Here is a 57671-nt window from a genome sequence, read left to right on the forward strand (position 1 = left end):
TAAGATCTTGTTTTGCCTTTTCTGGATCAAATTGACCATTTTGCAATCCGTTTACAACACTTTTACCGTATGTTGTTCCTGCACGTGCCGAGTTTAAAACGTTATTCACTGTTTGATTAATATTTCTTGCAATATTTTTATAACCTTCATCGTTTAACTTTGAAAGATCCGGACGCGCTGGAAACTCCGGCAATCCTTTCATACCAGAAAAGTCTATTCCCGGGTGCATTAAAAAATCCGTAAAAGCATTAGCTTTATCCATTACATTTTTAGCCGCTGTTAAATGATTTCGTATCGTCCCAGGTGCATTTTGCAATGTTTGATCATTGTTTGCAAAGAACTTATCTAAATTCCCTAACGCTTCTTGCCCATCATTAATAACACTTTCTACAACCGGTAACTCTTTTTGTGCTACTTTCACAACATCTTCTGCTCGAGTCGCATCATCTAACGCCTTATCCATCAGTGTATTCATTTCTGGGAACTGCGCTTCTAACTTAAAGACAAGATCTTTTACTTTCTCGATACTTGGTAAGTTTGTTTCTAAATCGATTCCAAGGTCATTGAAGATTTTAAAAATCTCACCATTCGCTGTTTTAACAAAGTTTTTACTAATTTCTTCTGTAATACCTGATGCACCTTTTGCTGTAATTTTCGGTGCAATCGCATTTACCTTTTCATTTACATAGTAATCAAGTTCTGGTTTCTGTGGATTTTCATCCAGAACAGTTGCAATTTTTTCAGAGAAGTCTTTCGGAATCGTAATACTTGCATAATAATCTCCACGCTCAACTCCGTAAATTGCCTGTTTTTCGTCTACAAATTTCCAACCAAGGTTTTTGTTTTTCTTAAGAGAATCTACAATCTCTTTCCCGATATTGATATCTTTCCCCCTTAAATTAGAGCCTGCATCTTGGTTAGAAACTGCAATGGGAACCTCTTTTGTATTTCCATATGGATCCCAAGAAGCTTTAATGTTAAACCATGCATATAACGATGGTAAAATCATTAACCCTAAAACAATAACAATTGCAGCCCAATGTTTAGCTACATTCCGTAAATCTGTCTTATAAATACGCCAAATTTGTTTCATAGAAGTTATCACCTAATTATATATTTTTCCTTCTTTAGAAAATGATACATACATTTTGCAATTATATCACTTTCTACATCGTGGATTAAACGAAAACACACTATTTTTCCCATTAAATATTTCACTTACTTCATTATATAACGAAGTAAAAAAAGTATGCATACAAAATGACCAAATTAGTTTTACATTCAATAATAACAAATATATAGGAAATGTCATAAAAAATACAAGTATTTTCTCTTGGAAATACTTGTATTCCTAAAAAAAATCCTCACAGCTTTTCATCATCTGTGAGGATTTCTTCTATTATATATCTAATTGAACCTCTACACCGAAATGATCTGAAATTACATTTCGATTTGTACCATTAAAAATAACTTTTGAAGAACGAACTCTTTTACTTTGGTTACACACTATTAAATCGATTCGCAAATTATGTTTATTTTCATCCCAACCAGCAATCTCGCCTTGGACAGTTGTTCCTTCATCCTTCTCTATCGCTAGTTCGTATGTGTCGTACAAACCTTTTTGCATCAAATATTCATAACCTTCACCCTGCAAACGAGCATTATTATTAAAATCCCCCATTAAGAAGGAAAGTTCATTGTTATCTACACGCTCCATCAAACGATCGACTTGACCTTGGAATGATTCTTCTTCATCATTCCACCAACCTAGATGGCAAGAATAAAACGTTATATCCTTACCATTATAAGCAATTGTTGCACTTACAATTTTGCGTGTTTTCCAATACGTTGTATCCTTATTTTCTGATACAAAAAACATATCTTCTTTTATAACATTATGTTTCGTCAGAATCGCTAATCCTTCTTCATACACATCATAACCAATATGAGAGAAATCCCAAGTAATATTGTAATCTTTTACATGTAACGCTTTTAACTCTTCTAATAGTAAAAGTCCAAAATTATCTTTTTTCTTGTTACCGCATACATTTTCAGCTTGTATCGACTGACTGACTTCTTGCAATGCGATGACATCGTATTCTTCTTCTTGAATGACTTTAGCAAGATATTTTATCTTTTCCATTTGATTCTCTTCTTGCCAAGAGTGACAGTTTAAAGTTAGCAATTTCATATTATTACGCACCTAACATATCTTGAATGTCTGACTTTAATACGTCAGCTTTCGGACCATATACTGCTTGTACACCTTTATCTTTTACGATTAGTCCTAAAGCACCATTTTGTTTCCACTGCGCTTCTGGTGCAACAACATCTAAATCTTTTACTGTTACACGTAAACGCGTCATACAAGCATCTACGTCAGCAATATTTTCTTTTCCACCTAATAAATCAATAACTTTTGTTGCTAATGAACCATCTTGTACATTTCCTGTTCCTTCTGATGACTCATCTTCATTATCAATATAGTTACCTGCACGTCCTGGTGTTGGTAAATTGAACTTTTTAATTAAGAAATTGAATAATGTAAAGTTAAGACCGAAGAATACTAATGAAACGATAACGAAATTGATTAAATCTCTTGTTAGTCCTGCATTAACCATCATCGGTGTACGAGTAATTAACTCAATAAATCCAAATGCGTGAACACGTAAGTTGATTAAATCTGCTAATGCAAATGCAAGTCCTGTTGTAATAGCATATACAACATATAGTACTGGTGCAATAAACATGAACATGAATTCAATTGGTTCTGTTACACCTGTTAAAAATACTGCTAATGCTGCTGATAAGAACATTGGTTTATATTTTGCACGTTTTTCTTTATCAACATTACGGAACATCGCAAAAGCAATCCCCATTAACGCTGCTGTTGAGCCGATAACTTGTCCAGCTTTGAAACGAGCTGGTACAACGTTATTTAATAAATCGTTATATGCTTTCGTATCTCCACTTGCTAATAAATTATTTAAGTCTGTAATCCATGCAAGCCATAATGGATCTTGTCCTGCTACAATTTGTCCAACTTTTGAGCCAGTTAACATCGTATATGTTCCGCCTAGCTCTGTGTAATTCATCGGAATCGTTAACATATGATGCAGTCCGAATGGTAATAATAAACGTTCTAACGTTCCATATACAAATGGCGCAACAACTGGCGCACTATCTTTAGATGCTGCAATCCAGCGACCAAATTCATTTAATCCACTTTGGATAAATGGCCATAAAAGTGATAATACAATCGCAGTGACTGTAGACCAAACAATTACAACGAATGGTACGAATCGTTTTCCATTAAAGAATGCTAATGCCTGTGGCAGTTTATTATAGTTATAGTATTTGTTATATAAAGTAGCTCCTAAGAAACCTGTAATAATCCCTACGAAAACTCCCATGTTTAATGCTGGTGCACCAAGTACAGAAGTAAAGTAATCTTTTACAACTAAATCTCCTGCTAATACTGAAGAAACTGTCGCTTTTGAATCCGCTAACATTTGAGCGTTTACGCCAAATATTGCTCCTGTAATTCGATTTGTTAAGACGAATGCTAACAGTGCTGCAAATGCACCACCTGCGCGATCCTTCGCCCAAGATCCCCCAATTGCTACTGCAAATAAAATGTGTAAATTTGTAATAATTGCCCAACCGATGTCTTCCATTACACGAGCAATAGTATGAACTGCGTTAATATCCCCAGCAGACATTCCAATTAGCTTACCGATGGAAATCATTAAACCAGCTGCTGGCATTACAGCTACAACAACTAATAATGCTTTCCCGAACTTTTGCCAAAAATCAAAAGACGTAATTTTCATCTGTTCTTCCTCCCCTTTATTTATAACAACATAATGATTTAAATTATAATTTCTGTTTCTCTTATGAAAACGATTCCTCATATTGCTTTATCTTTTTTTGTTACGCAACCGTTTTCATAAATCTATTTTAATAAAAGCGTTTTCACATTGCAATAGAAATTTATTTTTTTTCATAAAAAAAGATGCTCAAGGAGCATCCTTTTGTATTATGAAATGCGATAAACCCTTGTTTCATAAGGTTTTAACGTGATTGTAGTTAATTGTTCATGTTCCGCAACTTCATAGTTATTTAAAAGCAAACGTTTGCGTTCTATTGCGAATAAAGGCTCATTATACACAGCTTCCTCTTTTGAGATATTACTAATTACAATGACTTTTTCATCCTGTAACGTACGTGTATATGCATAAATTTGTGGATCGTCCTCTAAAAGTAAATCGTACGTACCATAATTCAATACATCGTGCTCTTTTTTCAAGGCAATCATTGTCTTATAGAAATTGAAAATAGACTTTTCGTCATTTTTTTGCTTTTCAACATTAATTTCTTTGTAATTTGGATTCATGCCAAACCAAGGTGCACTTGTTGTGAAACCAGCATTCATCTCATCGTTCCACTGCATAGGTGTACGTGAATTATCACGGCAAGAAGCCCATATAATTTCCATCATATCTTGATGTGATACGCCTTCTGCAATTTTCTCTCGATATAAATTTTTAATTGCTACATCATCGTAATCTTCAATATTTGGTAACTGAACATTTGTCATACCAATTTCTTGTCCTTGATAAATAAACGGTGTACCGTGCATAAAGAAATACATCGCTCCTAGAGCTGTTGCACTTTCACGCCAATATTGTTTATCATCTCCCCACGTTGAAACGATACGTGGCTTATCGTGATTCTCGATATATAAAGCATTCCATCCTTTATTCTCTAATCCTTTTTGCCATTTCGTTAATACCTTTTTCAATCCTACAACATCAAGATCTTTCTTCTTTTCTGCATCCCATAAGCTTAAATGTTCAAACTGGAATACCATATTGAATTTACCTTGCTCTTCTCCAACCCAAAGCTCAGCATCTTCAATCTTAACACCATTCGCTTCACCAACAGTCATAATATCGTACTTAGAAAATGTATTTTCTTTTAACTCTTCTAATAAAGGTTGAATACCATCCACATTCATATGTTTATCAAAAGATGGTACATATTTTAATTCTTTTGGATTTGGCATATCGTTGAAGCCATCTTCTTTTTTAATATGGCTAATTGCATCAACACGGAAACCATCAATTCCCTTATCAAGCCACCAATTAACTGTATCGTATAACACTTCACGAACTTCTTTATTCTCCCAGTTTAAATCTGGTTGTTTACGTGAGAATAAATGTAAATAATATTGTTCTGTTACTTCATCATATTCCCATGCCGAACCATTAAAAATACTTTCCCAGTTGTTTGGTTCCGCACCATCTTTACCATCATGCCAAATGTACCAATCACGCTTCGGATTGTCTTTAGATGAACGAGATTCAATAAACCATGGATGTTCATCACTCGTATGATTAATAACTAAATCAATAATAAGCTTCATGTCACGCTTATGAACTTCATCTAATAAAGCATCAAAATCCGCCATTGTACCAAACTCATCCATAATATCTTGATAATCACTAATATCATAACCATTATCATCATTGGGAGACTTATACATTGGACAAATCCAAATTACATCTATACCTAAATCTTTTAAATAATCCAGCTTTGCAATAATACCTTGTAAATCTCCAATACCATCACCATTTGAATCCATAAAGCTTCGTGGATAAATTTGATAAGCAACTGCTTCTTTCCACCATGTCTTATTCATAGTCATTCTCTCCTTTTGCATCCCATCGGAATTTTATGCAAACGTTTTCGTAACACTATCATAACAAAATATGAATAGTTTGCAACTGTTTTCATTGAACTCTATGTAGATTCCTTATTCTTATGCTTTATCCCGCTATTGGCCGGGCAGTAAGAACCCCACCTCAAAATTCAGCGAAAGTAAAGAAGTTCGGTGGGGATCGGGCTGCCCGTTAAAGTCCGATTGGTGAAGGCTAATAATCAGTGGAGGAGGAACAAAACTCCCACTGATTAAAGTTTCACTTTATTTATTTCTCGCAAAGGTAAATCTCATTCCTTACCTGCTCTTGTCCACGCACGTTACATACGCTTTTCATATATTAATAAAAAGCACTGCTTATTTTAGAAAGGAGTGATAAATTGAAACAAACAAAATTAACAGGTCGTATCGTTGTTCCCTCAGATCCTGACTATGACGTAGCCCGAATGAATTTAAATTTAAGTATTCCAAAACTCCCTTGTATTATTGTTTTTTGCCAAAATAAAAATGATGTGTGTAATGCCTTAAAATGGGCACGTGAACGTCATATACCATTTCGCTTAAGAAGCGGACGTCATAGCTATGAAAATTTTTCTCTTTTAAATAGAGGACTTATTATTGATGTGAGTGAAATGCATCGCATTACTGTTAATACAAATAAATTAACAGCAACAATTGAAGCTGGTGCAAATCTTGGTACGGTTTATAAAGAACTTTGGAATTATGGTGTTACAATACCGGCTGGTACAAGTGCAAGTGTTGGAATTGTTGGATTAACACTTGGTGGTGGTATCGGTATGCTTTCACGCTTATTTGGATTAACATGTGATCAATTAGTAGAATTTGAAATGGTACAAGCATGCGGTAAATTGGGCGCAAAAATCATTCGTGCAAACGAACAAGAAAACCCTAACTTGTTTTGGGCGTGCCGCGGCGGCGGTGGTGGAAACTTCGGAATTGTTACTTCTTTAACTTTTCGAGTACATCCTATAAAAAATGTATCAATCTTCTCCATCACATGGGAATGGGAAGATTTTATCGCTGCATTTCAAGCTTGGCAAAACTGGGCGCCTTATATAGATGAAGGTCTCACTTCATCAATTGAATTATTCGCAAAGCAACAAAATAAAGTTGAGGCACAAGGTGAGTTTGTTGGCTCTCCATCTGAACTCCATTCCTTATTATCACCGCTTCTTGAAACTGGTACCCCCTCTCTCTTTATAGATGAAGTTCCTTATATAAAGGCTGTTGAATTTTTTAACAGTGGTAACATCCCTGAAAACTTCAAGCGGTCCGGTTCCTACGTATATAAACCTATCCCTCTTAAAGGCATTCAAATCATGCAATATTTTCTTTCTCATGCACCAAATAAAGATGCGAGTATTTGGCACCAATCGCTCGTAGGTGCTGTGGAAAATATTTCGCCTACTGAAACAGCTTATTTCCATCGCAAAGCAATTATTGCGCAAGAATATATTACTTCTTGGAAATGCGATGATGAAGAAAATCGAAATATACGCTGGGTTAAAGATTTAAGAGAAAACTTAGATCCTTATACGCTAGGTGATTATGTCAATTGGCCCGATATCGACATTAAAAATTGGCAAACTAGTTATTATGGCTCTAACTTTCACAGATTACGTAAAGTGAAAACCATATATGATCCTTGCAATGTTTTTCGTTTTCAACAAAGTATCCCACCCTTTCATACGTAAAAAGGCGATAAAATAAAAAATCATCCAATATGCCGTTACCTCGCAGCATGTTGGATGATTCAAGTTAATTTTCTATATCTTTTCAAATTATTGCTCCTACTCATAAACTTTCAATTACGGATTAATTGTATTTCTCATCATTTTTATGCAATGAATGTAATTTAATATTTGGTACTTTATCTTTTTCAATACCGTTATTATGAGCAACAGGAATTTGAAATTCGAATTGCTTTGTCTCATGTTTTTGTAAATAGACTGGTTTCGGTACTGGATAACTTTTGGAAGTCTCTGTTGCATTATCATATAAAACAACTTTTAATGCTTGTGAATGATTACGATAATTTTTTAAAGTAACAATGCACTTTTGTTCAATATCCTCTCCATTTTTCTCCATTCTACATTGGCTATCTTCTTTTTTATATTCTATCGCCTCTACCCCTGTTTTTCCTGCGTAGTGCCATGTTTTATTCAATGTCTGGAGGATGTTATTTAGCATAAACGGCATCATTAAAATCAAAATACTAATGCCTACTACTTTTATCTTATTCATTGTTCTAAATGTACTAGATTTCTTTTTTACTAACCATTTTACAAATAATATAAATGCGATTATATGTAGTACGACAGAAACAATTACTATATTTGAGACTTTATAATCCATATAAATATATGTATGTACCGGAACATTATAGAAATTGAATAGTTTTTCCCCAATTAATTCATTATCGTTTGGAATTTTTAATAATAACAAAACCCCTATACTGTAACAAATAGCTACTAATCGATCATACTCAATTCGGACCATTCTTCCTCTCCTTCCCCTTACTTTTTTATTATCGATTTTAGCTATTTTTACCATACTATACAATCTTTTTATAGAGGATAACGTAAAAAAGCTCCTTATAAATATATAAAGAACTTTATTAATATACAGTATGAATTAGAAAATCCATATGCAATTTTCACATAGAGATTTCCTCAAAATATGTTGGATTATGTATTGTAATTTTTTTATCCAAAATTGTAACAATACTATCGTTTTTTAATTGTTTTAATACGCCGCTAACCGTCTCTCGAGACGTACCCGATATTTTTGATATTTCAATTGTTGTAAGTGGGCATGAAATTACAATTGTTTCGCCACTCTGTTCTCCTAAATCTTGCATTAAATAATTTAATGTTTGAATGACTCGATCTTGTGCATTAGGAATTGTAATGTTTTGCACTCGATTTTCGTTTAGTTTTAATATTGATGATAATTGCTGAACAACGTACATTAATTGCGTCCTACTAGATTTCACCATATCTTCAAAAATTACTGTCGGAATATAATATACCTCTACATCTGTCATCGCTTCTGCCGTATAGTTATATCCTCTGTCTGTAAACATACCACCATAAGGAAAAATAGAATACCGCTTTACATAGTCATCATATAATAAATTCCCACTTTGATTTACCCGCTCTAACTTTACAAAACCATCTAACATGAAGTAAATTCTTTCTCTTGAATCCCCTTCTAAAAATAAAAATTGACCTTTTTTATAAGTTCGCCAATAGACAAACTCCGTTAAACCTTTCAATTTCTTTTCTGTTAAATGAGCAAATAATTCAAACTGCTTTAAATCTTTAACTACGTTCCGTCTATTCATAAGATTCCCTCTCTCTTGCTGTATGTTGGAGCGAAAAATCAAGAAAGCGTATTCAAATTAAATTTTATCATAACTAACTTATATATTCAGATTTCATCATGAAAACTTTATGAACAATGATTACAAAAAATATTAATACATAAAAAGAATGAAGTTACTAACTCCATTCTTTTTTACTAATAAATAGCGTACATAATTATTTAAACATACATGCATACATTCTGTTTAGAAATAATAGTACCAGCTTTTTCTTCTAGTGCTTCATATACTTTTTCTAAAGACGTAATAATTGTTTTTCTTTTTGGATTTGTATTAACAAAATTAATAGCAGCTTCAATTTTTGGAAGCATACTTCCCGCAGCAAATTGTTTTTCTTCCATGTATTCTTCTAATTGATTCACTGTGACATGCTCTAATTTCTTTTGATTCAGTTGATTATAATTTACATACACATGATCAACTGCAGTTAAAATTACAAGCGTATCGGCATCTACTAATTCAGCTAATTTCTGCGCAGCGAAATCTTTATCGATAACCGCTTCAGTTCCTTTTAACCCTTCTTCAGAATCAATTACTGGAATTCCACCACCACCAACAGCTATCACTATATTTCCATCCTCAACTAAAGAATTAATTACTTTATGTTCATGAATACTTACAGGCTTCGGTGATGGAACAACACGTCTCCACCCTCTGCCAGCATCTTCTTTAAACACTGCTTTTGTTTCTTCCATTAATCTTCTGGCCTCTTCTTCTGTATAAAAAGGACCAATTGGTTTAGTTGGATTTTTAAATGCCTCATCTTTTTCATCCACGACAACGCGTGTTATAACCGTTGCTACGTCTTTTTTTATATTCCTTTTTTTCAATGCCTTTTCAATCGCATTTTCCATCCAATATCCAATCATCCCTTGGCTCATTGCACCACAAGTATCTAATGGCATTGCAGGTGTCTTTTCCGTTTCTGCAGCTTTTTGCTGTAATAAAATATTTCCCACTTGTGGACCATTTCCATGCGCAATTACTATATCTACATCATTTTCCATTATTTTCACAAGTTGTTCCGCTGTTTTTTCTAACGCTTCTTGCTGCGCTCCCGCAGTAGCTTTTCCAGACTGTATCGCATTTCCCCCTAGTGCAACTACAATTTTTCTTCGTGCCATATTTCAGCCCTCCAGTTGATTTCGATTTCACAACGCTTTATAAAGTAATACTGCCTGTAATTAATCCATAAATCGCAAAGAATGCTAAAGCACCAATTGCTACCGATGATGCTAATTCCACTCGAGTAAATATTTGCTTCGAACTCTTTTGCCTTTGAACATTGTAAAAAATAAAAATACCTGGCGCATATAAAGTCATTGTTAATAATAAATACTCTAAACCAGCTGCATAAACTAACCACACACCATACATACTTGCTATCAAACCAATTATTATATTTTTATTCCGATCCGCTTCTTCAGACTTTAAGCTATGCTTCAGTTGATAAAATGCTGAAAAAGCATATGGGATTAAAATAGCTGAAGATGCTAACGAGAATGCAAAGTTATACGCCTGATCGGAAACGACGAATGTTAATAAGAACATTTGAATTAAGCCATTTGTTATCCATAATGAATTTATTGGAGCTTTATTTTTATTTTCTTTTGCAAACCATTTTGGAAATACTCCGTCTTTAGCCGCCAAATACGGAATTTCAGATGCGAGTAAAGTCCAACCTAACCAAGCACCTAATACAGAGATAACTAAACCTAAATTAATAAAGATAGCACCCCATTTTCCAACAACACTTTCAAATAAATAAGCCATAGACGGATTTTTTAAATTAGCAATATCAGCTTGCTGCATAAGTCCAAGAGACAGTAATGTAATTAAAATGTAAATGATGAGTGTACCAATTAAGCCAATAACCGTTGCTTTCCCTACATCACTTCTATTTTTTGCTCGACTTGATAAAACAACAGCCCCTTCTACCCCAATGAACACCCATAAAGTTACAAGCATTGTACTTTTAACTTGGCTGCCAACTGCTCCCCATGAAAAAGAACCAGTTTGTCCCCAAAATCCATCTAGGAACGTATCAATATGAAACGCGAAGATTCCTATAACAATAAATACAAATACAGGTACTAATTTTGCGATTGTAGTTACTAAATTCACAAGTGCTGCTGATTGAACTCCACGTAAAATTAACATGTGAACACACCATAATAATACGCTTGCACCAATAATGGATGCTACATTTTGACCGCCCTCAAAGATTGGGAAGAAATACCCTAATGAAGAAAACAATAATGTGCCGTAAGCTACATTACCAAGCCAGGCAGATAGCCAATATCCCCACGCACTATTAAATCCCATAAAATTCCCAAATCCTGCTTTTGCATAACTAAAAATACCACCATCTAAATCTGGCCGTTTTACAGTTAGATTTTGAAAAGATAATCCAAGCGCAATCATCCCAATTCCTGTTATAACCCAACCAATAATAATGGCTCCAGCACCAGCACCTTTTGCCATATCACTTGCTAAATTAAATGCTCCACCGCCAATCATAGACCCCACTACAAGCGCCGTTAATGTAAACAACCCTAATTTCTTATCTTCACCCATTCCACTCACCTCTCTTTAATTGCAATAACAATACGAAAGCAATAGTGAATGATAGTGTCTAAAGGAGGAGAAAGAAGAAAGGAAGACTCCCTTTCTTCTTTACTCCATGTTTCCTAAAGTAGCTGCCATAACCGCTTTAATTGTATGCATTCTATTTTCAGCCTGATCAAATACTTTTGAATGTTTACTGCGGAATACTTCGTCAGTTACCTCCATTTCTCTCAGCCCATATTTCTCATAAACTTCCTCACCATACATCGTTTCAACATCATGGAATGCGGGTAAACAATGTAAGAAAATCACGTTTTCATTCCCTGTTTCTTTAATCATTTTCATATTTACTTGATAAGGTTTCAATAACTCGACACGTTCAGCAAATTTTTCTTCTTCTCCCATAGACACCCATACATCTGTATAAATTACATCTGCATTTGCAACAGCTTCTTCCACATTACTTGTTATCATTACCTGTTCATTATATTTTTTTGCTAAATCAATTACTTCTTGCTCTGGCCATAAAGATTCCGGTGTACAAATACGTACATCCATTCCAACAATCGCTCCACCAACTAGTAAACTATTAGCAACATTATTTCGTCCATCTCCAACGTAAACAAGCTTCACATTTTTTAATTTCCCTACATGTTCTCTAATTGTTAATAAATCTGCAAGTGTTTGTGTTGGATGCCACATATCTGTTAATCCATTCCAAACCGGTACACCAGAATTTTGTGCTAAAGATTCTACAGTTTCATGATTAAATCCACGAAATTCAATTCCGTCAAACATACGTCCTAACACTTTTGCTGTATCCTCTACGGATTCTTTTTTTCCAAGCTGAATATCACCTTTCCCTAAATATTCAGGGTTCGCACCTAAATCTGTACATGCTACTGTAAATGCACATCGCGTGCGAGTAGAGGTTTTTTCAAATAATAGCGCTACATTTTTACCTTCTAAATAATGATGTGGGACACCGTTTTTCTTTTTCTCTTTTAATTCTGCTGCTAAATCTAGAAAATATAACAATTCTTCTTGTGTAAAATCTTTTTCAGCTAGAAAACTTCTTCCTTTTAAATTTGGTCTAGTCATTAACATACTTCATCCCTACTTTCTCCGTTATTTATACTAAATATCTTTACGAACAATTGGCATACTCATGCAACGTGGACCCCCACGCCCACGAGATAATTCCGAACTTAGCACCTCAATGACTTCTATACCATGTTCCCGCAATAACGTATTGGATACATAGTTGCGATCATATGTAACAACTACACCTGGCGCAATTGCTAATGTATTAGAACCATCATTCCATTGTTCACGAGCGGAAGCAATTGCATCTCCTCCTCCACAAGGAATAAGAACTAATTCACTTAAACCTAATACCTCTTTTAATGCTTCCATTAAAGAAGTGCGATGTGTAATTTTAAGAGTTTCCACATCTGGACCTTTTTCTAAAATATAAATATTCATATTTCCTTTTGGCCCTTGAATGGCTGGGTGAATTGTAAACTTGTCATAATCAACCATTGTAAACACTGTATCTAAATGCATAAATGCTCGGCATTTTGGAATTTCTATTGCTAACACTTTCTTAATTTTATTTTGTCGACTAAAAAGATTTTTAGCTAAACGTTCAATTGCTTTAGCTGACGTACGGGCAGATACTCCAATTGCAATTGTTTCTTCATTTAAAATTAGCTCATCGCCACCTTCAATTGGAAACTTATAATCACGATCTAGCCAAATTGGTACATTGTGATTTACAAATCTTGGATGATATTTAATGATGTACTCCATGAATAATGATTCACGTCTACGCGCCGGTTCTCTCATCTTATTTATCGTTAATCCATCACCCACGCTAGCTGCTGGATCACGAGTAAAATATAAATTAGGCATTGGGTCTAAGTAAAACGGATAATGATCTTCCATTAATTCATATAAATGTGTCTTCTTACTTGTTTCAATCTCGTTTTTCCGTACACCACCCATAATTTTTTGAATTAATTCTTCATTTGAAAAGGAAAGTAAATATTCTTTTAAAGTTTGATGTGCAACATTTACGTCAGCCTGTCCTTCTTCTAAAATACGATCAACAAATTCTTCTCGAAGTTTTTTATCTACTAATGCCTCAGCAGCTAGTTTTTCTAAATAAAGAACTTCAACACCCCGATTGCGTAATGTTTGTGCAAAATAATCATGCTCTTTTTGAATAATTGGTAAGTATGGAATATCGTCAAATAATAATTGTTGCAAATAATCTGGCGTTAAGTTTTCCACTTCTTTACCAGGTCGTTTTAATAAAACTGTTTGTAATTCCCCAATCTCTGAAGTAACATGTATCGGATGCTTCATTTGTTGTACCTCCTTTTAAATATGTTTGATGTCTTACAAGTACATAATAAATGCTACGCGCCTTCATCTTTGTGAAAGCATCCACATTATCATTGTGAAATATTAAACAAGTTATTTTTTTAAAATCATATGAATTTGTATTTTTATAACACTTCATCCCGATTTTTCAATAAAAAAACACATATATTACGCATATATGTTGAATATTTAACTTCCGTATTTAAACAAAAATCCTGTTTTTAATTTTTATTAAAAACAGGATTTTGCATCTAAATAATTAAATTTAACCTTTCTTCTAAAATCTCCCTATCTGATTTTGACTGAGAAATGATAAGGCATGTATCATTTCCACATACACATCCTATTTTTTCTTTCCAATCTAGCTCATCAAACAAAACACCAATAACATGTGCATTACCGGGTAATGTTTTAATAACCATTAATTGATCTACACAATCAATTTTTACAACAACCTCTCGTAATTTTTTCTTTAACTTTATATCAGTTTGTAAATGCTCTTCTGAGAAAAATTTATATATCATTAATCCTTCTTGAGAAGGTACCTTCGTTAAATTTAACTCACGAATATCTCGAGAAACTGTAGCTTGTGTTACTAATACATCTTTTTTTGCTAACAATTCTACTAATCTTTCTTGCTTCTCTATTTCATACTCCTTTACAAATTGTTTAATTAATCGTTGTCTTTTTTCTTTTTTCATAAAAGACACCCCTTTTAATATTATAGCTCGCTATAATTTTCATCCGAAAGGGACAGAAAAGAATGTTGCGGAAACGTTCATAGTTTATACTTTTTAACTGTAGATATTAAATCTAGCTAAAAAAAGAGAAGAACAGCATTCTGTTCTTCTCTTTTACATTGAAAACCGTTCAATTGTTTGTTTTAAATCCGCTGATTGCTTCTCTAAGTCTTTTAATAATTGATCGATTGCTATCATATTTTTAGACTGTTGCAACGTCACACGTGCCACTTCTTGTGAACCAGCTGACGTTTCTTCCGCAATTGCTGCTACAGCCTTTGTTTGTGCTCCTGTTTGATGAATGTGATTCACTTGTTCGTTCATATAACTACTAATTTGCTTAGTTGCATCGGCTACTTCCATAACACTTGATGACATTTCTTTTAAAATTAATTCTGTAGCTTCTCCGCGTTTCGCCTCTTCTTTAGCTGTCTTCACCTGCTCTGTCATTTTCAATGCGACTTGCTGTACTTCATCTTGCATATTCCGTAATAACTGCGATATGTTTCTTGCGGAATGATCACTTTCATCAGCAAGTTTACGTACTTCTTCTGCTACAACTGCAAAGCCCCTTCCATGCTCCCCTGCACGAGCTGCCTCAATAGAAGCGTTGAGTGCTAATAAATTTGTTTGGCTAGCAATCTCACTCACAACAGAAACAATGTGTTCAACTTGTTTCATTCGCTCTTCTAATTTCTGTACATTTTCCATCGAATCTTCATTTTCTCTCGCCAATGTTTGAATACCTTGAATTAAAGAAGTAAAGACACGTGTACTTTGTCCTAAAGCTTGAACCATTTCTGAAGACAACTCGTCAGACTGTTTTGCTTTTCCTTCTACTTCATTTGCAATAGAAGTCGTTGTATCAACAGTAGAAACGATCGCTTGAATCGATGCTGCTGATTGCTCGGCACCGGAAGAAATCTCCGCAAGGGTTTCAGACACACCTTGTGCTTGCTTTGTCGCTTCACCTGTTTGTTTTCTAATTTGCTGAACTTGATTATTTGTATACGAAAATGTAGTATCGATATTTTTTACCATGCCCCTTAAGTTCCCTAGCATCATATTAAATGCAACACTTAAAGATTTTATCTCATCATCGGTCTTTGGCAATGGGACATCTTCACGAATATCACCTTCAGCCGCTTTCCTTGCTGCTTCTTCCAACTTTCGAAGTGGTTTAATTAAAAATATTGCTGCCCCATACGCTAAAATTCCAGACCATACTACACCTAATAACATAACGATAATATTATAAACAGTTTGACTTACATAACTTTGAAAATAATCATATATAACGTAAATGAAAATTAAACTTGTTGAATATGTAATGAAAGCTAGAATTGTAGTAAATAACATAAGCTGTATACGCAAGCCAAAGGAAAATGTTTTTCTTTCTTTTCCCATCTCTTCTTTCCCCCTTCTTATAAGCAATATAAGTACTACCTATATATTATTATCCATATTTTCGTTATAGAAAGATATAGGGATTTTAAAAATCATTATTTCTTTGAATATTAAATCCCCTGAAAAAAATAAAGGATTCTGACAATTTATGACTAATAACAGAAATAAGGGGCAACATTTGTAAAATATATTTTTGACTGGGGGTTTTGTATGATTCAAGTTCGAAATCTAATAAAATCATTTGGCTCACTTGATGTTTTAAAAGGAATTGATTTAGAAGTAAAAGAAAAAGAAGTTGTTGTTTTAATCGGTGCCAGTGGTTCCGGCAAAAGTACATTACTTCGTTGTCTTAACTTTTTAGAAATGTACGATGAAGGTGAAATTCACTTACAAGGTGAACGAATTGATCCAAAGCATTCAAATTTAAACAAAGTCCGTGAAAATGTCGGTATGGTTTTTCAACACTTTAACCTCTTTCCTCATATGACCTCACTAGAAAACATCATAGAAGCACCTATTCACGTAAAAAAATTGGAAACAGCAGACGCGAAGGACGTTGGGAATCAACTCCTACAAAAAGTCGGCCTACAAGATAAGGCGAATGTAACTCCTCACCTACTTTCAGGTGGTCAAAAACAACGCGTTGCGATTGCACGAGCTCTTGCTATGAATCCTAAAATTATGCTATTTGATGAACCTACCTCAGCCTTAGACCCTGAACTCGTTGGAGAAGTATTGCAAGTTATGAAAGAACTTGCTGAAGAAGGAATGACAATGGTTATTGTTACTCATGAAATGAATTTCGCAAGAGATGTAGCTGATCGCGTCATCTTTATGGATGACGGAAAAATTGTAGAGGATGCTCCGCCAGCGCAATTCTTTTCAGCTCCATCACATGAACGAGCAAAACAGTTTTTACGTAACGTTTTATAATGTAACTTCTATTTCAAACGTAAAGAAATACATTTATACGGTGCACAACTAATTGTCCAAATAAAATATCTCGATAACATACTTAAAACCATCCGTATGATCAATATATAGGAGGGGTCTTATGAAAAGAAAACTATTAACCATTGTTGCGAGTATTACACTATGTACATCATTCATACTGGGAGCCTGTAGTAAGGAAAGCTCGACTACTTCATCAAATGGTGAAAAGGAATTTCGTTATGCGATGAGTGGATTATACAAACCTTTTAACTATAAAGAAAATGACGGAAAACTTGCCGGATTTGATGTAGAAATAGGTGAGGCGCTCGCGAAAAAGATGGGAATGAAACCCGCTCCTATTACAAATCCGTGGGAAACGCTAATTCAAGGTCTACAATCAAAAAAATATGATGCAATCTTAGGAAGTATGGCCATTACAGAAGAACGATTAAAAGCTGTTAGTTTCTCAAACCCATATTATCGCTCTGGTGCCCAGATTTTCGTAGCTAAAAAGAATACATCCATCTCTTCTCCAGAAGATTTGAAAGGAAAGAAAATTGGTGTTGTAAAAGCTAGTACCTTTAAAACTCTTGTTTCAAAACATACAGATCAAATTACAGAATACGATAGTGATATTACCGCTCTTATGGACTTAGAGCCTGGGCGTGTGGACGCAGTAATCACTGATCAAATGGTTGGTCTTCGAATGATTAAAGAAGGTAAATCAAATATAAAAGAAGCTGGAAAACCATTAAATCTTGATGAAATGGGAATTGCTATTCGCAAAGATGATAAAGAAATGGTTAAGAAAGTAAATAAGGCTTTAGATGAAATCATTAAAGATGGTACGTACGAAAAGATTAGTAAAAAATGGTTTGGTCGTAATATTCTTGGAGAAGAGGCAAAAACGAAGTAAGTTAACTATTCAAAGATTCCATAAATCATGCCCCACTTTTTATGTGGGGTATTTCATTCCCTACTAAAATCTATACACTATGAGGTGAAACGCATGTTTGAAATTTTTATCTCTACCTACCCCACACTCTTAAAAGCTACTATTGTCACATTACAATTAACATTAACTTCCCTAGTACTCGGCTCATTAATTGGATTACTATTCGCTTTCTTTCGAATCTCTAACAATAAAGTTCTAAATAGTATCGCTCATGTCTACATCGCCATTATTCGTGGTACACCTTTAATTGTTCAAATCGCAATTCTCTATTTTGGTATTACATCTGTTGTTGTGTTCACCCCTTTTTGGGCAGGAGCAATTGCTTTAGCAATTCATAACGGTGCATATATTACCGAAATTTTCCGTGGATCCATTCAATCCGTTGACCGTGGACAATTAGAAGCTGCTCGCTCTTTAGGCATGCCTTACCCTTTGGCGATGCGCCGAATTATATTACCACAAGCATTTCGTCTATCTCTTCCTCCTCTGGGTAATCAATTTATTATTGGATTGAAAGATTCCTCACTTGTTGCTTACGTAGGACTGTCCGAATTATGGGGATCGGGTTTATCAATTGCCGCAAGTAACTTCCAACAATTAGATACATATGTAATCGTTGGTTTATATTATCTCGTACTCGTTCTCCTATTTACTTATTTTGTTAACCTTTTAGAAAAACGATTACAGCGCAAAGAGACAAACTCTATCCAAGTCCATACAAAGAATAAAAAAGAAGTTTCTTTATAAAAAAAAGCAAGCCTGAGATGGCTTGCTTTTTCACTGCAAAATATATCAACTTTTACTGATTTACTTTTTTAATATTCTCTTTTTCTTCTATATGTTCCTCACGATATGAAATATTATGAGGGTCTAATCCATTTCCTAAAGAACCGTAGAAATGTTCTCTATGCGGATCAACTAATTCACTTCCATGATAATACACACGTGGTGTATTCCAAAGTGCTGCCAATGCTTTTGTCATCGGCATTTCGTGATAGCGTTCCGGCCACATTTCTTTAATCTTCTCTTTTACTAACGGATAGTATTTAGAGCTCATAGCAGGGAACAGATGATGTTCTGTATGATACGAGAAATTGAAATGTAAAACGTCTACCCAGCGCGGCACTGTTACTGATAAACAGTTTGCTAACGGATCATTTACTGGAACAATTGGATTTAAGCGGTGATTTGTTGCGATATATGCCATTACAATAAAGTTAGCAATTAACAACGGAATTACATATGCAAATAACCATTTTCCAGGTCCCATAATAAATAATAAACTAATCCAAACTGTCCAAGGCAAAAGAAGTTGAAGCCATACAGATTTTTGATTCGATGACTTAAATTCTTTTATAAAATGAAAGAACATTCGAGTTGAATGCAATGTAAATTGAATTGTTAGTGACAGGAAACTAAAGAATGAACGTACATGAAGAGGCATACGATATACCCAACTTAAAAACTTACTTTTTTTAAGCTTCTCAAGTGTCGGCCATGCATCTGGATCATTCTCTTCATGCTGTGTATGAACATGATGCGTTGCATTATGCCACTTTCTCCAAAGTTTTGGTCCTGTTGATAATGGCATAAATGCAATCGCGCCTAAGAAATCACGAAGCCATGCCTTTCTTACAACTGTTCCATGTAAAATTTCATGCCCTAAAAACCCAAGTGAAGCAAAACATAGTCCGAGAACAATCGCAATTCCTAGATTTGCCCACACATTCAATTCAAATACACCAATCGCTATTAACCCCGCTAATGCCACAAGTAAATAAGCCAGTCCACCAAATAAACGAGTAGGAACTGGTTTAAATGCTTTTTTTGGCAAATGTGGTGATACACGTGCTGCATACCACCCAAACGTATGAAGCTCCTTCATCCTTTTGCCCCTTTCTTATGCCGCGCCCTGCGCAACTTGCATATATTAATTCTTGCTTCCAGATTGATTTTACTAGGTGATCCAAAAAGCATTTATTATAAGGAAAATATACTCACTCTATCGTCACTTATTTTTCGCTTTTATTATCAATGAAAAACATTTCTCTTTTTACTCTCTATCAACCTTTCCACATGATGAATCATAACAATAGAATTTCTATATTGTCAACAACTTTTATGACCTAGTAATAAAAGTTGGTTATATTTTTATAATCATACTTTATTTCACTAAAGAAAAAGTATAGATTTCATACGGATTTATCCACTATATATATACATATACTTAAATACCATGGACTCTATCTCATTCAAGAATCCTCTATGTGATCAATAAATGGAATCACTTAAATTTAGTTTTATATACATGCTACTTCTTCATAATGCCCTATCAAATTAATTATATTAAAATAATTTATTCCCTCTTTTAATAAAAGTAGACTCCTTCTAAAATAACGCACATGAATTTCATATAATATGGAAATATTAAAAGGAAAATTGTTCTAAAATCAGGAGGTTTCCACAATGACAAGTGATATATTTCCACAACTGCCCTTATCTTATTGGATTGAATCTACTCCGTTTCCTACTTTTCCTCGTTTATCCGAAAATATAAAGACGAAAGTTGCTGTTATCGGTGCTGGTATTACGGGTATTACTACTGCCTATTTACTTGCAAAAGAAGGCATCGACGTTGTTTTAATTGATTCTGGTCTTATTTTAAATGGAACAACTGGGCATACAACAGCAAAAGTAACAGCACAACATGATCTTATTTACGACGAATTAATAAATCATTTCGGTGTGGAAAAAGCCAGGCTTTACTATGAATCAAATAATCATGCTCTACAATTCATAAATGACACTGTGCAAACATATAAAATCGACTGTAATTTTTCAAATGAAGATTCATACTTGTATACAACTACTGATAACGGTTTAAGAAATTTATCGAAAGAATATGAAGCTTATCAAAAATTAAATATACCTTGTGACTATGTTCAATCTCTATCGATTCCTATTCCAGTACAATCTGCACTTGTAATGAAAAATCAAGCGCAATTCCACCCCCTCCTTTATTTGAAAACACTTTTAGAAAAGTTTGTGGAGATGGGAGGAAAGGTCTATGAACAAACAACAGCTATGGATGTGGAAAAAGGAGATTATCCACAAGTAATTACAAAGGAGGGGCATCGCATTACTTGTGAATATGTCGTCTCTTGTTCTCACTTTCCTTTTTATGATGCGAATAGCTTTTTCTTTACGCGAATGTACGCAGAACGCTCCTATGCTCTTGCAATAAAAGCAAAAACGGATTATCCAGGTGGCATGTATTTAAGTATTGATGATCCAAAACGCTCCTTACGCTATATAACAAACAATGGAGAAAAGTTGATTTTGATTGGCGGAGAGAGCCATAAAACGGGACAGGGAATAAATACGATGCTTCATTATGAAGCACTCTATTCTTTTGCTGAAGCAACTTTTGGAGTAGATGAAGTTCCCTATAGATGGTCAACACAAGATTTGATTACGCTAGACAAGCTCCCTTATATCGGACATATTAACGAAAGCAATCCAAATATATTTGTTGCAACTGGATATCGCAAATGGGGAATGACAACAGGAACTACTGCAGCTCATTTACTGAAGGATTCCATTCTAAAAGTCCACAGCCCATATAAAGAGCTGTTTGCACCATCACGCTTTCATGCAAATCCAGATATAAAAACATTCCTTTCTCAAAACATTGATGTTGCTAAACATTTAATTGAAGGGAAACTTGAAACTGCATTACGTAAACCAGAGGATCTTGAAGTTGGCGAAGGATCCGTTGTACATGTCAACGGTAAACGAGCAGGTGCTTATAAAGATAAAGAAGGAAAACTACATATCGTCGATACGACTTGTACACACCTCGGCTGTGAAGTTGAATGGAATAACGGTGATTGTACTTGGGATTGTCCTTGCCACGGTTCTCGTTTTTCAATTGATGGCGATGTTATGGAAGGGCCAGCAGATCAACCATTAAAACGAGTTGATAACGAATAAAAAAACAAAGAAGTTCAACAAGAATCCTGTTGAACTTCTTTGTTTTTCATGACACCTTTTCATATAATTTTCGACATAAGAAGGGGAATATTAACAGTAAATAAAATAATATATTCATCTACAAATAAAAGGGGGGGAATACTATGCAACCTTCTGCTCCACCTCATCTAGAATCTACAGAAACTATCTTTTCAAGCTCTATTACAAAACTTGTTGTTTTTATTTGTTGGCTCGCCATTCTAGCTGACGGATATGATTTAGGTATTTACGGTGCCGTTCTGCCAAAGCTTTTAGAAGACAACAGCTGGGCACTATCACCAGCTCAAGCTGGAACAATTGCCAGCTATGCTCTATTTGGGATGTTTATTGGCGCTATTCTAGTCGGAACCATTACAGATTTAATTGGACGAAAGTGGACACTTATATGCTGTTTAGTTCTTTTTTCTATCACAATGGGCTTAGCTGCAATTGCTCCTTCTCCTGAATTATTTGGGCTATCTCGATTTATCGGAGGAATCGGATTAGGCGGTGTTATCCCAACAGCTTCCGCACTTACTGTTGAATATTCACCAAAAAAACGACAATCTTTTATTTATGCTCTTATGTTTACCGGCTATCCTTTAGGTATCGTGTTAGGTGCTATTTTATCCATGTTTATGTTAGAAGATTTCGGATGGAGAATTATGTTTGGCATCGGCATGATTCCGCTACTCCTCATTCCTTTCATTATTCGTTATTTACCTGAGTCCATTCAATTTTTATTGTCGCGGAATCGACAAGAAGAAGTGAACAAAATTCTTAATCGCTTTCAAATTGAATTCCATGTAAAAGATGAAATTTCCAAAGCACCATCTAATATACAAAAGAAAAATGGATTTCTTACGTTATTCTCAAAAGAATACATAAAAGCAACGCTACTTTTTTGGATCACTTATATAATGGGAATGTTTTTAATATACGGTTTAAATACTTGGTTACCACAGATGATGCGTCAGGCAGGATATCCTCTTGGATCTAGTTTATCATTTCTACTTATGCTAAATATTACTGCAGCTATCGGCGCATTATTTGCCGGGGCGATTGCCGATCGTATAGGAGCAAAAATTGTTATTAGCATCTCCTATCTTATGGCAGCCATATGTATTGGACTATTAACAATTAAACCATCTGTTACAATCATTTATCTTTTAATTGGTCTTGCTGGAATTGGATCAGTCGGTATTACTCAAATATTAAATGCTTATGTAACACAATACTTCCCATCACATATACGAGCTACCTCCTTAGGCTGGGGACTTGGACTTGGCCGAGTTGGTGCAATTGCTGGCCCTATTCTTGTCGGTATTATTATGACAATGCAATATGACTTAGCATGGAATTTTTACTTATTCTCTTTTGCAGGTCTTATCGCAGCTATATCTGTTTTCTTTATTCCTACAAGATAAAGTGAAACTTTAATCAGTGTTGAGGTGCATCCCCAGCTGATTATTAGTCCACACCAATCAGGCGTTTACGGGCAGTAAGGCTCCCACAAATAGCGGGATAAAAAAAGAGCACAAATTTACTTGTGCTCTTTTTTATTTGCTTCAAACAACATGTTTCTAAATAGTGTATTCAAACTCTCAATATCAATCCCTAATCCCTTTTCAATCCCTTTCACGTATTGCTGATAATAATCAATTTGTTCTTCTAAAAATTGATTTAACACCTGAATTTTCAATCCAACATCTAATTCCGTACCCGCTTTTTTCTTTATTAACAACTTCTCAATCTCATTCAATACACTACGTTCTATAGATAGTTCTGTAATCAATCGATTAAATTCTACTGGAGGTAATGTCCCTTTCTCTTCTAGCCACTGACAAGCTAAAATAGGACGTAATACATAAAAGTACTTTTTCAACTTTACATTCTCACCTTGCAAAAATTCACGATAATTTTTTGAAGCCATATGTAAGTAATGATATATCGTTGCTTTTGGATCAAAATTATTTTCACTCATTTGCTGAAGCTGCTCTGGAAAGTTAGAGTTTTTCGAATAAAAAATTGATGATCGAATCCACTCAAGTAAAGCTGGATTTGACTTCGCAAACAGTTGTAATGCCTTTTTAATATCCCAGCCACTTATATCTAAGTCATCACTAATTGGATATTCAATTACATCACGTTTATCATGAATTGATAAATACCATTCTACCGGATGTATATAAACAAACCTAACATCATAATCGCTATCCTTCGATGGAAATCCCCAAGCACGACTCCCCGATTCCACTGCAAATAAAATTTTCACATCATTCTCTTCTTCAATTCTTTCTAACTCTAATTCAATTTTTTCTCTCATTTCATACCATCCCCATTTTTTGATTATTTCCTTGGAAATTCGACAAATATACTATTAATTTTACTACACACTAAAATAACTGCCAGAATTTTTCTGACAGTTTAACAAAGACTATTTTTTCTTTTCAATTACAGTAGCGGTAATTCGTTCAAACTCTTTTTGAATTTCCTCTTTATATGCATCCACTTTTGAAAAATCCATAGCAGCAATATAAATTCGTTCTAATTTATCACGAACTGATTTTGCTTTTGCTAAGAAAGACATCGCCTCATTCATTTTTGCTTTATATTGAATGGAAACGTCACGAATTTCTGTAGCATACTTCTCATCCGTCCCCGGTTTAACAATAAGAGCATACATATCTATAATCTCATCACCCACGCGACTTGGAAAATATTCATGTGGTGCGGTACTATCAAAAATTGCAAATCCTAATTCTCTTACAATAACCATATCAAGACTATTCGGGTCAAATCCGCAATGATATACTTCAACGTCAAAACCTTTTTCTTCTGCTGCCTTCGATAACTTTTTGAGCATTGTTGATTTTCCAGAGCCCGGGCGTCCTTTTATAAAATAACGATGTGGCAATCCTTCTGTTAAATTAGGAACAAAATCAACTGCTCCTTTCGGTGTAGCAGCCCCTAAAAAACGATGTTTCACAATCGATTGTTGCCCCTTTTTATCTGCAAATAATTTCTGAATTAGCTGATCTGTTAGTTCATTTGCTTTATTAAAATCAATGTTATTAATATATATTTTCTCCCACTCATCATGTATAACTAATGCCTCTTTAAAACATCCGTAAGCAGATTTGAAAGCCTTGCTCGCATCTGATACAAACCGTTCAATTTCTACCTTCTGCTTTCTTAATTTACCTGAGTCCCAAGCAACTCCTAAATTTATATACTCTTCAATAACTCCTGGCATTTTCGGCTCAATAACATGCGGTGATGTTCCATCAACAATTCCCACTTTTAATTTCGGAATAATCACCGCATCAACCGACTTATTATCAGAAGAACAATGCAAAAGCTCAATATCATATCCTTTTTCAACCCATTCACGACCTATTGCCTTAATTAAAGAAGATTTTCCCGTTCCTGGACCACCCTTTAAAATAAACAACCTATCTAGCCCTTTTAAATTCTCTTCGTATAAATTATGAAATCCTCTAGCTGTATTACCACCAGCATAATAATTTAACACATTCCCTGTCACTGCACTCACTCCTTCGCAACAGTCTACTTACATAAGCTACAATATGCGAGCAACTTTATTTGGGTGAACACCTAATTTGTATTGCGTGAAAAAAGGAAATGAATTACAATTTAAATATCATGAATATTCCGAATTCCAAAACTGAATAAACCTTTATCAAGAGAGGCAGAGGGACCGGCCCTTTGAAGCCCAGCAACCTCAGTTTATAAGAACTGAATAGGTGCTAATTCCTGCAAAATGCATTGCATTTTGGAAGATAAAACGCAACTAGTATGTAAAGCCCATCTTTCTTGATCATGAAAGATGGGCTTTTTATTATTTGAAAAACATATATTGGAGGTATTTAAAATGAAAGTAATTGATCTATCACAAACGTTTGAAAATAATATGTCTCAATTTCCCGGAACACCAACAATCCAACTAGAAGCCATTACAAGCGTTGAAGAAACGGGATATCAAGTTACAGATTTCCATTCGGTCGTTCATGTCGGTACACATTGCGACGCTCCTGCGCATTTTATTTCTGGTGCAACAACGATTGATCAATTGCCCCTTGATCAGTTTGTAGGTGAAGCAGTTCTCATCGATGTCACTCATGTTCAAGAGAGAAAACTCCCTAAAGAAGTATTGCATAATGCCGACATAAAAAAAGACGATATTGTCATTTTCCATTCTAATCTATCTAATAAATGGAATACAGAAGCTTATGAGAAAGAAGCATTTTATCTTTCCGAAGAATTAGCTGAAGAACTAGTTGAATTAAAAATAAAATCAGTCGGTTTAGATTTTATTTCTCCCGATGAAGTAACGACAGAAACATCACCCATTCATCACATACTGTTAGGCAATAATATTTTCTTAATTGAAAACTTAACAAATCTAGATGCTATTAAAGCAAAACGTTTCTTTTTCTCAGCAGCACCTTTAAAAATTAAAAATAGTGACGGTGCTTTCGCAAGGGCATTCGCTGTTATTTTTTAAAATATGGACTACAAAAAAGCAAAGATCATCACTGACCTTTGCTTCTATATTTTTTATTTACATTAAGGAAAAATTGTTCCAACCGGGGACGTACCCAAGCTAAATAATCTTTCTCTTTCTTCTTTGTACAAGCTATCTCTTCCCCATCTACCATTCCAACAAGTTCTAGCTCTAACAGTTGCCTCGTGAATGCTAGTATATTTACTTCTTCTGCTGGATACTCTTCTTTTAATTTCTCCTCAATTTCTCCCAATAAAAAACCGTCACGCATCATTGCCAATGCATCAATCCAAAGTGGCGGCATTTCATATTTTTCTCCTGTAATTGTATCTTTTACAATATAATTCTTTTGCTCTTTTCGAAATTGAATCGTGTGTAAGCATACAGTCGAATTTAATGTTAATTCCATCAATACCACCTCTTTCATCATATCTGCATAGAAAAAAGGATGCGCGGGCACCCCTTCTTTTCTTTTCATAACACTACCGAACCGTTACATGAGTAACCAATCTCATGTCGATATTTTCCTCCATTATAAACGAAGTATTTTATAAAAAAAACCCTTCTTGAAACATTTTATTAAATGTTTATATTTACACAAGAAGAACACTTTTCTGAAAAATATTTTCTTCTACTTCGCTACATCGTCGGTAAATAAATTTCCACTTTCGTTCCCACACCCATACTACTTTGAATCGTGATACTCCCTTGATGTTCTTTAATAATTTTATATGTAATCATTAAACCAAGCCCTGTACCATTCTCCTTCGTTGTGTAAAAAGCCTTTCCAATCTTCTCTAATTTTCCTGCCTCTATACCAAATCCTTGATCCTCGACAGCAATACACAAATACCCCTTAGTTTTTTCATATGCCCGAATATGAATATCCCCACCTTCTGGCATTGATTCTATTCCGTTTTTAATAATATTTAACAACACTTGTTTTAATTGTTTATCATCACCGTTTATAACGGGTAAGTTTCCATCTATTTGCAAATAAACTTTCACTTTATATTGACTCGCATAACTTTCCATTAACTGCACAACATATAAAAGGATTTCCCGTATGTTACACCATTCATAATTTGTTGGTTTCGGTTTTCCTAATAACATCAATTCGCTAACAAATCCGTTAATTCTCTCAATTTCTTGTAACATTATTTCATAGCTCATCATATCTTCAGGGTTTCTTTCTTTTTGCATTTGCGTAAACCCCTTCAAAGCCGTTAATGGATTTCGGATTTCATGCGCAATTGTTGTAGACATAGTCCCAATTACAGCTAAATTTTCCGTCTCTTTCATATTGTTCATCATTTCAACAACCGTTCTTACATAAGATTGAAATCGTTTCAACAAAGAATGTGAAATAATGAAATAGAATACACATAAGACAAGCGGAATCACAACTTTTAGATCTTGTAGTATCAATGTAAAAAGTACGTACTTTCCAATTACACTAAAGGAAACTAAATAAAAATATTTTCTGTTCACGAAAACCGGTGCAAATAAAATTAATAACATTTCTACCATACTACCATGTTCAAAAGCTCTATCCGTTCGCAAATAAATCATTAAATTATTTATAAGATTGATAAACATGTAGCCAAATAAAAATAAATATTTTATAGAATATACATAACCTCTTTTTTGAAGATACATTGAAATAGGGAATAATACTATTACAAATATATATACGCCTATTCCAAGGCTTCCTTCTGGCCACCCTACCGTTGTTCCATTAATATTTATAGCAGGATATACAAAATAATATATAGCGTCATATGAAAAGAATATAATATAGAATAATAATATAAATACCTTTAAAGCTTTTCTTTCTTCATAAATCAAGCTCTTGTATTTGTTCATATAAAAACTCCCCTTGATCGATACGAAAAAAAATCCCCACCGTTATCTCCTTAAATTATAAGTATGAAATTGCTTTCAGGGCAATACGTAACCTTATAATACTAAAAAGGAAGGAGACTTCTCCTTCCTTTCTAGTCACAACTTATATCCATCTGACCCTATCATGTAGCAGTCCATCCGTAAAATCATTATGCCCTATTACAAAATCCTTCATATATAAATTTAAATATTCACCGTACTTACTTTCTGTATTTAATAATAATTCCTCGACATAATAAGCACCTTGTCCAAAGTGATCTAAAAGTAAACTACACAAACCTGCATAAATTCCACACCCTACTTGGAAGTAAGTTGCATTCGTTTTATATTTATGAAAAACTTGGCTACTATTCATTACGTTATACATATACGTCTCGCCATTTTCATAAACGAGTAATACACCTACTAGATCCTCTCCTGCAACCTCTTCTTCCGCTGGATTGAATACTTTACGATTCCAGTTCCATAAATCTTCTACCTTATCTAAGTTCTGTCTAATTACATTTGTTGTATACTCATTAATTCGGTAAAGAAAACCAACTTCCATGTTGAAATTTTTCCCTAAAATTAAAACTTCCTCATGTGGCATTAAGCAACCATAAAACTCTCTTTCTCCTAACTTCACTTTATACTCTGAAGCATATACATCCTCATAAAAATAAAGAGGACGATGATGACTCATATACATCGGATAACTCCATATCGCTTCGTCTAGAAATCGCTCTACTGCCCATGACGTATAAAGTGTATACGGCTTTATAAGTGCCGTATCATTCAAAAACGACGTATCATGTTCTACAATATAGCATGCTTGTGGCTGTTCATTCGGCCGTTCTTTCATAAGTTCAACAACCATCCATTGAACAACACCTGGATTCATACCTGAACCTATAATCGCCTTTGTATTTGTAAATTTTTCTTTCTCTTTCTCAAACCTCGTATATCGTTCCGTAAGCTGAAATCCAAGTAAACTATCGTCCTGATCTACTGCCTCATTTTCCAAAGCTGAATTAATATAAAAGATTCCAAGTTCATTACAACAGCTCAGTACCCTGATCGTATCTGCACCCGAAACATCAATAACAACACTCGTACTTTTTTCTGTTAAATGCTGTTTAAATTTCACTACATCTTGAAGGTCTATTTCATATAATGACAAATGACCTTTCAAATTTGGAAACAACTCATCATAATAAGCCCTATCTTTTTGTTTTATATCAACCAAATGAAATGTAACATTCTTTATCACTTCATAAATTGGATCTTTTTCATTTGCTATCGCTTGATTTAAAATTGCTAAAACTGCCTTCGCTGCTCCACCAGCACTACCAAGTAATGTAATCGATAACGAATTTGGAAACGGCTCCACAAATAAAACCCCTTTAGTAAATTAGTTGAGCAGTTCTTCCTCAAAAAATAAATTGAATACATCAAAAGGTGGCTCGTACATATTTTTTATAATTTAGCACCAGATTGCCTCTTCAAAAATCATACTAACATAATTTATATTCAATTCATTTTTCCCCTCATATCCAAATCGAACTAAACAAACAGGCCCGACCTTTCCTTCTGCATATAAAAGAAAAAGCCAGCCCTTTCAACTAGCCTACGGACAATGGACAGACTTTACATGTTGAATATTCACATACATTTTTGCATCACGCGCTTTTAATATTTCAATATGTCCTTCATCGATCTTCGCCATTTTTCCAATTTTATTGGATTCCTCGCCTAAATCGAACACCATAATCTTTCCATACATTTTAATAAGTTGCTCCTCAAACGTTCGAGCTAACGTAATATTTAATGGATTTACGGGGAGTTCATTTTTATTGAGGGAATAAGGCACTTGGTTTTCTTTATACGGAATTAACCATTTTAAGTGCTTTAAAGATATATATACAGTTTTATAGACTGGACTATAAAAAACAATATAATCGTTCATTACACTTGTAACATATCCATGTATTGGAGCATTACCTGCTACATAAATTTCTGTGAAAATCCCTTTAGATGTGCTTAATACTTTCCTCAAAGAAATTGAAGGAGATTCCCTTTTAATTACAGAATCTACATCAGGTTTTAATATTTCTTCATCATATGGTCTTAAAAACTTATAATATTGGATATGATATAAAGATATATATACGTAGTCTTGTCCATTGTAAAGAACAACAATATCATTTCCTACATCGATTAATACGCCTTTAAATCTCTTTTCACCAATTAATTTAACATATATATTTTCTCCAATACTTTTGTGTAACTCATTCATCTATATCCTCCTTCCTATGAAATTACAATTTCCCTTTCTTTTATTCTAAAAATAATCAGGGGCAATGTTCTGTTTTTTAATAGTAAGAAACCCTTTTTCATATATCCAAAAATAATTACAGAGAAATATGAAATCATTCTTCATTTTCAATCATAATGCCCCTTTTATTTATTAAACATTATTCTTCTTCATTCTTTTTGTTTTTAACTATTTGACTCACACTCTTAATATGGGAATTAATCACATAAATGACCTCATCACCATTAACTAGTGTAATATTCCCATCATGTATATCACTTAATAAACCTTCCACACACTCTGGTCCACCACGATTAATCTTTATCCATTTATACTTCAAGTCATTTAATGCATCTAAAAAAGTATCTTCTTCCGCATAAAAACATGAACCATATTCTCCTTGTGCCTCTTTCACTTTTCTAACTAGACTCTTCACATGTTTCAGCTGATAATACACTAATTCTCCATGAGGTAATTGTAGTGTAAGGTAATCTTTTCCTAACAATGACAGTACACCTACTCGACTTTCCGGTCCACGAAGATTTACTTTTACATTCTCACCAACTAAACCTTTGATTTGATCACAGCATAATACATCCTTCAAATTCATACCCTCCTTTCTGTTTTATCTTCCTCTACTTGATTGTCTTAGTGCGCGAGCTCGATTTGAATTATTGCTGTTTTCATTACTTTTCTCATTGCTACTCTCATCACTACTCTCATCACTCTGTCCACTTACAGATGCATTATAATTAACACTCTTAATATGAGATAGTGCAATTAATACAACTTCTTCTTTAATAATCAATGTTACATAACCGCCAGAAACATCTTGTAAAATACCTTCAATTTTCTCTGGTCCACCACGGTTAATTTTCACCCAGCGGTATTTGAAGCTTTGAAGTAGCGTTTCAAAGTCTTCTGCAATGTCTTCTTCCACCCATTCTAAATCACCTACTCCACCATCTTTCGTATTTTGGGTAATGCTTTTCAGATGGCGAAGCTGGTAGTAATGGCTCTCTCCTTTTTCATTCTCTAATCCGAAGTAGTCCGCACCTAATGATACTATTGTTCCTTTTTGAGATTCTGGTCCACCTCTGTTCACTCTTACATAAGATCCAATTAAGTCTTTCAAAAAATCCCAATGAAATAAACTCACGAGAAAACCCCTTCCATTAATTTATAAGCTTTTGCACTGATAGTATATGTATCTGTACAGGTTACGTTCTCTATGTTTGTCCTAGCTCGAAAAAAATATGCTTTTAACATGGTAGACTACTACCTATCAAAATTCTAAGAAATCCTGAGGGCTCCTTAGGATTTTGATGTCTTTAGATAAAAAAATCCCGTATGAAGATACATTTCTGCATATCTTCATACGGGATTTCCTAAAGTTTAGTCTTCGTCTTTAACGTCCATATCTTCTGGAATTGGTTCGTTTAATATTTCTTCCACTAATTGTTTATATTTCTCCATTTGTTCTAAATGCGTGTTGAATTGTTCTTTATTTAATAAATATTGCTCTCCATCGAATAGCGCACGAACTTTTTTTTGCTGAATTAGCTCTTCAATATACGATTTTGGTAAATTCAAATACTCCGCAGCTTCTTCTATTGTTATATACAATGCGTTCATTCCTTTATTGTTTTTTCATATATACTGTATCTTACTTTATTTTTGTAAACAAATAAAAAAGATTTTGTAAATGCAGTTTAAAAAGCAGGTAGAACCATTCCATATATTGTATAATAATATAGTAAGTATTTTTTTAAATATAGAATGGTATCACCCATTTACACAAAGGAGAGTTAACATATGGCTACTCGTCACATCATTACAATGTTAGAAAAAACATTACAAGTTGAAACAGAAAATACAACTTCTCATTTAACTACATCTTTATCAGATCGTATTCTTTCTCAAGGCGTAGCAATACACGAAAACAATTGTTATCATACAATTGGTGAATGGTACAAAAATCATTTCTTATTCCAACAAGATGATTTTCTATGGGCTAAATATGCTTTCTACGACGCATATTGTGAAGCGATAAAAAAACAAGGGCATCTTACAAAACGCGTTCGTCAAATATTAGAATCATTGGCTCGAAAACATGGAAAACAATACATTGCTTCTATACTAAATATGCCATTTCCTAATGAACGAGCAAAAGGAACAGCGTAAACAAAACATAGATTCATTGTTTTCTAGACTGATTTACAAATAAAATGTTCATGTCATATGAACTGATGAAACCGGTGTCATAATAATGATTGAAAATATAGTAAACAGGAAAACCCCCATTTACATCTCTCGTCTATTTGAATAGAGAAGTAAATGGGGGTATACTTGTACCTTTATCCGGCTATTTGTGGGTAGTAAAAGCCCGATTGGTGGAGGTTAATAATCAGTGCAGGATAGCCCCCACTGATTAAAGTTTCACTTTATTATTTCATCATTTGCTTTATCAATTCTCGATTTCGTTTTTTAAATACTTCATTATGCGAAGAAACCATTCCGTACTCACTTGCATCTGGCTGAATAAATTGTTTCGCTTTATTCACAGCATTTCCAGCATCTTGGAATGCTCCCGCAATTAAATGCAATTTCCCATCATGTTTCAAAATATCTCCCGCAGCATATAATCCATCTACAGAAGACTCACTATTTGCATTACCTGCAATATAAAAATTATCTATAATCGCAACGTCCAACTCACTATTTTCTAATAATGTAATGTCACGTTCATATCCATGATTAATAATAACTTCATCAATAGGTAAATGAGAAACTTCACCTGTCTCATGGTTCGTTAATTCTACATATTCAATCGCTTCATGATTATCACCAGCAATTAATTTTGTAATCGATGTATTCAGAAAACACTCCGCTGAGCTGTTCATTAGTTGTTTTACTTGTGCTTCATGACCAGATAATTCTTCTTTTCTATATGTTACATACACTTTTTTCGCGATTGGTTCTAATTCGTTCGCCCAATCAACGGCAGAATTTCCTCCACCAGAAATAATGATCATTTTATCTTTGAAACGCATTAAAGATTTAACTGTATAATTTAAATTCGATACTTCAAATCGCTCCGCACCTTCAATCGATAACTTTTGCGGTTTCAATATACCGCTTCCAGTTGCGACGATAATTGTTTTTGAAAAATGTTCTTCGCCAGTACTTGTTTTTAACGTAAAAGTTCCATCTTCATTACGAATAATTGATTCTACTTTTGTATTTAATACAACTTCCGGTTTAAATGTTAGCCCTTGCTGTACAAGTTGTTCAATTAATTTATCACCTGTAACTGGCAATAGCCCTCCTACATCCCAAATCATCTTCTCCGGATAAACATGTATTTTTCCACCTAACTGTGGTTGAAATTCTATTATTTTCGTTTTCATCTCTCTAAGTCCACTATAAAAAGCTGAATAAAGCCCTGCAGGTCCTCCGCCTATTACAGTTACATCAAACAATTCTTCTCGATTCATTCGTGCTCACTCCTCAGCTACTAATCATTGATTATCATTCTCAATAAAATATAACCTGTTTCCGCAAAATTTACAATCAAAATTACTATTGACAATACACCCATATAAAATTATATTATTTAAAGAATCAATAGTGATAATCATTATCAACTTGTTAATAATTAGCAAATTTGGGATTACATCTTCTTTCATTAATATGGTTAATACTATATTGTGAAATCTCACATTCAAGATTTTTAATAAACATTTTGCATTACCACTACTCTTTCAAAAAGATTGCAATTAAACAAATTATTGTATACACATACATCTATGTTAAAGGAGAAAGACGATGAAAAAGTTATTTATTTCACTAACAGTTCTTTTCGTTCTTGTTATGAGTGCTTGTAGCAACGGCTCTACAGACAAAAAGAACGATGCAAAAGGTAGTAAATCAGAAACAATTACATACCAATCTGAAAATGGTAAAGTAGAAGTTCCTGCAAATCCAAAACGCGTTGTTGTTTTATCAGCATTCGCTGGTAACGTAATGTCATTAGGAGTAAATGTTGTTGGGGTAGATTCATGGTCTAAACAAAACCCACGTTTTGATAGTAAACTTAAAGATGCTGCTGAAGTATCAGATGAAAATGTTGAAAAAATCGCTGAACTAAACCCTGATTTAATCATTGGTTTATCAAATATTAAAAATGTCGATAAGTTAAAGAAAATTGCTCCTACTGTAACATACACTTACGGAAAAGTTGATTACTTAACACAACATTTAGAAATCGGTAAGTTATTAAACAAAGAAAAAGAAGCAAAAACTTGGATTGATGATTTCAAGAAACGTGCACAAGAAGCTGGTAAAGAAATTAAAGCAAAAATTGGTGAAGATGCAACAGTATCTGTTGTTGAAAACTTCAATAAACAGCTTTATGTATACGGCGAGAACTGGGGCCGCGGAACAGAAATTCTGTACCAAGAAATGAAATTAAAAATGCCTGAAAAAGTAAAAGAAAAAGCTTTAAAAGAAGGTTACTACGCATTATCTACTGAGGTATTACCTGAGTTTGCTGGTGATTACTTAATCGTAAGTAAAAACAAAGATACTGATAACTCCTTCCAAGAGACAGAATCATACAAAAACATTCCAGCAGTAAAAAATAATCGCGTATACGAAGCAAACATGATGGAATTCTATTTCAATGATCCACTTACATTAGATTTCCAACTAGACTTCTTCAAGAAAAACTTTCTTGGTAAATAATACAAACATGAGGAATTCTTAATTTAAGAATTCCTCTTCCTTTATTCTATGAACAGAAAAGATGTGAAACGAATGACAAAAGATCATGACAATCCACGTTCTATAGCTTTTACATACAAACTAATTTTGAGCATAATTGCATTCTTTCTAATTTTTATGTTTGCAATGGTATTAGGGGCTGCAGATACTTCTATAAAAGACGTATGGTTAGCACTCACTTCCTCGGCTCAAGGAGACAAAATATCTATTATTCGTGAAATACGTTTACCACGTGAAGTTGCTGCTATTTTTGTAGGGGCTGGACTAGCCGTTTCTGGGGCAATTATGCAAGGATTAACACGAAACCCCCTTGCAGATCCTGGCTTACTTGGGCTAACGGGTGGCGCAAATGCTGCACTTGCACTAACACTTGCTTTCAACCCTTCCATAAGCTATCTGTACTTAACATTAGCTTGCTTTATCGGGGCTGCGGTAGGGGCAATTATGGTATTTGGAATTGGTATGGTGAAAAAAGGCGGACTTTCTCCTCTTCGAATTGTATTAGCAGGTGCTGCAGTTTCAGCATTTCTACTCGCAATTTCAGAAGGAGTCGGCATTTACTTCAAAATTTCACAAGATGTATCACTTTGGACTGCTGGAGGGGTGATTGGAACTACTTGGAGTCAATTGAAAATTATTATTCCAGTCATTTCAATAAGTATCTTTATCGCTATCTTATTTGCAAGAAAATTGACAGTCCTTAGTTTCAGTGAAGAAGTTGCTGTTGGACTCGGTCAAAAAATCATTGTTATTAAAACAATTTTGTTTATCATTATTATCTTACTTGCTGGTGCTTCTGTGGCGCTTGTCGGAAATATGGCATTTATCGGTTTAATGATACCTCATATGGTGCGTCCTATTGTTGGTCCAGATTACCGATTTATTATTCCGATGTCAGCAATTGCTGGTGCTTCCTTTATGTTACTTGCAGACACAATCGGACGTACAATTAATGCTCCGTATGAAACACCCGTTGCTGCTATCGTCGCAATTGTAGGATTACCATTCTTCCTATTCATTGTTCGTAAAGGAGGAAAAACATTCTCATGATGCCATCTATTTTAAGAAAACAACGTCTTATTATACTCGCATTACTTATACTAACTATTACAACCATTGTAATTGGAATGGGACTCGGTTCAGCATCTTTATCTTATGATCGACTACTCCCAACGCTAATGGGACAAGGTTCATTTAAAGAAGAATTCGTTTTATATTCTTTAAGACTACCTAGAATTATCATTACAGTATTAGCTGGTATGGCACTCGCTTTATCAGGTGCTATCCTTCAAGGCATTACACGTAACGATTTAGCTGAACCTGGTATTCTCGGGATTAACTCTGGTGCTGGTGTTGCTGTTTCTATTTTCTTTTTATACTTTCCAATAGATGTAGGTTCATTTCTTTATTTACTACCAGTCGTTGGATTTATCGGGGCTTTTCTTACAGCTGTTTTAATTTACGTATTTTCATATAGTCAATCAACAGGGCTTCAGCCAATACGATTAACGTTAACCGGTATCGGTTTTTCATTTGCACTATCTGGAGCAATGATTGTCCTTATTTCATCTGCTGATCGTATGAAAGTCGACTTTATCGCCAAATGGATTGCCGGAAACATTTGGGGAGATGATTGGATCTTCATTTTCGCAATGCTCCCATGGTTAATCGTATTAATTCCATTTGTTTTCTATAAAGCAAATCGATTAAACATTTTAGCATTAAACGAACCAGTCGCAATCGGCGTTGGAATTGAAATTGAAAAAGAACGCAGATACTTATTAATTGCAGCCGTTGCACTTGCAGCTGCAGCAGTTTCCGTAACAGGAGGAATTAGCTTTATCGGGCTGATGGCTCCTCATATCGCAAAATCTTTAGTAGGCCCAAGACATCAAATCTTCATGCCTATCGCCCTTTTAATCGGCGGATGGCTATTACTATTAGCAGACACAATCGGACGAAACATCGTTGAACCTAACGGTATTCCGGCAGGTATTGTCGTTGCTTTAATTGGTGCTCCTTACTTTATGTATTTATTGCTTAAGAAAGCATAAAAAACACCCTCAAGAGTGCAATCTTGAGGGTGTTTTCGTTTCATTCTACTGCTGCCCATATCCTTCAAACTTCTTCGCTAAATTCTCCATCTCATCTTCTGGCAATAACTTCGGTTCTCCGACGCTCTTCGTTTGATAATAAATTTGCGCACAAAACTCAATTTCTTCCGCAACAGTAAATGCCATTTTTATATTATTTGCACCTGCAATTAAACCGTGGTTCGCAAGTAATACTGCACGGCGATTAATCATGCCTTCAAAAGCAGCCTCTGCTAATTGCTTCGTACCAAATGTTTCATACGGTGCACAGCGTACATTCGGGCCTGCGAAAGCAATTAAATATGAAACAGCAGGAAGCTCCCACCCTAATGATGCAATCGTCTTCGCATAAGGTGAATGTGTATGCACGAGCGCATTTATATCTTCACGATTCCTATAATAAATAAGATGCATATCTAGTTCACTTGACGGTTTTCTCTCACCTTCTACTACTTCACCATCTAAGTTTAATATAACTACATCCACGGGCGTTGTTTCATAATAATCTAAACCACTTGGGCTAATTGCAACTAGGCCTTGTTCACGATTGAAAATACTAATATTTCCGCCGGTCCCCTTTGTTAAACCGCTAGAAATCATTTTCCTTCCGTACGCTACAATTTCTTCTCTTTCTTTTTGTAATAACATATACATCCCCCTAAGTATGAAGCTTATGATGACTGACTATATACCTATTTACTAAAATAGATTTTTTAAATTCTCCGTAAACGGTGCCTTTACAATCCCTTTTTCCGTAATAATTGCTGTTATATTTGCATGTGGCGTAACATCAAATGCTGGATTGTATACTTTACTTCCTTTCGGAGCTGAATATTGTCCGAAACGATTGATTACTTCAGAAGCATCTCTTTCTTCGATCGGAATTTCGTTTCCTATCGGTGTGTTTAAATCAATTGTCGGTGTTGGTGCTGCTACATAAAACGGAATGTTATAGTATTTAGCTAAAATAGATACGCCTAATGTTCCAATTTTATTTGCTACATCACCATTTGCTGCTACTCGGTCACAGCCGACGATTACCGCATCAATCTTCCCTTGTGACATGACCATAGCTGCCATATTATCGGTAATGACTGTTACATCAATTCCCGCTCGCTGTAGTTCTAATGCTGTTAACGTTGAACCTTGTAATCTAGGTCGTGTTTCATCAGAGTAGATTTTAAGGTCCCATCCTTTTTCTTTCGCTAAATACATTGGAGCTGTCGCAGTACCATACTTAGTCGTTGCTAACGCACCTGCATTACAATGAGTTAATAATCCCATGCCATCATGGAATAATGTTAATGCATGTTCTCCAATTTGACGGTTAATTTCTTCATCTTCTCTATGAATTTCTTTTGCCTCTTCTAACAATCTATCTTTCAACCGTGCAATCGATAAGTGAACATTATCTATCGCTACACTTTCCATTCTTTCCAGCGCCCAAAATAAATTTACTGCCGTCGGTCTTGATGTTGCTAAATATGCACATACCTTTTTTACTTCTTCAATACATCCTTCTACCGTACTTTCAGCAAATTCCTTTACCCCTAAATACACACCATACGCTGCTGAAACCCCAATCGCTGGTGCACCTCGCACTTTCATGACTTGAATTGCATCCCACACACTTTCAGCTGTTTTGAAAGATTCATAGACAACTTCGTTCGGTAATAACGTTTGATCTAATAAAACTAAAGCATCATCTTTCCATTGAATTGGTATTAATTGCTCTTTCATCATTTTCTCTCCTTACTTCGCGCTATGAATGGACTGTTTTTTTAACGTTTCTACAAAACTCGTACCTGTTTTATATTGATTCGCTCGTAAAATAAACTTCTTCGCTACTTGAAGGCAAATTCGCTCCGCTCTAGCACGTGCTTCATCATTCTCAATACAAGTAATATCCTTTACTTTCGCTAATCCAACAATACGACGAATTAACTCAAGACCCGTCACTGCAGCTGTATCCTCTAACACAGATTGTAAATATACGCCATTAAAGCCTTCTTCCTTCGCCATAATTTCTGTCACATGAATATCCCAAGCAACTAAAAACTTCTTCTTAAATAAATCAATTACCTCTACCATCGTCGTTTTTAGCCAATCCATATACGTATCTTTCTCAGCTCCAGGTAGCATCGTTGCATCTGCATTCACCCAAGCAAATATTAAATTCGCCATTACATTCCCAATGTCATATCCCATAGGTCCATAAAAAGCAAACTCAGGATCAATAACTTTTGTAGAATCACTTTTTACGAAAACAGAACCAGTATGTAAATCACCGTGAAGCAACGCCTGCGCATTCGTCATAAAAGAAAACTTAAGTTTCGCTACTTCCATACGAAGCTCTTTATCACTATAAATATGCTCTCTAATCCATCCTTCATTTAATTGAAATAACTCATTACGTTTATTATGATTTGTAAATGGTTCAGAGTATACGAGGTCCTCTGTAATCTCACATAACTCTGGATTTATATAATTCTTCACAAGTTCCTTCTTCTCTTTATGATTCATTACAACATCTGATGTTAATAGAAGAGTATTTACCATAAAAGTAGTTAAATCTTCAGCAAGCCTCGGAAATATTTGATGATTTATAAGTGCTGTACGTAATATTGTGTGATCTGATAAGTCCTCCATCACGCAACAATTCATCACACTATCAAACAAATATACTTTTGGAACAAGCCCAGGTGCTAACTCCTCCTCTAGCTGCAAAACATCTGATTCTATACGAATACGATTCGTCGACAACTTAAACTCATCTGAAATACGTGCTGTATTCCCGGCCTGCTTTACGATGACAGACATGGTCTCTTTTTCATCCCAAACGCGGAACACATAATTTAAATTACCATCACCTATTTCTTTACACTGTAACCCCTTTGCATGTTCAAACTTAGATAATTTCTCTTTCACATATGCAATCACATCTTTATCTTCCATTAAAAAATACTTCGTGAACTTAGACATGGTTTCTCCTCCCACACTAATTGTAAGCGTTTTCTAAAGGCTATAAAAAAATAATAGGTTGAATGTTTTTCATCCTATATTATATATTCTTCTTTTTGAAAGATATATCTAGATTTTATTATATCTTGTTAGCCCTTTGAGTCAATGTTTCTAATTATCATTGCAATATACTTCCTAATTATATATTTGAGCGGACAAAAATTATTCAAAAAGATTCCGATTCATTTTATTTTATTTATCGCACAATTCTTTGTAAAATAGAAATAAGCAGTTCCTTTTCAAATCTACAACTTCCAAGAAATATCTCCTTCCTAAGAATTTATACTTACACCATGTCTCTAACATACACACTACTCTTTCAAACACTCATTGAAAATTTATGACATGAAAGTTACCTTTTCATTCCCTAACAACCTTAATTGAGAATAAATATTAATTAAATTGGTGTAAAGTTGGTTTATTCTCTTGACAAAATAACCACTTCTATATGATAATTAATATCGAATTAGAATTATTATAGTTAATTAAAAAATATATTTTATGAGCAAACTATTTTTTGATGCTCAAAACCAACATTTAGGAGGAAATTTAATATGTTATTAATCGGCACAGAAGTAAAACCGTTTAAAGCTAATGCTTACCATAATGGAGAATTTATCCAAGTTACTGACGAAAGTTTAAAAGGAAAATGGAGTGTAGTTTGTTTCTACCCAGCTGACTTCACATTCGTTTGCCCAACTGAACTTGAAGACTTACAAAACCAATATGCAACTCTAAAAGACTTAGGCGTTGAAGTATACTCTGTATCTACAGACACTCACTTCACTCACAAAGCATGGCATGATAGCTCAGAAACTATCGGCAAAATCGAATACATTATGATTGGTGACCCAACTCGCACAATCACTACAAACTTCAACGTTTTAATGGAAGAAGAAGGTCTTGCTGCTCGTGGTACATTCATCATCGATCCAGACGGCGTTATCCAATCTATGGAAATCAACGCTGACGGTATCGGCCGTGATGCAAGCATTCTTGTTAACAAAATTAAAGCAGCTCAATACGTACGTAACAACCCAGGTGAAGTTTGCCCAGCTAAATGGCAAGAGGGTTCTGCAACACTTAAACCAAGCCTTGACCTTGTAGGCAAAATCTAAGGAGTTCGATCAAAATGATACTAGATGCAGATATAAAAACACAACTATCCCAATACCTTCAGTTAATGGAGAACGATATTTTACTTAAAGTTAGCTCAGGAGACGATAATGTATCTAAAGATATGTTATCTCTAGTAGATGAATTAGCTACTATGTCATCAAAGATTACAGTAGAAAAAGTTGAACTAGAGAGAACACCAAGCTTTAGTGTAAATCGCCCTGATGAAGACACTGGTGTAGTATTCGCTGGTATTCCATTAGGACACGAATTTACTTCATTAGTGTTAGCTTTACTACAAGTTAGTGGACGTGCTCCAAAAGTTGAACAAAAATTAATCGATCAAATTAAAAACATTCAAGGCGAATATCATTTTGAATCTTATATCAGCCTAAGTTGTCATAACTGTCCTGATGTTGTACAAGCTCTTAACGTAATGAGCGTTCTTAACTCTGGTATTACACATACTATGATTGATGGCGCTGCATTCAAAGAAGAAGTAGAAAGCAAAGACATCATGGCAGTACCAACAGTTTTCCTAAATGGCGAATCTTTCGGAAGCGGTCGTATGACACTTGAAGAAATTTTAGCTAAAATGGGTAACGGTCCAGATGCATCAGAGCTTTCTGATAAAGATCCATACGATGTTCTTGTTGTTGGTGGCGGCCCAGCTGGTGCAAGTGCAGCAATTTATGCAGCACGTAAAGGCATCCGCACTGGTATCGTTGCTGAGCGCTTCGGTGGTCAAGTAATGGATACTATGGGTATTGAGAACTTCATCAGCGTAAAACGCACTGAAGGTCCTAAGCTAGTAGCAAGCCTTGAAGAGCACGTAAAAGAATACGACATCGATGTAATGAATCTACAACGTGCGAAACGTTTAGAGAAAAAAGAACTTATTGAAGTGGAACTTGAAAACGGCGCTATTCTGAAAAGTAAGAGCGTAATCGTTTCTACAGGTGCTCGCTGGCGTAATGTTGGCGTACCAGGTGAAGCTGAGTTCAAAAATAAAGGTGTAGCATACTGCCCGCACTGTGACGGCCCATTATTCATCGGAAAAGATGTAGCAGTTATTGGCGGAGGTAACTCTGGTATTGAAGCAGCTATCGACTTAGCAGGTATTGTTAAGCACGTAACTGTTCTTGAATTCATGCCAGAATTAAAAGCTGATGCTGTATTACAAGAGCGTCTTAACAGCTTACCAAACGTAACTGTTCTGAAAAACGTTCAAACGAAAGAAATCACTGGTACTGACAAAGTAAACGGTATTTCTTACATCGATCGTGAAACTGAAGAAGTTCATCACGTTGAATTACAAGGTGTATTCGTTCAAATCGGTCTTGTGCCAAACACAGACTGGTTAGGCGAAACAGTTGAACGCGCTCGCGGTGAAATCGTCACAGACAAGCACGGCGCTACAAACGTACCAGGAGTGTTTGCTGCAGGTGACTGTACAAATAATCCGTACAAACAAATCATCATCTCTATGGGTTCAGGTGCAAACGCTGCTTTAGGCGCATTTGATTACTTAATCCGTAACTAATAAAAAAAGCAGGTGCCTTAGCATCTGCTTTTTTATTATCCTAACGTATACACTAAAAACCTCTCATTCCCATTCTTCTCATAAGCACCTGGCAATCTAACTTCTTTCTTCAGCTCAAACGCAGTCTGATTTTCTAAGAAGAAAATATAGTCCTCAGAAGGATAATATAAAATAATATCCACTTCTCTCCCCGTTTCTTCTACTGAAAGCAAAATGTTATTGACTACATTCATAAACACTTGCACAGAAAACGGATTAAAGAAATAAAACCTATTATCATGTGGACCAATCTCATATTCCTGCGCTAAACAACATTGGAATTGAATTTTCCCCTTACTGTTTCGTGCCTTTCGTGCATAACGATCTCTATTATCCATCGCTTCTTTATAAAACTCTTCATTCATTTCAATTCCAACTGCTGAAGCACCACATTTATGATGCATATAAAAGTTTAATCGCCCTTTTCCGCACCCAAAGTCTACAATTCGGTCGCTACTTCGTATTTCATATTGATTCAATAACTCATCTAACCCGCTATACGGCGTCGGTTCATAGCGGTGATAATGCATAGACTTGTTAAACCCTTTTTGCTCACCAACTGTTTTTATATGTAAAACTGCATCGTAATATTGTTCGTTCATTCGTTTTCTCCTATTAAAAAATGGTACTTATTATTATACACCATGTACTGGAGGCTCATTTTTCATCAAATTAATAGGTACGTGAAATTATACCAACGATTTTCTTAATATATCTATCGTAACTTCAAATATATCAACGATTTTCTTAATATATCTATCGTAACTTCAAATATATCAACGATTTTCTCAATATATCTATCATAACTCAAAATATATCAACGGTTTTTCAAATATATCGATTTACCGACAATTCACGATAAAAAAACAGGAGCTCTCTAGCCCCTGTCTTCTAACACTTTCAATACAGTTTGCTTCAATATTTCTACCCCATCCATAATACAACTATGATCAAACTTCATATGCGGATGGTGTAATCCAGGTTGTAGATCTGCTCCTAGTCCAAGCATGACAGCTTTTAAATGTGGTCTCTTCACTGTGTAGTAATGGAAGTCATCGCTTCCTGTCGTATAAAGCGGCCCTGTGCATTGCTCTTCTCCATACACTTCGAGAATGCCTTTACGCATGTAACGCTCCGCTTCTTCTGACACCTCTGCTCCTGGAGCAAGATCAATCCATTCGTATGAAGTTTTCGATCCCATTGATGCGGCTGATTCTATTACATGCTCTATCTTTTTCTTTAATTCTTCTAATAATGTATTATTCTCCGCTCTTACATCTAAGCTAAAATGGCCGTTACCTGGAATGATATTTAGATTATCTCCACCAGCTTGGCACCGCGTCATCTTCACTGAATATGAACTTTGTGGCGGCAACCATATATTTTTCAAACCGATATTAATCATGGAAATGACATCAATTGCATTCACACCTTGGTGTGGTCTTGCCCCATGTGCATCCTCCCCATGAATCATACCCTCTAGAAATCTTGCTGCTCCGTGACGAATAGATGGGGCTGCTTGTTTCAAAGATAATTCTTCGATTGGTCGTAAATGGACACCGAATAAGAAATCAGCATCATCTACAGCACCTTTCTCTACCATCTTTAAAGCACCATTTCCCTTCTCTTCTGCCGGTTGAAAAATAAATCTAACCGTTCCACTATCCCATCTCATATTTTTCAATTGTAAAATAAGCCCCATTACAATCGTCATATGAGCATCATGACCACACGAATGATTCGCTTTAAATTCTCCATCTACTTCTTGCCAAAGTGCATCCATATCAGCACGAATCGCAATAACCGGGTTCCCATTCCCAATCTCAGCGATTACGCCTGGGCAATCATCAAATGTTTTATATGAAATTCCTTCTTCTTTTAAAAAGTTAGTAATATAAGCTGTCGTTTCATACTCTTTCCAACTTACTTCAGGGTTTTCATGTAAATGCTGAAAAATTTCCGTTAAACGCTCTTGTAGTTCTAATGTTTTCAAAGCTCCATTCTCCTTCCCAAATTACAAACCATTCAGGTTAATTATACTTATGAAAAACAGATGTTTTTATGAACATATTGAATTTTAAGAAAAAAGTCAATTGTTTATTTTTAAACTTTTTAAAAGCTTACTCTGTATCTATATTACAAACTGGATAAACAACTAGAACATTCCTTATTTTCTGTTTTTTGTTGACGCTTACATATATTTTTAGTTATCATAACCTAATAACCGTCTATTTTACGACAATTCTAAAAAAATACAAACAAACATACGTAACAAGGAGGAAATTTATGAAAAAAGAAATACCTTTTGGAATAGCGATTATCCCTATTATCATTACCGTTGCAGTTATGATGGTTACAATTGTTGTATTAAAACAAAGCCCTCACGTTCCACTTATTATCGGTACGACCGTTGCTTCTATCGTCGCTTGGCGTTACGGTTACAAATGGAATGATCTTGAAGAAGCAATGTATAAAGGGATTCGTCTTGCATTACCCGCTATCGTCATTATTATTCTTGTTGGCTTAACAATCGGTGCTTGGATTGGCGGTGGAATCGTCGCAACAATGATTTATTACGGTTTAAAACTTTTAACTCCATCACTATTTTTAGTATCCATTACCATTATCTGTTCTATCGTTGCATTAGCGATTGGTAGCTCTTGGTCTACAATGGGAACAATTGGTGTTGCCGGAATGGGCATTGGTCTAAGTATGGGTATTCCAGCTCCAATGGTTGCTGGTTCCATTATTTCAGGCTCTTATTTTGGCGATAAAATGTCACCGCTTTCAGACACAACAAACTTAGCCGCAGGATTAACAAATACAGATTTATTCGCACATATTCGTCATATGTTATTTACTACAATTCCAGGTTTAATTATTACTCTTATCGTCTATGCTTTCTTAGGAAGAAGCTTCGGTGATAACAATATTGATGCGCAAAGCATCGATCAAACATTACAAGTCTTACAACAAAACTTTGTTATTTCACCTTTCCTATTAATCATACCCGTAGCCGTTATGGTATTGGTCGCTAAAAAGGTTCCTGCCATACCAGCCATTCTCGTCGGTATTATTTTAGGATTCTTATCACAAGTCTTTATTCAAGGTGGTTCTGTCTCAGCATCTGTCGGTGCACTCCAAGCTGGATTTGTTATAGACACTGGAAACAAGCTAGTAGACGAACTATTTAACCGCGGTGGCTTAGATTCGATGATGAATACAGTCTCTATGACAATTGTCGCTATGACTTTCGGAGGAGTATTAGAACATACAGGTATTCTTCGCTCAATTGTAAATCAAATTTTAAAGTTAGCAAAATCAGCAAAAGGGCTTATCGCTTCTACTATCGCATCTTGTTTTGCAACAAACCTTACTTGCTCTGAACAATATATTTCAATTGTTGTTCCTTCAAGAATGTACGCAAATGCATACACAGAAAAAGGACTACATTCAAAAAATTTATCCAGAGCATTAGAAGATGGCGGAACATTAACTTCTGTCTTCGTTCCTTGGAATACGTGCGGTGTATTTATTCTCGCTACACTTGGCGTAGGTGCATTTGAATATGCCCCTTATGCTATTTTGAATTTCATCGTACCTATTATCTCAATCATTTATGGTATAACAGGCTTCACAATTGTAAAACTATCAGACATTGAAAAAGCAGAACTACTAAAGAAACAAAAAGCGCAACTAGAAGCTTAAAAATAGCGGTAAATTCAGTTCATATAGTGCGCGAGGTCGCCCTTGTTGATAGGGCATTTCCTCGCCGCAAATATGAGCATACCCGTAATCAACTAATTTTTTTAACAATCTTTCTGTCGATCGCCGGGTCACTTGTAAGTACTCAGAAAGGTCAGCTGCTGTAAACTTCAATGACGGATGCGATTGACTAAATTGAATGATTTTTGACAAGTTGGCCGGACTAAGCTTCGTTTCCTTCGCTATTTTCATTAGTTCCGGATTATCATTTTTCAAACTTTGTACTCTCTGTTCTTTCGGGAACGGACCAAATAAATCTTTATCACTTGTTAGTATATAAAAACAACGATCTATTGGATTATTCTTTGCAAAACTTTGAGCAATTTTTGCATTTTGCTCCGCCTCTTTCACGGTTTTTCCATAACCAAATCCAATAGCTATCGTTCCTTCTACGCTCGCAAACAAGTTATGTATCGCATTTGTTTTAATAATCGATTCGATATCACCACGAGTTGTATACAAAATGCATGTCATTTCATCCACTTGTTTAAATGAACCACGTAGTTCTTTTGAAATGACATCTAGTTTTTCAAGCAAACTCGTTCGTAATTCTAAGGAAGAAATAATACAAGCACCAACAGTAGCTGAATAGCTTTTTGCTAACTCAGCTTTTATTTTTGCATCTTTTAGCCCATGTATAATGGACTGTGTTGGATCAATCATACGCTCTGAAGGAACACCTATTTTTTGAAGCTCATCGTAAACAGCGTGAATACTAGTTAAAGCTAAATGAGCCTCTCCGGATTGATATTTAGCTACATGAAAATCAATGACTCTATTTATTTCCTCTTTACTCCACAACATATTTTCATAATCCAACACTTGTGGCTTTTCTTTTATACCGATATCGCGGCATACATTTGTAATAAACGAACGGTCTACTAAATCGATTGAAATTTTATGCGGTTGAATACCTTGATGATACATGACAGAAAGAAGTGAAGATGCAACCGTTGTCTCATCTTGCTGTAAGTACGTACTTGGAATTCGTAATTGTTCTCTTATTTCTTTTGCCATATAATAAGGTAAGGCACCTGAGAAAAAGATAACATCACAAGGCTTTAAACGCTTTAATAGTTCAGAAGATTCTGCCGGGTGAAGGTAAACATATGGATCAATTTCTATTTCTTCTAATTTATGAGCAATAGGGAAAAGATTCTCCATAAACTCCTTTGAACCGACAACTGCAATTTTTATCATCATTTTCTCTAACTCCTTATTATTAATTAACGACTATTTAACGTCAACTATATCAAATGTATAAAACTATTGTAAACAGGAAGGGGTTTCTATTCAATGAAAATTACAGCTATTCACCTTTACGCAATTCGTTTACCACTTCGCAATCCGTTTGTTATTAGTTATGGTTCTTATTCTGATATGCCTTCTATTATCGTCAAAATGGAAACAGACGAAGACATTATCGGTTACGGTGAAGGCGTTGCTGATGATCACGTCACAGGTGAATCATGGGAAAGTACTTTCCATACTTTAAAACATACGCTAGCTCCTGCTCTAATCGGGAAAAATCCAATGAATATTGAAAGAATACACGACATAATGGACAATACCATTTACGGTGTGCCGACAGCAAAAGCTGCGATTGATATTGCTTGCTTTGATATAATGGGCAAAAAACTAAAACAACCTGTATATCAATTAATTGGCGGGCGCTACCATGAAGAATTTCCTATCACTCACGTTTTAAGCATTGCTCCTCCAGAAGATATGGCGGAAGAAGCTGCTTCCATGATTCAGAAAGGTTATCAATCTTTCAAAATGAAAGTCGGTACGAATGTAAAAGAAGATGTAAAAAGAATTGAAGCTGTGCGTGAACGTGTAGGAAATGACATCGCCATTCGTGTTGATGTGAACCAAGGCTGGAAAAATAGCGCAAATACATTAACTGCACTTCGTTCATTAGGACATTTAAATATCGACTGGATTGAACAACCTGTTGTAGCGGATGATATTGACGCAATGGCTCATATTCGTTCGAAAACAGACCTTCCGCTTATGATTGATGAGGGATTAAAAAGTTCTCGTGAAATGCGCCAAATTATTAAATTAGACGCAGCTGATAAAGTAAATATAAAACTAATGAAATGCGGCGGCATATATCCCGCAGTAAAGCTCGCTCATCAAGCAGAAATGGCCGGCATTGAATGCCAAGTGGGATCAATGGTCGAATCATCCGTTGCCTCTTCCGCAGGATTCCACGTCGCTTTCTCAAAAAAAATCATTACAAGTGTTGAACTTACAGGTCCGTTAAAATTCACGAAAGATATCGGAAACCTACATTACGACGTACCATTCATTCGCTTAAAAGAAAAGCCAGGACTCGGCATTGAAATAAACGAAGATACATTACAAGAACTAACCGTCTTTCAAGACGTTGTACGCTAAAGGAGGACTAACACATGACTGTTCTATATGAAGGAAAATTAAAACAAAACGAACAACCATTTCACGTTACATTACTATCAAGAAAGCACATCGAACAAATTTTATCATTACAAAACATTATAGTTGAAGCATTGGAAGATAAAAGTCGTTTACAACCACTCTCACAAGAAGAATTTCAATATATTCTAGAAGGAAACGGCATGATGATTGGCGCTTTTATCGAAAATGAACTCATCGCATTTCGTGCTCTACTCGTCCCTCCTATCGACGATGAACATTTAGGACTCGATATCGGATTACACGAAAGCGAATTACAAAGCGTTATCTATCAAGAAATCTCAAACGTTCATCCGAACTGCCGAGGAAATGGGATGCAAAAAATATTAGCAAAAGTCATTATGGAAGAATTGCAAAAAGAAGATAGCAAATATGATTATGTATGTTGCACCGTTGCTCCTTTTAACATTCCAAGTTTGAAGGATAAGTTTGCGCAAGGGATGGAGATTGCTGCGCTGAAGGAGAAGTATGGTGGTAGTATGCGGTATATTTTTGTGAAACAATTGCGCAGAGATAAAGAAAGAGATTGGACAGATATTCAAAGTATTCTAATGAGTGATGCTAATGGACAGCAGGCTTTGCTTTCGGAGGGGTATCGTGGGTATGAGATGGAGAAAACAGCAGATACTTTCATTGTGAAGTTTGGGCGATAATCTATATGCTCGAAAAAAGGAGATGTCCCTTGTGACATCTCCTTTTTTTCGATCCTTTGAACAATTTTGTGGTAAATGAAATTATATCAACGATTTTTCGAATATATCTATCATAACTTACAATATATCAACGGTTTTTCAAATATATCTATCAAAACTCACAATATATCAACGATTCGACAAGGAATATCGATTTACCGACAAAAATCGATACTCCTAAATCGTCATCTTCCAACTAGATAGCGCTAACCAATTCTCCATTTCCTTATAATCAGGTATTATCTTTCCGACAAGGCGCCAAAAAGAACGATCATGATTTAAATGAACCATATGGCACATTTCATGAACAACTACATAGTCAATCACTCGCTGTGGTGCCATCGCTAGCTTCCAATTAAATGTTAATTGTAAATTCGAATCACAAGTTCCCCACGTACGACTACTATCTGTAATACGAATAGATCGCGGTTTTGTTTTAAAATTACTTTGATGCGCTTTAATACTCTTCTCTACTAGCGCTTTACACTGCTTATAATAAAATCGTTTTAAAGCTTGTTGTATTTTCTCATCCTTAAGCTCTTTCACATAAATATGTAGCTTATCCCCTTCAAACACTGCATTGTCTTGCTCCATACTTGTATCTTGAGAAATCTGTATCGGATACGTACTTCCTAAATACAGAAATTCCTCTCCTTGATCATAATCTTTTTCCTGTGGTCCAAGCACTCGCTCCTGCATTTCCTTACGGGTTCTCTGAATCCAATCCCACTTCTCCTCTAGCAACTTGACTAAGTATTCAACAGGTGTCCCTTTTGGAGCTTGCACTTCCACATTTCCGTACGAATCTACAAAAAGACGCACGGACTTTTTCTTCTTATAAGTTATATGAAAATTAATTGTCTCACCTAAATATGTATGTATCATTTCATCACCTAGCGTATTATTTTACAAATAAAAAAGAGTAGGATACAAACGTCCTACTCTACCTATTATATCATTTACTGCTTTAACAAACTCATTATCCTCTATACTTTACAGCTAATCCTTTAATGAAATTCCTTGCGTATCTATCGCCGCACTCTTTGTAATTTTTATGGCCTTTTTTTCTTAATAGAGCGCCTAACTCTCCTTTTGTTACCGTAACGCCCACGCTATCTAATATATCAATTACATCCTCAGTCGTTAAAGATAGTGCGATTTTCATTTTCTTTAGAAGAAGGTTATTGGCACTCTCCTTGCTCTGTACAGGTGCCGGTTGCCCTGGTTTCGGATCTTGTTTCCCTCTTTTTAAAGTAATGAATCCATTTAAAAATGCCTCTAACATCATCATATCGCATGTTTTTACGTACTCATCTTCGATTACATCCGCATCTTCAGGTTCATGCTGAGGCGCTCTTTTTATTTTTGTAAGCATATCAACTACGTCTTCTTTCGTTACTTCCATCCCGCCAAGTTTAAATATTTCCACCATATCTATATCTCTTATATCTAAAGCATATCTTACTCTTTTTAATATATCGTTGTTGCTCATTGCCATTGTTTTGCCTCCTGAAATGTTGATTATAGTAATGCTTTTAGCATGTGTAAATTAATGTCGTCAAGTTACTACTTTAACATTTTAGGGGGAGGTTTTGTAGTCTTAGGTGGATTAATGCTTTTGGGGATGATTTTAAAACAGCAACATATGTTGTTTAGGTACTTGGTATTATCCATCTTAATCCAATTAAATTATAATGATAATAGAGTTAATATGGGAGGGAATCAATATTGAATTATTTAATTGGGTATAAAAATGCTGAGCGAAATTTCGGACATGAGGACCCAATACTAACAGAATATACATATGGAGAGTCAGGAGCTAATACCGAAAAGCTCCTAAAAGTACAGAAGGGAGATTCACTATTAATTAACACACTTGAAAATGGACTAACCTAATATCGGTTAGTCCATTTCTTTTTATGCAACTCTAATTTAGTGGGCAACTCAAACATGAATGTTACGCAAAATTCAGGTGAAATATATTGATTATGTTTACTTAGGTTTTACTTTTTATTTGCGGTACGGTTCACCGTAACTAATCTACACGAGGTTATTGTTTATTATTTGTATAATTAAATTTAACAAAAAAAGTCGTACCTTCCGATCCTGTTTGAATTTCTATTTTTGCATTATGACGGGCAGCAATGGCATAACATATACCTAGCCCCAATCCAGTTCCATTATCTTTGGTCGTGTAAAATGGAGTACCGAGTTTCTCTAATACTTCAGGTCTGATACCTTTTCCTTGATCACGCACTGCAAGCACCACACAATTTTGACCTTCCTTGTAGGTACTGATGGTTAGAACTTGCCCTGTGCTCATCGCTTCTAAGCCATTACGGTATAGGTTTATTAATAATTGCCGTATCTCATTACGATTTAAAAGTAATTCCGGAATGTCATTTGTATCGACTTGAATATATTTATTTTGATTATGCGTATCAATCTTTATTAAAGGAATCGTATCATGAATAATTAAATTTAAATCTAACATCTGCAAATCCGATTTCTTTGTATTACCCATTGAGAGAAATTCAGTAATAATAGAATTGGAGCGATCAAGTTCTTCTATCATTAAATCAAAGTAATTATTATGTTTCTCATAGATGTTCTCTTCTTTTAATAATTGCAAAAATCCTCGTACTGTTGTCATTGGATTTCTAATCTCATGGCTAATACCTGCTGCCATTTGCCCTATTAAATCTATGTTTGATAACCTTTTCAATTCCTGCTCATATTGCTTTTTTTCCGTTATGTTTTTAAAAATACAACAAATACCATCATCATACGGGTATGCACTAACTTCGTACCAATATTCATCAGATATAGAAAGAAATTCGAAATGAACTGTAGTTCGCTCTGACATTGCACGATGAAATTCCTTATACATAACTGTGTCGACGCTACTCAGGAAAACCTCCCGTATATTCTTGCCTAATACATCTTTTGCTGTTTTTCTTTGTGGAAAATATTGATGCTTATTTACGTACGTAAATTCCCATTTATTATTCAAAGTAAAGAATCCATCCGTAATACTTTCGATCACACTTGTAACTTTTTCATTAGCAGTAGCTAGTTCTTTCGTTCGCTCTTCCACCATGCTTTCAAGTTGATCCATATATAACAAGTTTGAAAACGTAGGAGCTGTGGCATCAACGATAGATTTTGCCAATTGAATTTGGGAATTATCGTAATTATAAGATTTTCCCTCTTTACCAACGACAATTACCCCTAATACTTCTCCCATTGAAACCAATGGGATCATCAAAAGACCCTTACTATCTATATTTTTTGTTTGAATAACCTCTTGGATCTTGGCGTCATAGCTTTTTTCCATCCAATCCACTTCTGTCCAATTACAGTCCTTACTTAACTTCGTTGTTTTAATCGTTTTTTTGTCTAACGGGTCTAAAAGGTGGGCAGCCACGTTTTTACTCTCTAAAATCTGTCCTAAGTAAAAAAAACATTTATCAAAACTCTCCTGTATCGAGGAACACATTGATAAATCACGGGTAACATTTAGTAACAACTGCTTCTCGGCAATAAGGTTTTCCTTTTGTGTTAAATTATTTGCGTTTTGAATTGCGACCGCAGCCATATTTACATAAGCTTCAACACTTTGAATTTCTGAATCTGTTAAGTTCATTGGAGTTCCATAATCAAATAAAAAAACCAGACCAAATAACTCTTGCCCAAATGAGATAGGCAAGGCTAATAAGGACTTAATTTTGAACGCATCAACTGGTCTCGGATCCGGCCGATGATCCTTTGAGGTATCAGGGATATAGATCGTTTTTTTGGTTTCAATAACTTCTTTTGCCAGTAAGTCTATTTCAGGATCAATTACTTGCGTATCGAGCGTTACACCATTTATGGTCTCTGGTTTTCCTGCAAACCCTCTAAATGTTCCATCTTCCTGGGGTAAATAAATTCCAACAGCGTTGCACCTAACAATCTCCTCTGATATCGCCATTGTTACACGCTGCAATACTTCACGTAGTTCTAATTTTGTATTTATTATTTTTGTTATATTCGCGAGCCTAGAATATCTCGCCTGATCACTTAACATTCACATGGCCTCCAATTATAGGCATAATAAAATAAACATGATAATATCAGTGAAAATCAAGATCAACCTGCCATTTTCGATTTTCTCCTGTATTCTTTTCTTCCCCCTGTTTTACATAGAATACCTCACTTACTTATGATACAGTTCACCTTAATTAAAATGAAACAGTGTAACTTTCAAAAGTTACACTGTTTCACTACCTTCTACTACATTCACACTCGCCTCAAACTTATCAAGCAACGCACGCACCTCATCAGTCGATTTCGTGCTCATCAATTGATTTCTTAGTTCCGCAGCTCCAGGGAATCCTTTTACATAAATTTTGAAGAAGCGATGAAGTCCCGTGATTGAGCGTGGCAGTACTTCTGCATATTGATCTTGAAGATCAAGCTGTAGTCTTAGAAGATCAAGGTGTTCTTTACTGCTATGTTCTCTCGGCTCTTTTTCAAAAGCAAATGGATTTTTAAAGATTCCTCGTCCAATCATAACGCCATCAATACCGTATTTTTCAGCAAGTTCCATTCCAGTTTGACGATCAGGAATGTCTCCATTGATTGTTATTAACGTATTTGGTGCAATGCGGTCACGTAATTTTTTAATTTCCGGAATTAGTTCCCAGTGCGCATCTACTTGGCTCATTTCTTCTCTTGTACGTAAATGAATAGAAAGGTTGGCAATATCTTGTTTAAAAATATGCGTTAACCAATCTTCCCACTCACTTAACTCTTTAAAGCCAAGTCGCGTTTTTACGCTGACAGGTAATCCGCCCGCTTTTGCTGCTTGAATTAATTCTGCTGCAACGTCTGGACGTAGAATAAGGCCGCTACCTTTTCCTCTCGATGCTACATTCGGTACTGGGCATCCCATATTAATATCGATACCTTTAAATCCTAACTCTGCCATACCTATACTCATTTGACGAAAATATTCAGGATTATCTCCCCAAATATGTGCTACCATTGGTTGTTCATCTTCTGTAAAAATTAAACGGCCACGTACACTTTTCATACCTTCTGGATGGCAATAGCTATCCGAGTTTGTAAACTCTGTGAAGAATACATCCGGTCGGCCAGCTTCACTTACTACGTGACGGAAAACGACGTCTGTCACATCTTCCATTGGTGCAAGTACGAAAAATGGTCGTGGTAAATCACGCCAAAAATTATCTATCATTTCAAATTCAAATCCTCTCATTATGAATGCAATTTCAAACTCTCAATTTATAATTTGTGAAAATAAGCAATATTTATTTTAACTAAAATCGCTTATGAATGGTATTTTTGTAAACCAAAAAGCAGATGGTATAGATTTTTCCTATATCAACTGCTTTTCTATTATACCAACTTAAGCCAAGCCACACACTCCACATGAGTCGTATGCGGGAACATATCAACAGGCTGTACTTCCTGTGTTTTATATCCGCCTTCTTCTAGTACTTTTAAGTCGCGTGCTAATGTTGCTGGGTTACATGATACGTATACGACGCGCTTTGGTTTCATGTCGATGATTGTGTTTAATAGCGCTTCGTCACAACCTTTACGCGGTGGGTCTACGACCATTGTGTCGGCGATTACGCCTTCTTTGTACCATTTTGGAATGACTACTTCTGCTTCTCCTACGCCAAATTCAGCGTTTGTCATGTTGTTTAGTGCTGCGTTACGGTTTGCGTCTTCGATTGCTTCTGGGACGATTTCAACGCCGTACACTTTTTTCGCTTTTTGCGCTAGGAATAAAGAGATTGATCCGATTCCGCAATATGCATCAATTACTGTTTCGTTACCATCTAACTTTGCGTATTCTAGCGTTTTATCGTATAGCACTTTCGTTTGTTCTGGGTTTACTTGATAGAATGAACGTGCTGAAATCGCGAATTTAATGTCACCGATAAAGTCATAAATATATTCTGATCCGTACAGTACTGTCGTTGTATCACCGAAAATAACGTTTGTTCGTTTCGTATTTACGTTTTGAACGATTGATTTTACTTCTGGGAATTTCGCTACAATTTCTTCAATAATTGCTTTTTTGTTTGGTAATTCTGCTGTACGTGTAATGAAGACAAGCATAATTTCCCCTGTTACTTGTCCGTAGCGAGCCATTACGTGGCGTAGTGTTCCTTTGTTACGCTCTTCATTGTATGCCGAGATACCATGTTTCTCACAAATACGTTTCACTTCTTGAATTAATGCATCGTTTTCTTCTGCCTGAATTAAGCATGATTCCATATTAATGATGTCATGCGTTCCTTGACGATAGAATCCAGCTACAAGTCCGCCTTCACGTTCCCCAATCGGTACTTGTGCTTTATTACGGTATACCCATGGGTTTTTCATGCCAAGTACAGGATGAACAGGGACATCGCTTAACCCACCGATACGCTGCATAACGTCACGTACTTGTTTTTCTTTCGCTTGTAATTGTCCTTCATATGTTAAGTGCTGAAGCTGACAACCGCCGCACTGGTTGTATACTGGGCATTCTGCATCTTTACGATACGGGCTCTCTGTATGAAGTTTTATCAAACGACCAAACGCGAAGTTTTTCTTCACTTTAATAATTTTAATTTGTGCTTCTTCACCTGGTAGTCCGTTTTTAACGAAAATAGGATAACCCTTTACTTTCGCAACACCGGCACCATCGTGTGTTAAATCTTCAAATACTACATCTATAAACTCGTTTTTTTCAACTGGTGGCGTCATTTTTGTACTCATTTTCCGACCTCTCTTTTTCATAACACTGCGTTACATTTTATCATACTTATATGGTCTATTTCTATTGGAAGAAAAAAAGCTATTGACGATAGTTCTCTAGTAATGTTACGCTACTACTAATTTAATACGGACGATGTTACCTCATATATACTCGATAATATGGATCGAGAGTTTCTACCCGGCAACCTTAAATTGCTGGACTATGGGGAAAACTAATGAATATTAGCCTATGCGCAAAAAAGGACTCATATTGATTAGCTTTCTCTCATAGATGAAAGTGAATCCATATGGGTCTTTTTTTATTTTTACTTTTCTAAAAGGTCAGACATCTTACGTATGACATAAAACCTCTTTGTTTTATTTTTAGTAATATAACGAGCGTTTTATGTACAAACTTTATACGAACTTCTGAAAGGGGCAACTACATGCAATATGTAATGAGCATTATCGGTATTCTTGTCGTTTTAGGTTTATGTTTTGCTTTGTCAAACAACAAAAGTAAAATCAACTTCCGCGCA

At 35.1% G+C, this 57671-nt stretch carries 52 protein-coding genes and 2 riboswitches (2 of these 54 running past the window's edge); of the genes, 18 read left to right on the top strand and 34 right to left on the bottom strand.

From position 1 onward, the window contains the following. The 4 genes from ACS2MN_RS23320 to ACS2MN_RS23335 all read right to left on the bottom strand — a co-directional run. Nucleotides 1-1093, bottom strand: partial view of a YhgE/Pip domain-containing protein gene (locus tag ACS2MN_RS23320; RefSeq protein WP_224993528.1) — the start only. It extends 1733 nt beyond the left edge of the window; only the first 1093 of its 2826 coding nucleotides appear in the window; it begins with the start codon at nt 1091-1093; its stop codon lies beyond the left edge, outside the window. Nucleotides 1094-1399: 306 nt separating this feature from the next. After that, complete coding sequence (locus tag ACS2MN_RS23325) at nt 1400-2191, bottom strand: endonuclease/exonuclease/phosphatase family protein (RefSeq protein ID WP_087951256.1); 792 nt, start codon at nt 2189-2191, stop codon at nt 1400-1402. Nucleotides 2192-2195: 4 nt separating this feature from the next. Further along, nucleotides 2196-3833, bottom strand: coding sequence for a PTS transporter subunit IIBC (locus tag ACS2MN_RS23330; RefSeq protein ID WP_000705554.1), 1638 nt, complete (start codon nt 3831-3833; stop codon nt 2196-2198). Between the two features lie 206 nt (nt 3834-4039). Next, complete coding sequence (locus tag ACS2MN_RS23335) at nt 4040-5704, bottom strand: glycoside hydrolase family 13 protein (RefSeq protein ID WP_087951257.1); 1665 nt, start codon at nt 5702-5704, stop codon at nt 4040-4042. 398 nt (nt 5705-6102) lie between these two features. Here ACS2MN_RS23335 and ACS2MN_RS23340 point away from each other — a divergent pair, with 398 nt between their 5' ends. After that, on the top strand, nt 6103-7437 hold the full coding sequence (locus tag ACS2MN_RS23340; RefSeq protein WP_438894778.1) for an FAD-dependent oxidoreductase: 1335 nt from the start codon (nt 6103-6105) through the stop codon (nt 7435-7437). 121 nt (nt 7438-7558) lie between these two features. On the opposite strand, the gene ACS2MN_RS23345 is transcribed toward ACS2MN_RS23340, so the two are convergent. The 8 genes from ACS2MN_RS23345 to ACS2MN_RS23380 all read right to left on the bottom strand — a co-directional run bounded on the left by ACS2MN_RS23345 (nt 7559) and on the right by ACS2MN_RS23380 (nt 16231). Beyond that, nucleotides 7559-8242, bottom strand: coding sequence for an ABC transporter permease (locus tag ACS2MN_RS23345; protein WP_098710292.1), 684 nt, complete (start codon nt 8240-8242; stop codon nt 7559-7561). A 157-nt stretch (nt 8243-8399) separates the two neighbouring features. Beyond that, nucleotides 8400-9089 carry a Crp/Fnr family transcriptional regulator gene (locus ACS2MN_RS23350; RefSeq protein ID WP_001081909.1) on the bottom strand — a complete coding sequence of 230 codons (690 nt, stop codon included), beginning with the start codon at nt 9087-9089 and terminating at the stop codon, nt 8400-8402. A gap of 200 nt (nt 9090-9289) precedes the next feature. Next, complete coding sequence (arcC, locus tag ACS2MN_RS23355) at nt 9290-10252, bottom strand: carbamate kinase (RefSeq protein ID WP_000113956.1); 963 nt, start codon at nt 10250-10252, stop codon at nt 9290-9292. 37 nt (nt 10253-10289) lie between these two features. After that, nucleotides 10290-11705 (bottom strand): arginine-ornithine antiporter, encoded by a 1416-nt coding sequence (gene arcD / locus ACS2MN_RS23360; RefSeq protein ID WP_000503405.1) that lies wholly within the window; start codon nt 11703-11705, stop codon nt 10290-10292. A gap of 99 nt (nt 11706-11804) precedes the next feature. Next, nucleotides 11805-12803 carry an ornithine carbamoyltransferase gene (gene argF / locus ACS2MN_RS23365; RefSeq protein ID WP_000930304.1) on the bottom strand — a complete coding sequence of 333 codons (999 nt, stop codon included), beginning with the start codon at nt 12801-12803 and terminating at the stop codon, nt 11805-11807. A gap of 30 nt (nt 12804-12833) precedes the next feature. Beyond that, the gene (gene arcA, locus ACS2MN_RS23370) at nt 12834-14066 is read right to left on the bottom strand and encodes an arginine deiminase (RefSeq protein WP_098058995.1); all 1233 of its coding nucleotides are present in this window, start codon (nt 14064-14066) and stop codon (nt 12834-12836) included. Between the two features lie 269 nt (nt 14067-14335). Next, entirely contained in the window at nt 14336-14785 is a 450-nt protein-coding gene (gene argR, locus ACS2MN_RS23375; protein WP_000711836.1) for an arginine repressor, read from the bottom strand. 153 nt (nt 14786-14938) lie between these two features. Continuing rightward, nucleotides 14939-16231 carry a methyl-accepting chemotaxis protein gene (locus tag ACS2MN_RS23380; protein ID WP_000514185.1) on the bottom strand — a complete coding sequence of 431 codons (1293 nt, stop codon included), beginning with the start codon at nt 16229-16231 and terminating at the stop codon, nt 14939-14941. A 210-nt stretch (nt 16232-16441) separates the two neighbouring features. On the opposite strand from ACS2MN_RS23380, the gene ACS2MN_RS23385 reads away from it, so the two are divergent. The 3 genes from ACS2MN_RS23385 (at nt 16442) to ACS2MN_RS23395 (ending at nt 18866) form a co-directional block, all read left to right on the top strand. Next, the gene (locus ACS2MN_RS23385) at nt 16442-17164 is read left to right on the top strand and encodes an amino acid ABC transporter ATP-binding protein (RefSeq protein ID WP_000616914.1); all 723 of its coding nucleotides are present in this window, start codon (nt 16442-16444) and stop codon (nt 17162-17164) included. A 121-nt stretch (nt 17165-17285) separates the two neighbouring features. After that, nucleotides 17286-18080, top strand: coding sequence for an ABC transporter substrate-binding protein (locus tag ACS2MN_RS23390; RefSeq protein ID WP_000823745.1), 795 nt, complete (start codon nt 17286-17288; stop codon nt 18078-18080). A gap of 93 nt (nt 18081-18173) precedes the next feature. Further along, nucleotides 18174-18866: an amino acid ABC transporter permease gene (locus ACS2MN_RS23395; protein ID WP_000461553.1), complete on the top strand. Its 693-nt coding sequence runs from the start codon at nt 18174-18176 to the stop codon at nt 18864-18866. A gap of 52 nt (nt 18867-18918) precedes the next feature. On the opposite strand, the gene ACS2MN_RS23400 is transcribed toward ACS2MN_RS23395, so the two are convergent. Further along, nucleotides 18919-20004 carry a fatty acid desaturase family protein gene (locus ACS2MN_RS23400; protein ID WP_000661207.1) on the bottom strand — a complete coding sequence of 362 codons (1086 nt, stop codon included), beginning with the start codon at nt 20002-20004 and terminating at the stop codon, nt 18919-18921. A 581-nt stretch (nt 20005-20585) separates the two neighbouring features. On the opposite strand from ACS2MN_RS23400, the gene ACS2MN_RS23405 reads away from it, so the two are divergent. Together ACS2MN_RS23405 and ACS2MN_RS23410 are read left to right on the top strand one after the other, a co-directional pair. Then, nucleotides 20586-22112, top strand: coding sequence for an FAD-dependent oxidoreductase (locus tag ACS2MN_RS23405; protein WP_346994890.1), 1527 nt, complete (start codon nt 20586-20588; stop codon nt 22110-22112). A 143-nt stretch (nt 22113-22255) separates the two neighbouring features. Further along, entirely contained in the window at nt 22256-23557 is a 1302-nt protein-coding gene (locus ACS2MN_RS23410; protein ID WP_001183105.1) for an MFS transporter, read from the top strand. Nucleotides 23558-23673: 116 nt separating this feature from the next. Here ACS2MN_RS23410 and ACS2MN_RS23415 read toward each other — a convergent pair whose 3' ends face one another. Both ACS2MN_RS23415 and ACS2MN_RS23420 read right to left on the bottom strand, forming a co-directional pair. Further along, nucleotides 23674-24456: a nucleotidyltransferase domain-containing protein gene (locus ACS2MN_RS23415; RefSeq protein ID WP_346994891.1), complete on the bottom strand. Its 783-nt coding sequence runs from the start codon at nt 24454-24456 to the stop codon at nt 23674-23676. Between the two features lie 111 nt (nt 24457-24567). After that, on the bottom strand, nt 24568-25677 hold the full coding sequence (locus ACS2MN_RS23420; protein WP_346994892.1) for a PRK06851 family protein: 1110 nt from the start codon (nt 25675-25677) through the stop codon (nt 24568-24570). Nucleotides 25678-25827: 150 nt separating this feature from the next. Continuing rightward, nucleotides 25828-25940, top strand: a riboswitch (SAM riboswitch). Nucleotides 25941-26025: 85 nt separating this feature from the next. On the opposite strand from ACS2MN_RS23420, the gene ACS2MN_RS23425 reads away from it, so the two are divergent. Then, entirely contained in the window at nt 26026-26658 is a 633-nt protein-coding gene (locus ACS2MN_RS23425; protein ID WP_000862989.1) for a cyclase family protein, read from the top strand. Between the two features lie 28 nt (nt 26659-26686). Here ACS2MN_RS23425 and ACS2MN_RS23430 read toward each other — a convergent pair whose 3' ends face one another. The 7 genes from ACS2MN_RS23430 to ACS2MN_RS23460 all read right to left on the bottom strand — a co-directional run bounded on the left by ACS2MN_RS23430 (nt 26687) and on the right by ACS2MN_RS23460 (nt 32491). Then, nucleotides 26687-27067, bottom strand: coding sequence for a hypothetical protein (locus tag ACS2MN_RS23430; RefSeq protein WP_000424106.1), 381 nt, complete (start codon nt 27065-27067; stop codon nt 26687-26689). Nucleotides 27068-27297: 230 nt separating this feature from the next. Then, the gene (locus ACS2MN_RS23435; protein WP_098709362.1) at nt 27298-28524 is read right to left on the bottom strand and encodes an ATP-binding protein; all 1227 of its coding nucleotides are present in this window, start codon (nt 28522-28524) and stop codon (nt 27298-27300) included. Between the two features lie 142 nt (nt 28525-28666). Next, nucleotides 28667-29932: a hypothetical protein gene (locus tag ACS2MN_RS23440; RefSeq protein WP_000433166.1), complete on the bottom strand. Its 1266-nt coding sequence runs from the start codon at nt 29930-29932 to the stop codon at nt 28667-28669. A gap of 237 nt (nt 29933-30169) precedes the next feature. After that, nucleotides 30170-30838: a hypothetical protein gene (locus ACS2MN_RS23445; RefSeq protein ID WP_001003899.1), complete on the bottom strand. Its 669-nt coding sequence runs from the start codon at nt 30836-30838 to the stop codon at nt 30170-30172. A gap of 178 nt (nt 30839-31016) precedes the next feature. Further along, the gene (locus ACS2MN_RS23450; RefSeq protein ID WP_000655884.1) at nt 31017-31460 is read right to left on the bottom strand and encodes a hypothetical protein; all 444 of its coding nucleotides are present in this window, start codon (nt 31458-31460) and stop codon (nt 31017-31019) included. Between the two features lie 21 nt (nt 31461-31481). Further along, complete coding sequence (locus ACS2MN_RS23455; RefSeq protein ID WP_000051643.1) at nt 31482-32015, bottom strand: hypothetical protein; 534 nt, start codon at nt 32013-32015, stop codon at nt 31482-31484. Between the two features lie 236 nt (nt 32016-32251). Then, nucleotides 32252-32491: a helix-turn-helix domain-containing protein gene (locus tag ACS2MN_RS23460; RefSeq protein WP_002037874.1), complete on the bottom strand. Its 240-nt coding sequence runs from the start codon at nt 32489-32491 to the stop codon at nt 32252-32254. 180 nt (nt 32492-32671) lie between these two features. Between ACS2MN_RS23460 and ACS2MN_RS23465 the strand changes: the two genes are divergently transcribed. Next, nucleotides 32672-33040 carry a hypothetical protein gene (locus ACS2MN_RS23465; RefSeq protein WP_000235486.1) on the top strand — a complete coding sequence of 123 codons (369 nt, stop codon included), beginning with the start codon at nt 32672-32674 and terminating at the stop codon, nt 33038-33040. A 263-nt stretch (nt 33041-33303) separates the two neighbouring features. Here the strand turns inward: ACS2MN_RS23465 and ACS2MN_RS23470 are convergent, their stop codons facing one another. Then, complete coding sequence (locus tag ACS2MN_RS23470) at nt 33304-34353, bottom strand: NAD(P)/FAD-dependent oxidoreductase (RefSeq protein WP_346994893.1); 1050 nt, start codon at nt 34351-34353, stop codon at nt 33304-33306. 331 nt (nt 34354-34684) lie between these two features. Here ACS2MN_RS23470 and ACS2MN_RS23475 point away from each other — a divergent pair, with 331 nt between their 5' ends. Genes ACS2MN_RS23475 through ACS2MN_RS23485 form a run of 3 tightly spaced genes read left to right on the top strand, consistent with a single transcriptional unit; the run spans nt 34685 to nt 37695 of the window. Next, entirely contained in the window at nt 34685-35602 is a 918-nt protein-coding gene (locus ACS2MN_RS23475; RefSeq protein WP_000732565.1) for an iron-hydroxamate ABC transporter substrate-binding protein, read from the top strand. A gap of 48 nt (nt 35603-35650) precedes the next feature. Continuing rightward, nucleotides 35651-36691: a FecCD family ABC transporter permease gene (locus ACS2MN_RS23480; RefSeq protein ID WP_375813930.1), complete on the top strand. Its 1041-nt coding sequence runs from the start codon at nt 35651-35653 to the stop codon at nt 36689-36691. Beyond that, a complete protein-coding gene (locus ACS2MN_RS23485; RefSeq protein ID WP_000982878.1) occupies nt 36688-37695 on the top strand; it encodes a FecCD family ABC transporter permease in 1008 nt (335 codons plus the stop codon). Before ACS2MN_RS23480 ends, ACS2MN_RS23485 begins: the two co-directional genes overlap by 4 nt. A gap of 45 nt (nt 37696-37740) precedes the next feature. Here ACS2MN_RS23485 and ACS2MN_RS23490 read toward each other — a convergent pair whose 3' ends face one another. The 3 genes from ACS2MN_RS23490 to mtnK are packed head-to-tail and all read right to left on the bottom strand — an operon-like array spanning nt 37741 to nt 40716. Continuing rightward, nucleotides 37741-38382: an L-fuculose-phosphate aldolase gene (locus tag ACS2MN_RS23490; protein ID WP_000926572.1), complete on the bottom strand. Its 642-nt coding sequence runs from the start codon at nt 38380-38382 to the stop codon at nt 37741-37743. 51 nt (nt 38383-38433) lie between these two features. Beyond that, on the bottom strand, nt 38434-39477 hold the full coding sequence (mtnA, locus tag ACS2MN_RS23495) for an S-methyl-5-thioribose-1-phosphate isomerase (RefSeq protein WP_098637760.1): 1044 nt from the start codon (nt 39475-39477) through the stop codon (nt 38434-38436). Between the two features lie 9 nt (nt 39478-39486). Continuing rightward, nucleotides 39487-40716, bottom strand: coding sequence for an S-methyl-5-thioribose kinase (gene mtnK, locus ACS2MN_RS23500; RefSeq protein WP_000033269.1), 1230 nt, complete (start codon nt 40714-40716; stop codon nt 39487-39489). A 593-nt stretch (nt 40717-41309) separates the two neighbouring features. On the opposite strand from mtnK, the gene ahpC reads away from it, so the two are divergent. Then, nucleotides 41310-41873, top strand: coding sequence for an alkyl hydroperoxide reductase subunit C (ahpC, locus tag ACS2MN_RS23505; RefSeq protein WP_000924420.1), 564 nt, complete (start codon nt 41310-41312; stop codon nt 41871-41873). Between the two features lie 14 nt (nt 41874-41887). Further along, complete coding sequence (gene ahpF, locus ACS2MN_RS23510) at nt 41888-43414, top strand: alkyl hydroperoxide reductase subunit F (RefSeq protein WP_000599520.1); 1527 nt, start codon at nt 41888-41890, stop codon at nt 43412-43414. Between the two features lie 35 nt (nt 43415-43449). Here the strand turns inward: ahpF and ACS2MN_RS23515 are convergent, their stop codons facing one another. Both ACS2MN_RS23515 and ACS2MN_RS23520 read right to left on the bottom strand, forming a co-directional pair. After that, complete coding sequence (locus ACS2MN_RS23515) at nt 43450-44055, bottom strand: SAM-dependent methyltransferase (protein WP_087951264.1); 606 nt, start codon at nt 44053-44055, stop codon at nt 43450-43452. Between the two features lie 275 nt (nt 44056-44330). Beyond that, nucleotides 44331-45446 (bottom strand): M20 peptidase aminoacylase family protein, encoded by a 1116-nt coding sequence (locus ACS2MN_RS23520; protein ID WP_087951265.1) that lies wholly within the window; start codon nt 45444-45446, stop codon nt 44331-44333. A gap of 293 nt (nt 45447-45739) precedes the next feature. Between ACS2MN_RS23520 and nhaC the strand changes: the two genes are divergently transcribed. Continuing rightward, nucleotides 45740-47161, top strand: coding sequence for a Na+/H+ antiporter NhaC (gene nhaC / locus ACS2MN_RS23525; RefSeq protein WP_000711510.1), 1422 nt, complete (start codon nt 45740-45742; stop codon nt 47159-47161). Here nhaC and ACS2MN_RS23530 read toward each other — a convergent pair. Then, nucleotides 47150-48421, bottom strand: a complete 1272-nt coding sequence (locus tag ACS2MN_RS23530; protein ID WP_000972802.1) for a hypothetical protein — start codon at nt 48419-48421, stop codon at nt 47150-47152. The two genes, nhaC and ACS2MN_RS23530, sit on opposite strands and share 12 nt — an antisense overlap. 93 nt (nt 48422-48514) lie before the next feature. Between ACS2MN_RS23530 and ACS2MN_RS23535 the strand changes: the two genes are divergently transcribed. Together ACS2MN_RS23535 and ACS2MN_RS23540 are read left to right on the top strand one after the other, a co-directional pair. Beyond that, complete coding sequence (locus ACS2MN_RS23535) at nt 48515-49624, top strand: mandelate racemase/muconate lactonizing enzyme family protein (RefSeq protein ID WP_087951268.1); 1110 nt, start codon at nt 48515-48517, stop codon at nt 49622-49624. A 14-nt stretch (nt 49625-49638) separates the two neighbouring features. Continuing rightward, on the top strand, nt 49639-50334 hold the full coding sequence (locus tag ACS2MN_RS23540) for an N-acetyltransferase (protein ID WP_098709367.1): 696 nt from the start codon (nt 49639-49641) through the stop codon (nt 50332-50334). A gap of 216 nt (nt 50335-50550) precedes the next feature. Here the strand turns inward: ACS2MN_RS23540 and ACS2MN_RS23545 are convergent, their stop codons facing one another. Both ACS2MN_RS23545 and ACS2MN_RS23550 read right to left on the bottom strand, forming a co-directional pair. Next, complete coding sequence (locus ACS2MN_RS23545; protein WP_098709368.1) at nt 50551-51258, bottom strand: M48 family metallopeptidase; 708 nt, start codon at nt 51256-51258, stop codon at nt 50551-50553. Nucleotides 51259-51352: 94 nt separating this feature from the next. Next, the gene (locus tag ACS2MN_RS23550) at nt 51353-51871 is read right to left on the bottom strand and encodes a DUF1456 family protein (RefSeq protein ID WP_001251733.1); all 519 of its coding nucleotides are present in this window, start codon (nt 51869-51871) and stop codon (nt 51353-51355) included. A gap of 230 nt (nt 51872-52101) precedes the next feature. On the opposite strand from ACS2MN_RS23550, the gene ACS2MN_RS23555 reads away from it, so the two are divergent. Further along, nucleotides 52102-52269, top strand: coding sequence for a hypothetical protein (locus tag ACS2MN_RS23555; protein ID WP_001108407.1), 168 nt, complete (start codon nt 52102-52104; stop codon nt 52267-52269). Between the two features lie 154 nt (nt 52270-52423). Here ACS2MN_RS23555 and ACS2MN_RS23560 read toward each other — a convergent pair whose 3' ends face one another. From ACS2MN_RS23560 to rlmD, 3 genes are all read right to left on the bottom strand, one after another. Next, nucleotides 52424-54442, bottom strand: coding sequence for a GAF domain-containing sensor histidine kinase (locus ACS2MN_RS23560; RefSeq protein ID WP_000947552.1), 2019 nt, complete (start codon nt 54440-54442; stop codon nt 52424-52426). A gap of 183 nt (nt 54443-54625) precedes the next feature. Then, nucleotides 54626-55615, bottom strand: coding sequence for a tRNA dihydrouridine synthase (locus ACS2MN_RS23565; protein ID WP_000566681.1), 990 nt, complete (start codon nt 55613-55615; stop codon nt 54626-54628). 161 nt (nt 55616-55776) lie between these two features. Next, the gene (gene rlmD / locus ACS2MN_RS23570) at nt 55777-57153 is read right to left on the bottom strand and encodes a 23S rRNA (uracil(1939)-C(5))-methyltransferase RlmD (RefSeq protein ID WP_098709369.1); all 1377 of its coding nucleotides are present in this window, start codon (nt 57151-57153) and stop codon (nt 55777-55779) included. Between the two features lie 121 nt (nt 57154-57274). Continuing rightward, nucleotides 57275-57376: riboswitch (purine riboswitch) on the top strand. 202 nt (nt 57377-57578) lie between these two features. Between rlmD and ACS2MN_RS23575 the strand changes: the two genes are divergently transcribed. Further along, on the top strand, nt 57579-57671 hold the 5' end (the start) of the coding sequence (locus ACS2MN_RS23575; protein WP_098709370.1) for a NupC/NupG family nucleoside CNT transporter. It continues 1104 nt past the right edge of the window; only the first 93 of its 1197 coding nucleotides appear in the window; the start codon lies at nt 57579-57581; the stop codon falls past the right edge of the window.

The organism is Bacillus cereus group sp. BceL062 (assembly GCF_051780025.1).
GTDB lineage: Bacteria > Bacillota > Bacilli > Bacillales > Bacillaceae_G > Bacillus_A > Bacillus_A toyonensis.

Coding starts and splice junctions, on each gene's coding strand:
- ACS2MN_RS23325 (WP_087951256.1), bottom strand. CDS start 2,191: ATGAAATTGCTAACTTTAAACTGTCACTCTTGGCAAGAAGAGAATCAA.
- ACS2MN_RS23330 (WP_000705554.1), bottom strand. CDS start 3,833: ATGAAAATTACGTCTTTTGATTTTTGGCAAAAGTTCGGGAAAGCATTA.
- ACS2MN_RS23335 (WP_087951257.1), bottom strand. CDS start 5,704: ATGAATAAGACATGGTGGAAAGAAGCAGTTGCTTATCAAATTTATCCA.
- ACS2MN_RS23345 (WP_098710292.1), bottom strand. CDS start 8,242: ATGGTCCGAATTGAGTATGATCGATTAGTAGCTATTTGTTACAGTATA.
- ACS2MN_RS23350 (WP_001081909.1), bottom strand. CDS start 9,089: ATGAATAGACGGAACGTAGTTAAAGATTTAAAGCAGTTTGAATTATTT.
- arcC (WP_000113956.1), bottom strand. CDS start 10,252: ATGGCACGAAGAAAAATTGTAGTTGCACTAGGGGGAAATGCGATACAG.
- arcD (WP_000503405.1), bottom strand. CDS start 11,705: ATGGGTGAAGATAAGAAATTAGGGTTGTTTACATTAACGGCGCTTGTA.
- argF (WP_000930304.1), bottom strand. CDS start 12,803: ATGTTAATGACTAGACCAAATTTAAAAGGAAGAAGTTTTCTAGCTGAA.
- arcA (WP_098058995.1), bottom strand. CDS start 14,066: ATGAAGCATCCGATACATGTTACTTCAGAGATTGGGGAATTACAAACA.
- argR (WP_000711836.1), bottom strand. CDS start 14,785: ATGAAAAAAGAAAAAAGACAACGATTAATTAAACAATTTGTAAAGGAG.
- ACS2MN_RS23380 (WP_000514185.1), bottom strand. CDS start 16,231: ATGGGAAAAGAAAGAAAAACATTTTCCTTTGGCTTGCGTATACAGCTT.
- ACS2MN_RS23385 (WP_000616914.1), top strand. CDS start 16,442: ATGATTCAAGTTCGAAATCTAATAAAATCATTTGGCTCACTTGATGTT.
- ACS2MN_RS23390 (WP_000823745.1), top strand. CDS start 17,286: ATGAAAAGAAAACTATTAACCATTGTTGCGAGTATTACACTATGTACA.
- ACS2MN_RS23395 (WP_000461553.1), top strand. CDS start 18,174: ATGTTTGAAATTTTTATCTCTACCTACCCCACACTCTTAAAAGCTACT.
- ACS2MN_RS23400 (WP_000661207.1), bottom strand. CDS start 20,004: ATGAAGGAGCTTCATACGTTTGGGTGGTATGCAGCACGTGTATCACCA.
- ACS2MN_RS23405 (WP_346994890.1), top strand. CDS start 20,586: ATGACAAGTGATATATTTCCACAACTGCCCTTATCTTATTGGATTGAA.
- ACS2MN_RS23410 (WP_001183105.1), top strand. CDS start 22,256: ATGCAACCTTCTGCTCCACCTCATCTAGAATCTACAGAAACTATCTTT.
- ACS2MN_RS23415 (WP_346994891.1), bottom strand. CDS start 24,456: ATGAGAGAAAAAATTGAATTAGAGTTAGAAAGAATTGAAGAAGAGAAT.
- ACS2MN_RS23425 (WP_000862989.1), top strand. CDS start 26,026: ATGAAAGTAATTGATCTATCACAAACGTTTGAAAATAATATGTCTCAA.
- ACS2MN_RS23430 (WP_000424106.1), bottom strand. CDS start 27,067: ATGGAATTAACATTAAATTCGACTGTATGCTTACACACGATTCAATTT.
- ACS2MN_RS23435 (WP_098709362.1), bottom strand. CDS start 28,524: ATGAACAAATACAAGAGCTTGATTTATGAAGAAAGAAAAGCTTTAAAG.
- ACS2MN_RS23445 (WP_001003899.1), bottom strand. CDS start 30,838: ATGAATGAGTTACACAAAAGTATTGGAGAAAATATATATGTTAAATTA.
- ACS2MN_RS23460 (WP_002037874.1), bottom strand. CDS start 32,491: ATGAACGCATTGTATATAACAATAGAAGAAGCTGCGGAGTATTTGAAT.
- ACS2MN_RS23465 (WP_000235486.1), top strand. CDS start 32,672: ATGGCTACTCGTCACATCATTACAATGTTAGAAAAAACATTACAAGTT.
- ACS2MN_RS23470 (WP_346994893.1), bottom strand. CDS start 34,353: ATGAATCGAGAAGAATTGTTTGATGTAACTGTAATAGGCGGAGGACCT.
- ACS2MN_RS23475 (WP_000732565.1), top strand. CDS start 34,685: ATGAAAAAGTTATTTATTTCACTAACAGTTCTTTTCGTTCTTGTTATG.
- ACS2MN_RS23480 (WP_375813930.1), top strand. CDS start 35,651: ATGAACAGAAAAGATGTGAAACGAATGACAAAAGATCATGACAATCCA.
- ACS2MN_RS23485 (WP_000982878.1), top strand. CDS start 36,688: ATGATGCCATCTATTTTAAGAAAACAACGTCTTATTATACTCGCATTA.
- ACS2MN_RS23490 (WP_000926572.1), bottom strand. CDS start 38,382: ATGTTATTACAAAAAGAAAGAGAAGAAATTGTAGCGTACGGAAGGAAA.
- mtnA (WP_098637760.1), bottom strand. CDS start 39,477: ATGATGAAAGAGCAATTAATACCAATTCAATGGAAAGATGATGCTTTA.
- mtnK (WP_000033269.1), bottom strand. CDS start 40,716: ATGTCTAAGTTCACGAAGTATTTTTTAATGGAAGATAAAGATGTGATT.
- ahpC (WP_000924420.1), top strand. CDS start 41,310: ATGTTATTAATCGGCACAGAAGTAAAACCGTTTAAAGCTAATGCTTAC.
- ahpF (WP_000599520.1), top strand. CDS start 41,888: ATGATACTAGATGCAGATATAAAAACACAACTATCCCAATACCTTCAG.
- ACS2MN_RS23515 (WP_087951264.1), bottom strand. CDS start 44,055: ATGAACGAACAATATTACGATGCAGTTTTACATATAAAAACAGTTGGT.
- nhaC (WP_000711510.1), top strand. CDS start 45,740: ATGAAAAAAGAAATACCTTTTGGAATAGCGATTATCCCTATTATCATT.
- ACS2MN_RS23530 (WP_000972802.1), bottom strand. CDS start 48,421: ATGATGATAAAAATTGCAGTTGTCGGTTCAAAGGAGTTTATGGAGAAT.
- ACS2MN_RS23535 (WP_087951268.1), top strand. CDS start 48,515: ATGAAAATTACAGCTATTCACCTTTACGCAATTCGTTTACCACTTCGC.
- ACS2MN_RS23540 (WP_098709367.1), top strand. CDS start 49,639: ATGACTGTTCTATATGAAGGAAAATTAAAACAAAACGAACAACCATTT.
- ACS2MN_RS23545 (WP_098709368.1), bottom strand. CDS start 51,258: ATGATACATACATATTTAGGTGAGACAATTAATTTTCATATAACTTAT.
- ACS2MN_RS23550 (WP_001251733.1), bottom strand. CDS start 51,871: ATGGCAATGAGCAACAACGATATATTAAAAAGAGTAAGATATGCTTTA.
- ACS2MN_RS23560 (WP_000947552.1), bottom strand. CDS start 54,442: ATGTTAAGTGATCAGGCGAGATATTCTAGGCTCGCGAATATAACAAAA.
- ACS2MN_RS23565 (WP_000566681.1), bottom strand. CDS start 55,615: ATGATAGATAATTTTTGGCGTGATTTACCACGACCATTTTTCGTACTT.
- rlmD (WP_098709369.1), bottom strand. CDS start 57,153: ATGAGTACAAAAATGACGCCACCAGTTGAAAAAAACGAGTTTATAGAT.